This window comes from Terribacillus saccharophilus, assembly GCF_002272745.1.
In the GTDB taxonomy this organism is placed as follows: Bacteria; Bacillota; Bacilli; order Bacillales; family Amphibacillaceae; genus Terribacillus; species Terribacillus saccharophilus_B.
Genome location: NZ_NPBD01000001.1, coordinates 115,343 through 171,596 on the forward strand (window position 1 = coordinate 115,343; position 56,254 = coordinate 171,596).

General features: G+C 42.9%; 62 protein-coding genes (2 of these 62 cut by a window edge). 44 read left to right on the forward strand and 18 right to left on the reverse strand.

Features of this window, described 5'->3' with window-relative positions; genetic code table 11:
• Both CHH58_RS00515 and CHH58_RS00520 read left to right on the forward strand, forming a co-directional pair.
• Window positions 1–385, forward strand: the 3' portion of a protein-coding gene (locus tag CHH58_RS00515; RefSeq protein WP_095229754.1) for a GNAT family N-acetyltransferase. 134 nt of this gene lie to the left of the window's left edge; the window shows 385 of its 519 coding nt (coding positions 135–519); its start codon lies off the left edge, out of view; the stop codon is at window positions 383–385.
• A 158-nt stretch (window positions 386–543) separates the two neighbouring features.
• Window positions 544–1,203, forward strand: coding sequence for a class I SAM-dependent methyltransferase (locus tag CHH58_RS00520; RefSeq protein ID WP_095229756.1), 660 nt, complete (start codon window positions 544–546; stop codon window positions 1,201–1,203).
• A 28-nt stretch (window positions 1,204–1,231) separates the two neighbouring features.
• On the opposite strand, the gene CHH58_RS18120 is transcribed toward CHH58_RS00520, so the two are convergent.
• On the reverse strand, window positions 1,232–1,366 hold the full coding sequence (locus CHH58_RS18120) for a small, acid-soluble spore protein L (protein WP_141235012.1): 135 nt from the start codon (window positions 1,364–1,366) through the stop codon (window positions 1,232–1,234).
• A 136-nt stretch (window positions 1,367–1,502) separates the two neighbouring features.
• On the opposite strand from CHH58_RS18120, the gene CHH58_RS00525 reads away from it, so the two are divergent.
• From CHH58_RS00525 to CHH58_RS00540, 4 genes are all read left to right on the forward strand, one after another.
• The gene (locus tag CHH58_RS00525) at window positions 1,503–2,255 is read left to right on the forward strand and encodes a C39 family peptidase (RefSeq protein WP_095233140.1); all 753 of its coding nucleotides are present in this window, start codon (window positions 1,503–1,505) and stop codon (window positions 2,253–2,255) included.
• Window positions 2,256–2,336: 81 nt separating this feature from the next.
• Window positions 2,337–2,864, forward strand: a complete 528-nt coding sequence (locus CHH58_RS00530) for a mismatch-specific DNA-glycosylase (protein WP_095233139.1) — start codon at window positions 2,337–2,339, stop codon at window positions 2,862–2,864.
• Entirely contained in the window at window positions 2,861–3,616 is a 756-nt protein-coding gene (locus tag CHH58_RS00535) for an SDR family NAD(P)-dependent oxidoreductase (RefSeq protein ID WP_095234640.1), read from the forward strand. The genes CHH58_RS00530 and CHH58_RS00535 overlap by 4 nt, the downstream gene beginning before the upstream one ends.
• Before the next feature lie 78 nt (window positions 3,617–3,694).
• Window positions 3,695–3,811: a YjcZ family sporulation protein gene (locus CHH58_RS00540; RefSeq protein ID WP_095219540.1), complete on the forward strand. Its 117-nt coding sequence runs from the start codon at window positions 3,695–3,697 to the stop codon at window positions 3,809–3,811.
• A 44-nt stretch (window positions 3,812–3,855) separates the two neighbouring features.
• On the opposite strand, the gene CHH58_RS00545 is transcribed toward CHH58_RS00540, so the two are convergent.
• On the reverse strand, window positions 3,856–5,490 hold the full coding sequence (locus tag CHH58_RS00545; RefSeq protein WP_095229763.1) for a putative ABC transporter permease subunit: 1,635 nt from the start codon (window positions 5,488–5,490) through the stop codon (window positions 3,856–3,858).
• Window positions 5,483–6,205, reverse strand: a complete 723-nt coding sequence (locus CHH58_RS00550) for an ABC transporter ATP-binding protein (RefSeq protein WP_095261826.1) — start codon at window positions 6,203–6,205, stop codon at window positions 5,483–5,485. The genes CHH58_RS00545 and CHH58_RS00550 overlap by 8 nt, the downstream gene beginning before the upstream one ends.
• A 145-nt stretch (window positions 6,206–6,350) precedes the next feature.
• Here CHH58_RS00550 and psiE point away from each other — a divergent pair, with 145 nt between their 5' ends.
• Together psiE and map are read left to right on the forward strand one after the other, a co-directional pair.
• Entirely contained in the window at window positions 6,351–6,773 is a 423-nt protein-coding gene (gene psiE / locus CHH58_RS00555) for a phosphate-starvation-inducible protein PsiE (RefSeq protein WP_095229767.1), read from the forward strand.
• Between the two features lie 97 nt (window positions 6,774–6,870).
• The gene (gene map / locus CHH58_RS00560; RefSeq protein WP_095261827.1) at window positions 6,871–7,626 is read left to right on the forward strand and encodes a type I methionyl aminopeptidase; all 756 of its coding nucleotides are present in this window, start codon (window positions 6,871–6,873) and stop codon (window positions 7,624–7,626) included.
• Window positions 7,627–7,662: 36 nt separating this feature from the next.
• Here the strand turns inward: map and CHH58_RS00565 are convergent, their stop codons facing one another.
• Window positions 7,663–8,523, reverse strand: a complete 861-nt coding sequence (locus CHH58_RS00565) for a cation diffusion facilitator family transporter (protein WP_095229771.1) — start codon at window positions 8,521–8,523, stop codon at window positions 7,663–7,665.
• Window positions 8,524–8,641: 118 nt separating this feature from the next.
• Between CHH58_RS00565 and CHH58_RS00570 the strand changes: the two genes are divergently transcribed.
• From CHH58_RS00570 to CHH58_RS00595, 6 genes are all read left to right on the forward strand, one after another.
• Window positions 8,642–8,866, forward strand: a complete 225-nt coding sequence (locus tag CHH58_RS00570; protein ID WP_095229773.1) for a hypothetical protein — start codon at window positions 8,642–8,644, stop codon at window positions 8,864–8,866.
• A gap of 89 nt (window positions 8,867–8,955) precedes the next feature.
• A complete protein-coding gene (locus tag CHH58_RS00575) occupies window positions 8,956–10,215 on the forward strand; it encodes an MFS transporter (RefSeq protein WP_095261828.1) in 1,260 nt (419 codons plus the stop codon).
• 82 nt (window positions 10,216–10,297) lie between these two features.
• The gene (locus CHH58_RS00580) at window positions 10,298–10,537 is read left to right on the forward strand and encodes an IDEAL domain-containing protein (protein WP_095229777.1); all 240 of its coding nucleotides are present in this window, start codon (window positions 10,298–10,300) and stop codon (window positions 10,535–10,537) included.
• A gap of 121 nt (window positions 10,538–10,658) precedes the next feature.
• Window positions 10,659–11,501, forward strand: a complete 843-nt coding sequence (locus tag CHH58_RS00585; RefSeq protein ID WP_249274993.1) for a M15 family metallopeptidase — start codon at window positions 10,659–10,661, stop codon at window positions 11,499–11,501.
• Window positions 11,502–11,821: 320 nt separating this feature from the next.
• Window positions 11,822–13,207: a class II fumarate hydratase gene (gene fumC, locus CHH58_RS00590; protein WP_095261829.1), complete on the forward strand. Its 1,386-nt coding sequence runs from the start codon at window positions 11,822–11,824 to the stop codon at window positions 13,205–13,207.
• An 87-nt stretch (window positions 13,208–13,294) separates the two neighbouring features.
• Window positions 13,295–13,489: an alpha/beta-type small acid-soluble spore protein gene (locus CHH58_RS00595; RefSeq protein ID WP_095229784.1), complete on the forward strand. Its 195-nt coding sequence runs from the start codon at window positions 13,295–13,297 to the stop codon at window positions 13,487–13,489.
• Window positions 13,490–13,534: 45 nt separating this feature from the next.
• Here the strand turns inward: CHH58_RS00595 and CHH58_RS00600 are convergent, their stop codons facing one another.
• Window positions 13,535–14,416 carry a PucR family transcriptional regulator gene (locus tag CHH58_RS00600; protein ID WP_095261830.1) on the reverse strand — a complete coding sequence of 294 codons (882 nt, stop codon included), beginning with the start codon at window positions 14,414–14,416 and terminating at the stop codon, window positions 13,535–13,537.
• A 92-nt stretch (window positions 14,417–14,508) separates the two neighbouring features.
• Here CHH58_RS00600 and CHH58_RS00605 point away from each other — a divergent pair, with 92 nt between their 5' ends.
• From CHH58_RS00605 to CHH58_RS00640, 8 genes are all read left to right on the forward strand, one after another.
• Window positions 14,509–15,636, forward strand: a complete 1,128-nt coding sequence (locus CHH58_RS00605; protein WP_095261831.1) for a DUF445 domain-containing protein — start codon at window positions 14,509–14,511, stop codon at window positions 15,634–15,636.
• A 72-nt stretch (window positions 15,637–15,708) separates the two neighbouring features.
• A complete protein-coding gene (locus CHH58_RS00610) occupies window positions 15,709–16,059 on the forward strand; it encodes a YlbF family regulator (RefSeq protein ID WP_038559205.1) in 351 nt (116 codons plus the stop codon).
• 114 nt (window positions 16,060–16,173) lie between these two features.
• The gene (locus CHH58_RS00615; RefSeq protein ID WP_095261832.1) at window positions 16,174–17,403 is read left to right on the forward strand and encodes a metallophosphoesterase family protein; all 1,230 of its coding nucleotides are present in this window, start codon (window positions 16,174–16,176) and stop codon (window positions 17,401–17,403) included.
• Window positions 17,400–20,225: an AAA family ATPase gene (locus CHH58_RS00620; RefSeq protein ID WP_095261833.1), complete on the forward strand. Its 2,826-nt coding sequence runs from the start codon at window positions 17,400–17,402 to the stop codon at window positions 20,223–20,225. The genes CHH58_RS00615 and CHH58_RS00620 overlap by 4 nt, the downstream gene beginning before the upstream one ends.
• 84 nt (window positions 20,226–20,309) lie before the next feature.
• Window positions 20,310–20,858: a GbsR/MarR family transcriptional regulator gene (locus CHH58_RS00625; protein WP_095229793.1), complete on the forward strand. Its 549-nt coding sequence runs from the start codon at window positions 20,310–20,312 to the stop codon at window positions 20,856–20,858.
• A 67-nt stretch (window positions 20,859–20,925) separates the two neighbouring features.
• The gene (gene yhaM, locus CHH58_RS00630) at window positions 20,926–21,873 is read left to right on the forward strand and encodes a 3'-5' exoribonuclease YhaM (RefSeq protein ID WP_095261834.1); all 948 of its coding nucleotides are present in this window, start codon (window positions 20,926–20,928) and stop codon (window positions 21,871–21,873) included.
• Window positions 21,874–21,911: 38 nt separating this feature from the next.
• On the forward strand, window positions 21,912–23,177 hold the full coding sequence (locus tag CHH58_RS00635; RefSeq protein WP_095233130.1) for an MDR family MFS transporter: 1,266 nt from the start codon (window positions 21,912–21,914) through the stop codon (window positions 23,175–23,177).
• Between the two features lie 64 nt (window positions 23,178–23,241).
• The gene (locus CHH58_RS00640) at window positions 23,242–23,421 is read left to right on the forward strand and encodes a sporulation YhaL family protein (RefSeq protein WP_095229799.1); all 180 of its coding nucleotides are present in this window, start codon (window positions 23,242–23,244) and stop codon (window positions 23,419–23,421) included.
• A 44-nt stretch (window positions 23,422–23,465) separates the two neighbouring features.
• Here the strand turns inward: CHH58_RS00640 and CHH58_RS00645 are convergent, their stop codons facing one another.
• Entirely contained in the window at window positions 23,466–24,344 is an 879-nt protein-coding gene (locus CHH58_RS00645; RefSeq protein ID WP_095229801.1) for a peptidylprolyl isomerase, read from the reverse strand.
• A 152-nt stretch (window positions 24,345–24,496) separates the two neighbouring features.
• Window positions 24,497–25,033 (reverse strand): DUF3267 domain-containing protein, encoded by a 537-nt coding sequence (locus tag CHH58_RS00650; RefSeq protein WP_095229803.1) that lies wholly within the window; start codon window positions 25,031–25,033, stop codon window positions 24,497–24,499.
• A 174-nt stretch (window positions 25,034–25,207) separates the two neighbouring features.
• Here CHH58_RS00650 and CHH58_RS00655 point away from each other — a divergent pair, with 174 nt between their 5' ends.
• The 4 genes from CHH58_RS00655 to CHH58_RS00670 all read left to right on the forward strand — a co-directional run bounded on the left by CHH58_RS00655 (window position 25,208) and on the right by CHH58_RS00670 (window position 29,094).
• A complete protein-coding gene (locus CHH58_RS00655) occupies window positions 25,208–25,555 on the forward strand; it encodes a DUF1878 family protein (protein ID WP_038565632.1) in 348 nt (115 codons plus the stop codon).
• Window positions 25,556–26,101: 546 nt separating this feature from the next.
• Window positions 26,102–27,298, forward strand: a complete 1,197-nt coding sequence (locus CHH58_RS00660) for a quaternary amine ABC transporter ATP-binding protein (protein ID WP_095229805.1) — start codon at window positions 26,102–26,104, stop codon at window positions 27,296–27,298.
• On the forward strand, window positions 27,291–28,145 hold the full coding sequence (locus CHH58_RS00665; RefSeq protein WP_095229807.1) for an ABC transporter permease: 855 nt from the start codon (window positions 27,291–27,293) through the stop codon (window positions 28,143–28,145). The genes CHH58_RS00660 and CHH58_RS00665 overlap by 8 nt, the downstream gene beginning before the upstream one ends.
• A 58-nt stretch (window positions 28,146–28,203) precedes the next feature.
• Window positions 28,204–29,094, forward strand: coding sequence for a glycine betaine ABC transporter substrate-binding protein (locus CHH58_RS00670; RefSeq protein WP_095229809.1), 891 nt, complete (start codon window positions 28,204–28,206; stop codon window positions 29,092–29,094).
• An 89-nt stretch (window positions 29,095–29,183) separates the two neighbouring features.
• On the opposite strand, the gene CHH58_RS00675 is transcribed toward CHH58_RS00670, so the two are convergent.
• Window positions 29,184–29,621, reverse strand: coding sequence for a GbsR/MarR family transcriptional regulator (locus tag CHH58_RS00675; RefSeq protein WP_095233127.1), 438 nt, complete (start codon window positions 29,619–29,621; stop codon window positions 29,184–29,186).
• Between the two features lie 327 nt (window positions 29,622–29,948).
• On the opposite strand from CHH58_RS00675, the gene CHH58_RS00680 reads away from it, so the two are divergent.
• From CHH58_RS00680 to CHH58_RS00690, 3 genes are read left to right on the forward strand one after another with little or no spacing between them, the layout of a single operon-like run.
• Window positions 29,949–31,145, forward strand: a complete 1,197-nt coding sequence (locus tag CHH58_RS00680) for a quaternary amine ABC transporter ATP-binding protein (RefSeq protein ID WP_095230016.1) — start codon at window positions 29,949–29,951, stop codon at window positions 31,143–31,145.
• Entirely contained in the window at window positions 31,138–31,992 is an 855-nt protein-coding gene (locus tag CHH58_RS00685; protein ID WP_095261835.1) for an ABC transporter permease, read from the forward strand. The genes CHH58_RS00680 and CHH58_RS00685 overlap by 8 nt, the downstream gene beginning before the upstream one ends.
• A 56-nt stretch (window positions 31,993–32,048) precedes the next feature.
• A complete protein-coding gene (locus CHH58_RS00690) occupies window positions 32,049–32,936 on the forward strand; it encodes a glycine betaine ABC transporter substrate-binding protein (protein WP_095229815.1) in 888 nt (295 codons plus the stop codon).
• A gap of 45 nt (window positions 32,937–32,981) precedes the next feature.
• Here the strand turns inward: CHH58_RS00690 and CHH58_RS00695 are convergent, their stop codons facing one another.
• Both CHH58_RS00695 and CHH58_RS00700 read right to left on the reverse strand, forming a co-directional pair.
• Window positions 32,982–34,232, reverse strand: a complete 1,251-nt coding sequence (locus tag CHH58_RS00695) for an MFS transporter (protein ID WP_095233126.1) — start codon at window positions 34,230–34,232, stop codon at window positions 32,982–32,984.
• Between the two features lie 15 nt (window positions 34,233–34,247).
• A complete protein-coding gene (locus tag CHH58_RS00700) occupies window positions 34,248–35,234 on the reverse strand; it encodes a sugar phosphate isomerase/epimerase family protein (RefSeq protein ID WP_095233125.1) in 987 nt (328 codons plus the stop codon).
• A gap of 218 nt (window positions 35,235–35,452) precedes the next feature.
• Between CHH58_RS00700 and CHH58_RS00705 the strand changes: the two genes are divergently transcribed.
• Complete coding sequence (locus CHH58_RS00705) at window positions 35,453–36,337, forward strand: SIS domain-containing protein (protein WP_141235011.1); 885 nt, start codon at window positions 35,453–35,455, stop codon at window positions 36,335–36,337.
• 22 nt (window positions 36,338–36,359) lie between these two features.
• Window positions 36,360–37,271, forward strand: a complete 912-nt coding sequence (locus CHH58_RS00710) for a ribokinase (RefSeq protein ID WP_095261836.1) — start codon at window positions 36,360–36,362, stop codon at window positions 37,269–37,271.
• Between the two features lie 242 nt (window positions 37,272–37,513).
• Here the strand turns inward: CHH58_RS00710 and CHH58_RS00715 are convergent, their stop codons facing one another.
• Together CHH58_RS00715 and CHH58_RS00720 are read right to left on the reverse strand one after the other, a co-directional pair.
• On the reverse strand, window positions 37,514–37,885 hold the full coding sequence (locus CHH58_RS00715; protein WP_095229826.1) for a YtxH domain-containing protein: 372 nt from the start codon (window positions 37,883–37,885) through the stop codon (window positions 37,514–37,516).
• Between the two features lie 72 nt (window positions 37,886–37,957).
• Window positions 37,958–38,383, reverse strand: a complete 426-nt coding sequence (locus CHH58_RS00720) for an HIT family protein (RefSeq protein ID WP_095261837.1) — start codon at window positions 38,381–38,383, stop codon at window positions 37,958–37,960.
• A gap of 441 nt (window positions 38,384–38,824) precedes the next feature.
• Here CHH58_RS00720 and CHH58_RS00725 point away from each other — a divergent pair, with 441 nt between their 5' ends.
• From CHH58_RS00725 to CHH58_RS00735, 3 genes are read left to right on the forward strand one after another with little or no spacing between them, the layout of a single operon-like run.
• Entirely contained in the window at window positions 38,825–39,571 is a 747-nt protein-coding gene (locus tag CHH58_RS00725) for an ABC transporter ATP-binding protein (RefSeq protein WP_095261838.1), read from the forward strand.
• A complete protein-coding gene (locus CHH58_RS00730; protein WP_095229832.1) occupies window positions 39,564–40,778 on the forward strand; it encodes an ABC transporter permease in 1,215 nt (404 codons plus the stop codon). The genes CHH58_RS00725 and CHH58_RS00730 overlap by 8 nt, the downstream gene beginning before the upstream one ends.
• A gap of 11 nt (window positions 40,779–40,789) precedes the next feature.
• On the forward strand, window positions 40,790–41,503 hold the full coding sequence (locus CHH58_RS00735; protein WP_095229834.1) for an EcsC family protein: 714 nt from the start codon (window positions 40,790–40,792) through the stop codon (window positions 41,501–41,503).
• A 29-nt stretch (window positions 41,504–41,532) separates the two neighbouring features.
• Here the strand turns inward: CHH58_RS00735 and CHH58_RS00740 are convergent, their stop codons facing one another.
• The gene (locus tag CHH58_RS00740; RefSeq protein ID WP_095261839.1) at window positions 41,533–42,696 is read right to left on the reverse strand and encodes a M20 family metallopeptidase; all 1,164 of its coding nucleotides are present in this window, start codon (window positions 42,694–42,696) and stop codon (window positions 41,533–41,535) included.
• A gap of 125 nt (window positions 42,697–42,821) precedes the next feature.
• The gene (locus CHH58_RS00745) at window positions 42,822–43,280 is read right to left on the reverse strand and encodes a ferritin-like domain-containing protein (RefSeq protein ID WP_095233122.1); all 459 of its coding nucleotides are present in this window, start codon (window positions 43,278–43,280) and stop codon (window positions 42,822–42,824) included.
• A 97-nt stretch (window positions 43,281–43,377) separates the two neighbouring features.
• On the opposite strand from CHH58_RS00745, the gene CHH58_RS00750 reads away from it, so the two are divergent.
• Window positions 43,378–44,034: a phosphatase PAP2 family protein gene (locus CHH58_RS00750; RefSeq protein ID WP_095229839.1), complete on the forward strand. Its 657-nt coding sequence runs from the start codon at window positions 43,378–43,380 to the stop codon at window positions 44,032–44,034.
• A 49-nt stretch (window positions 44,035–44,083) separates the two neighbouring features.
• Here the strand turns inward: CHH58_RS00750 and CHH58_RS00755 are convergent, their stop codons facing one another.
• Window positions 44,084–44,581, reverse strand: coding sequence for an antibiotic biosynthesis monooxygenase family protein (locus CHH58_RS00755; RefSeq protein ID WP_095229841.1), 498 nt, complete (start codon window positions 44,579–44,581; stop codon window positions 44,084–44,086).
• A 167-nt stretch (window positions 44,582–44,748) separates the two neighbouring features.
• Here CHH58_RS00755 and CHH58_RS00760 point away from each other — a divergent pair, with 167 nt between their 5' ends.
• The 4 genes from CHH58_RS00760 (at window position 44,749) to hemY (ending at window position 50,482) form a co-directional block, all read left to right on the forward strand.
• On the forward strand, window positions 44,749–46,932 hold the full coding sequence (locus CHH58_RS00760) for a transglycosylase domain-containing protein (RefSeq protein WP_095233121.1): 2,184 nt from the start codon (window positions 44,749–44,751) through the stop codon (window positions 46,930–46,932).
• A 123-nt stretch (window positions 46,933–47,055) separates the two neighbouring features.
• Complete coding sequence (gene hemE, locus CHH58_RS00765) at window positions 47,056–48,105, forward strand: uroporphyrinogen decarboxylase (RefSeq protein ID WP_170937467.1); 1,050 nt, start codon at window positions 47,056–47,058, stop codon at window positions 48,103–48,105.
• A gap of 15 nt (window positions 48,106–48,120) precedes the next feature.
• Window positions 48,121–49,068, forward strand: coding sequence for a ferrochelatase (gene hemH / locus CHH58_RS00770; RefSeq protein ID WP_095233120.1), 948 nt, complete (start codon window positions 48,121–48,123; stop codon window positions 49,066–49,068).
• Window positions 49,061–50,482, forward strand: a complete 1,422-nt coding sequence (hemY, locus tag CHH58_RS00775) for a protoporphyrinogen oxidase (protein ID WP_095233119.1) — start codon at window positions 49,061–49,063, stop codon at window positions 50,480–50,482. Before hemH ends, hemY begins: the two co-directional genes overlap by 8 nt.
• Before the next feature lie 30 nt (window positions 50,483–50,512).
• Here the strand turns inward: hemY and CHH58_RS00780 are convergent, their stop codons facing one another.
• The gene (locus tag CHH58_RS00780; RefSeq protein WP_249274994.1) at window positions 50,513–50,902 is read right to left on the reverse strand and encodes an MmcQ/YjbR family DNA-binding protein; all 390 of its coding nucleotides are present in this window, start codon (window positions 50,900–50,902) and stop codon (window positions 50,513–50,515) included.
• A 14-nt stretch (window positions 50,903–50,916) separates the two neighbouring features.
• The gene (locus CHH58_RS00785) at window positions 50,917–51,483 is read right to left on the reverse strand and encodes a DUF6434 domain-containing protein (protein WP_095229850.1); all 567 of its coding nucleotides are present in this window, start codon (window positions 51,481–51,483) and stop codon (window positions 50,917–50,919) included.
• A 157-nt stretch (window positions 51,484–51,640) separates the two neighbouring features.
• Here CHH58_RS00785 and CHH58_RS00790 point away from each other — a divergent pair, with 157 nt between their 5' ends.
• The 4 genes from CHH58_RS00790 to CHH58_RS00805 all read left to right on the forward strand — a co-directional run bounded on the left by CHH58_RS00790 (window position 51,641) and on the right by CHH58_RS00805 (window position 55,329).
• Entirely contained in the window at window positions 51,641–52,372 is a 732-nt protein-coding gene (locus CHH58_RS00790; protein WP_095261840.1) for an MBL fold metallo-hydrolase, read from the forward strand.
• An 89-nt stretch (window positions 52,373–52,461) separates the two neighbouring features.
• Complete coding sequence (locus tag CHH58_RS00795; protein WP_095261841.1) at window positions 52,462–53,457, forward strand: lipoate--protein ligase; 996 nt, start codon at window positions 52,462–52,464, stop codon at window positions 53,455–53,457.
• A gap of 50 nt (window positions 53,458–53,507) precedes the next feature.
• The gene (locus CHH58_RS00800; RefSeq protein WP_095261842.1) at window positions 53,508–54,677 is read left to right on the forward strand and encodes a M48 family metalloprotease; all 1,170 of its coding nucleotides are present in this window, start codon (window positions 53,508–53,510) and stop codon (window positions 54,675–54,677) included.
• A gap of 127 nt (window positions 54,678–54,804) precedes the next feature.
• Window positions 54,805–55,329 (forward strand): competence protein ComK, encoded by a 525-nt coding sequence (locus CHH58_RS00805; protein WP_095229858.1) that lies wholly within the window; start codon window positions 54,805–54,807, stop codon window positions 55,327–55,329.
• On the opposite strand, the gene CHH58_RS00810 is transcribed toward CHH58_RS00805, so the two are convergent.
• Window positions 55,277–55,666, reverse strand: a complete 390-nt coding sequence (locus CHH58_RS00810; protein WP_095229860.1) for a hypothetical protein — start codon at window positions 55,664–55,666, stop codon at window positions 55,277–55,279. The genes CHH58_RS00805 and CHH58_RS00810 overlap by 53 nt on opposite strands.
• 198 nt (window positions 55,667–55,864) lie before the next feature.
• Between CHH58_RS00810 and CHH58_RS00815 the strand changes: the two genes are divergently transcribed.
• Window positions 55,865–56,254, forward strand: partial view of a TVP38/TMEM64 family protein gene (locus tag CHH58_RS00815; RefSeq protein ID WP_095233117.1) — the 5' portion only. Its footprint extends 258 nt past the window's final position; only the first 390 of its 648 coding nucleotides appear in the window; it begins with the start codon at window positions 55,865–55,867; its stop codon lies beyond the right edge, outside the window.

A 56,254-nucleotide genomic window follows, 5' to 3' on the forward strand; every position in this document is an offset into this window, starting at 1 on the left:
TGAATTTTTGGCCAGCTTCCGCTACGGAGAAGAGTCCCCGGATCAATGGGTGATAGAAACAGATGGAACTGTTATTGGGACGGTAGGCTATTACTGGGAACATGAGCCTTCCAAGTGGCTGGAGATGGGCATCACAATCTATGATCCTGCTTATTGGAATGGAGGTTACGGGACAGCTGCACTCCGGCACTGGATTACACATCTATTCAACACGCTGCCAATTGTGAGGGTAGGCTATACAACTTGGTCAGGGAATAAGCGGATGGTGAGACTAGGAAAAAAGCTTGGTATGACGATGGAAGCACGTATGAGGAAATGCAGATATTATAATGGGGAGTATTATGATTCTATTCGAATGGGACTGCTTCGGGAAGAGTGGGAATAAGTGAAGAAATGCACAATTTGTAGTGATTATTTCTTTACAATCTTTTTTGAAAATAAACCTTTCAACCTTGTCCAAAAATGTTACACTATGCTTAGTAAATTCTTTGTAAAATAATTTACCGAAAGTATATATAACTCTATGCTGGGGGAAATGGCGCTATGAGTATGATGTTACAAACATATTGGAATAGTCGTTTTGAAGCAGGGGACATTTGGGGAACGGAAGCAACACCATCAGCTGTCATGGCTTATCCATATTTTGCGGCGGATCAAGCGAAGCAGTTATTCGTACCAGGATGCGGATATGGAAGGAATAGCAACTTCTTTGGGGAATATGCATTTGAAGTGACAGCTTGTGACATATCAGAAGTGGCAATCGAGCGTGCCAGCAGTCATGCAAAGGCAGTCGGATTGGCTAATGTAAATCATTTTGTTGGGGATTATTTGAATTTACCGTTTTCTTCGACAGAAAGATTTGACGGTGTTTATCTATCGAGTATACTTCATATGTACACAGAAGAAGAACGTGAACAACTACTAGCCCATTTCACATCTTTGCTGCGCAAGGATGGATTGTTGATTTTCTCTTGCTTGTCAGCAAGAGATGAGAAGCTGTATGGTGCTGGTGTGGAATTGGAAAAGGATACATTCTTCGTACATGACCGGATTGCGCATTTCTTCCACGAAGAAGAATTGTATGCACTGCTTGAGGATCATTATCAAGTTGTCGAGATGACACTTCATAAACAGCGTGTTGATTTTAAAGCAGGTGCAGAACAGGATGCCCAGCTTTGGTTCGTCGTAGCACGGAAAAAATAAAAAACAGCCTCATTAGAGGCTGTTTTTCTTATATTTTCGTGTTCTTTTTTTTAGCACGCTGCTCCAGCTGGCTTTTCGGTTCTTGATTTGCTTCGTCTTCTGACAATCCTTGTCTGTTTACACTGGTAGATGCTTTTTCATTCTGGCTTTTTTTTCTGCTCATTTCCAATCACCTCCTGTTTAGTATGGCATTTGTCCTAAATCTTATTAAAATAATCATGTATATTGTAATCGTTAGCTTGGCTACTTTATAATTAGTGTCATGATTTCTAACTAGCCATCCAATAGGAGAGAAATGTATGAAAAATATATATGTCGTAATCTTAGTGAGCCTGGCAGCAATTGCTCTTGTCTTGGCAGTTCTTACTTACCAGAACCGTTCGGATGATTTGCGAGCGGAATCAGGGACTGCAACAAGAAAAACAGAGGTTACGAACAAAGAAGATACACCGAAGATATCAGCTGTTGAGGAAGGGCCTTTAGATGTGCCGATTCTTAATCAAATGGATGCACCACGATTATATAATGGTTGTGAGGTAACGAGCTTGGCGATGGTCCTGCTGTATGCAGGATACGATGTGACAAAGAATGACTTGGCCGATCAAATTGCAAACGTTCCGCTGAATTATGACAACGGTCTTCATGGCGATCCAAATGAGGGGTTTGTCGGAGACATGCCGAATGGACCAGGACTTGGCGTTTATCATGGACCAGTTATGGATGTAGCAAAAGAAGTAGCCGGTGATAAAGCAGTCGATATGACTGGGAAATCGGTCGAAGATGCTATTTACAAACCATTGGACAATGGCAATCCAGTCTGGATCATTACAACTGCAAATCTGGCTCCGGTTAATGACATGGAAACATGGGACACGCCAAATGGAGAGGTCGATATAACCTACAGCGTTCATAGCGTTGCAGTCACAGGTTATACAGAAGATACTGTATTCGTCAATAATCCATATGGCCAGAAAGACCAGGAAGTGGATCGGGAAAATTTCGAAAAGGCTTGGGAGCAGCTTGGCAGCCAGGCAATTTATATCGAAAACTGAGAAAAGCACAGCTGAAACTGTGCTTTTTTTGCGTCTTTAGGACCCTCAAGCTACAATGTAAGACATAGCGGAGGTGCTGAAATGGGTCTTGAACCAATACCGGATCATATAGAAAAAGGACTGCGGCTTTTGTTCATCGGCTTCAATCCGAGTGTACGCTCAAGTGAAACTGGTCATCACTACGCGAATCGGAATAACCGTTTCTGGAATATCCTATATCAAGCAGGCATTACAGAGCGGAAATGTGAACCTTTTGAAGATCAGGATCTGCTAAGTAAGGGGATAGGGTTTACGAATATAGTAGCAAGGCCGACCAAGGCCGCAGCAGATATAACCAAGGAAGAATACATAGAAGGCGCGCAGCTGCTCCGTGAAAAACTGTCTTATTATCGTCCGCAAGTGGCTTGTTTTGTCGGCAAAGGTGTTTACCAACAATACAGTAAGGTGAAACAGACTGGCTGGGGAATTCAGGAGTCTTCGGTGACGCAAGATGTAATAGAATTTGTTGCGCCGTCTTCAAGCGGATTGGTGCGCATGCCTATAACAGAAATCGTCAATATCTATGCAGAGATCCCAGCTATATTAGAGGAATTGGAGGAGAGAAAATGAAAACAGCAGTAGTGACAGGGGCTTCTCGCGGGTTAGGGGAAGCAATCGCCAAGAAAATGATGGAAAAAGGAATTCAAGTAATTGGAGTTGCAAGGAAGAATAGTGACAATCTGCCTTCTTATGAAGGAAAGGATAATGCCAGTTATACATACCGTTATGGTGACTTGCAGGATACAGCAGCTTGTGCGAAGGTTTTTGAGAAATTAGCAGAAGACATTTTTACAAAAGCCGATGATACTGTTTACTTGATCAACAATGCCGGTGTGGTGGGTCCGATTGCGCCGGCTGATGCATACAGTCTCTCTGAATGGGAAGCACATATGGCCATCAATTTAACTGCGCCAATGCTGGCATGCTCTACTTTTCTCAAATATGCTAAAACGTATAACATCCCGCTTGTTATCGTTAATGTTACCTCCGGTGCAGCGGAACGCTCTGTGCATGGCTGGAGTGCTTATAGTACATCGAAAGCTGGTCTGAACCGCTACACGGAAACAGTAGCTCTTGAAGAGGCAGAAGCTGGTACCAATAATATCGCTATCGCTTATAATCCCGGCATTATGGACACGGATATGCAGGCGGATATACGTTCGAGCGAACCGGAAAAATTCCAAGACGTACAGAAGTTCAAGGATTATGTAAAGAACAAGTCGCTTAGGGATCCGATGTTTGTCGCGGGTGTACTAGCCGATGTCCTAACTGGAAGTGAAATTGAAAACGGGAAACGTTATGCAGTGAAGGATTTTGTTTAAGTAGTTTAGGTATGCGCCCTTTCCTTTTTGGGTTCTGCACATACAATGCATTATCCTGTAAGAAAAGGGGGAAGTAAAATGTCTAAAGGGAATGAGGGAGGCTTCGGCTTCGCATTTTTGGTTGTATTATTCATCCTTTTAATCATTGTCGGTTCATCTTATGTAGGTGGCAACGATTACGGTTACGGCTATTAATTTATAAATGAAGAAGCTTTGCACAAATCGTGCAAAGCTTCTTTTTATCTGGAGAGACTTGTTCGGTCGGCAGTCTTCAGCAGCCTGCTGACAATATAGAATAAGAGAACAATCATCGCACTGATGTAAAGCAAGGTGACAATGAACGAAACGACCATCGGGATTTTCAGGATGAGCAACAGAGCTAACAGGAAAGCAAATGCCCCTGCTGAAATTACGATGGAGATTAGATTTGCCAGCCTGTTCTGAAATAGCTCTGTCTCTTCTGTCCAGCCAAGCTTCGGATAAAGTAAATCGCTGACCATTCCGATGACTGTGACCGCCGCGTTAACAAACAATGCGATGATCACCCATAGCAAGGCTTCCCATAGATTCATCTGTATCACAGGCACAGCTATCACAAATAAAACAGAAAGCGGGAGCAAATTGATCAGGAACGCAGCTTGCAGCTTGGCAATCACAATCTGCCGCATGGTTAATGGCAGAAACAGATGCGCTTCCCAGCTCTGTCCATCTTTTGAGAAGCTGACAATACTGATTGGATTTAGACCGACGGAAAAAACGTTCGCGAAAAGGATGACCACGAATAACATACTACCGCTTATTTCTTTAATCATGGTTGTAGCAGAAGCAAAATCCCCCATGAAAAAGATAACGACCAATAGAGCAGGCATGACAAAAGCGCCAGCGACACATTGCAGGAAGAATGTCGGTGTCCGGAAGATAGTCTGTAATTCTTTTGTGCGGTATGTACTGATAATCGACCTTGGTTTACGGTGCAGACCTTTGCCACTGTATACTTTGCCTGAACCAGTATTAAGGCCTAATGCACCTTTCAAATAAAATTTCTGTGCAGCTGCAAAGAATATCAGCCCCGCAAAAAGTGCAAGCAGCAATACGATGACAAAGTAAAGCAGGCTTTGCCAAGATCCTGCACTTGTAAGTATATGTGACATCAGCGATGCAGGCGGGTAATACAGTGTGGCCATCTGCAGCAGTCCGCCTTTTTCAGCACTGTCTGCAATTACCTGAGCAATTTGCTCTGGATCTTGCTGTAACCGTAAGACGACATTTAATAAGATGATTAAAACAAATCCAATAATACCGCCGATGACCTTACTTCTATCTTTGTTCTTTCCTTTATTGACGAACTGCATAGCGAACATGACCACAGCAGCTGCCAATGCATAAGGTATGGTCGGAATCAGGAAGAAGAGGAGAAGAACATAGACGTAATACATCAAATCAGCACCACTTAATATGCCATAGTAAATACTGACAGGTAAATACATGGCCGCTGTAAGCAAATAAACATAAATCAGCGGATTCAGCGATTTGGCGATAAGCAGCTGATAAGAGTGGACTGGCAGATGAAGGAATGATGTAATATCCTCCGTGAAATAGAACGTATTCATAATTAACATTAACGATAGGATGAAAATGAGGAAGAAATTCATCAAGAATAAGGACCCTAATATCACATTGGTATTACCGGACGGTTCCAGCAAGCCGTACATAACATCAATGATTTGCAGCATATACCCGCCGAACATCATGCCTAGAAAAAGGAGTCCGATTATCCCGAATACCAAACCGATAACTACACTCGGTTTCTGGAATATGTTGGCATACTGCATTTTCAGCTGAATACGGATGAGCGAGCGGATCGGCTTATGCATCCTGAGTCAGCTCCAGGAAAATATGCTCCAAGCTATCATCTGATTGGAACCTCTCCCTCATTTCCGTTAAAGTACCTTGGAAAAGAAGCTCACCCTTCCGAATAATGGCCACTTCATCACAAAGCTGTTCAACAACCTCTAACACATGAGAGGAGAAAAAGACCGTATGGCCGTTCGCAGCATGATTTCGCATTAGTTCCTTCAGTTGATAAGAAGATTTCGGATCTAATCCAGTCATTGGTTCATCCAGAATCCAGACAGATGGCTGCTGTACGAGCATTCCGGTTATAAACAGCTTCTGCCGCATTCCATGCGAATATGTTTTAATCTGATCTCCTAATGCTTCGTAGATACTGAACATCTTGCTGTATTCCTCAATTCTTGCTTCTCTCACATCGGCGGCAATCCCATAAATATCACTTAGGAAATGAAGATAATCCAAGCCTTTTAGCCGTAGAAATAGATCTGGGCTATCCGGAACGTAGCCGAATTCCTGTTTCGCAGCGATTGTATCCGACGTGATGTCCTTCCCATTAACGGAGATTGTTCCTGAATCAACTGGCAAGATACCAGTCACCATTTTAATCGTGGTGGACTTACCTGCACCATTTGGTCCCAGAAAACCGAATATCTTACCGGTAGGGACTGTCAGACTGACGTCGCTCACAGCCTTCTTATTTCCATATTGCTTATGTACATGATCGATTTGAATCACTGCATAACCTCCTTGTATGTTACTTCCATTCTGGCCTTTCCTTTCCAATTATTCAAGGGTATCTTATATAAAAAAAGCCTATACCTTCGACGCATATAATTTTGCTAACGCCAGTATATTTAAGACAAGCATAGGAGGGAGAAAAATGCGGGAACTGCAAAAGAAAACGGCGTTTATCGCTATATTTCTGCAAACGATATTAAATATCACTTTGACCATCCTTGCGATGATCCTTGTGGTCTTTCTGTTAAAGAAAACAGTATTCATTTTTGATGTACTGCTTATCCGTAATGAAGAGGTAGGCTATTTTTATTTGGCGGAAGGTATCATCGTCTATTTTCTCTATTTCGAGTTCATCAGTTTAATCATCAAGTACTTTACGCATGACTACCATTTTCCCCTTCGCTATTTTATCTACATAGGAATAACAGCAATCATTCGGCTCATTATCATTGATCACGAAAATCCTCTCACCATCCTTCTGTATGCGTTGGCGATAGTCTTGCTTGTCTTTGCTCTGCTGATTGCCAACCATTCTAATATAAAGGACAATGAACCGTTGGATTGAATAAAGTAAACAGCGTAACGATTTAAACGATTTGGCATAATATGATACACTCTATAGTGGAAAAGTAAGCTTTGCCGTCAGAAAGGAAGAGAAACAAATGATTAACCGCAAAAGTGAACGTGAGATAGAAATGATGCGGGCAGCAGGTCAGCTGCTTGCTGATATTCATAAAGAAATTCGTAACATGATTAAGCCAGGAATCACAACAATGGAAATCGATTCATTCGTGGAAGATTACTTAGCCAAGCATGGTGCAACAGCTGAGCAGAAGGGCTACAATGGCTATGCATATGCAACTTGTGCTTCTATCAATGATGAAATCTGCCACGGATTCCCAAGAAACGAGCCATTGAAAAATGGAGATATCGTAACAATCGATATGGTTGTTAATTTAAATGGAGGTCTAGCTGATTCTGCCTGGACTTATGGTGTCGGCGAGATCAGTGAAGCTGCACAGCGTTTGCTGGAAGTAACGAAGGAATCCCTGTATAAAGGAATTGAAAAAGCACAGCCTGGCGCCAGAATTGGTGATATCGGCCATGCAATTCAACAATTTGCAGAAGCGGAAGGCTATTCTGTCGTACGTGATTTCACAGGACACGGAATTGGACCAACTATCCATGAAGAACCGCATATCCCTCATTTCGGTTTGCCGAATAAAGGACCTCGTTTGAAAGAGGGTATGGTCATAACAATCGAACCGATGCTTAATATCGGCGAATGGGGCAGTCAGATGGATGATAACAATTGGACTGCTCGAACGGTCGACGGTACTTTGTCTGCTCAATATGAACATACAATCGTTATCACAAAAGATGGACCAATCATCCTGACAAATCAAGACGAAGAATAAAGAGAAGCCTATACCACTCTTGGTATAGGCTTTTTTCTATGGCTCAATATGGATAAAAGTATGAAAGATGTCATGTTTCTTGGTGAGGAGCTTCTCCAATCTTTCCGTGATGGCATGGCTTTCTTTCACATTGAGAGATGCATCAACACGAATGATGACATCAACGAGGGATTGATTACCGTGCAGTCTTGCTTTGATTTCGACTACCTCCAGAACATCTTTATCCTCAAGAATACTGTGACGGATCTTCAATAACCTGTCCACATCATATCCATCAGTAAGCGAATACGTTGCATCATAGAAAATATCCCATGCCGTTTTACAGATCAATATTCCGACGACGAATCCTGCCAGCGGATCAAGCCAATAATAGCCGAACTGAGCCCCGAAGATTCCCACGAAAGCACCTATACTGACCATTCCGTCAGAACGATTATCTTGTGCAGCAGCCATAAGGGCAGGGCTTTGAATTCGTTTGGCCAGGGCATAGTTGTAACGGTATACCAGCATCATAACGAAAGCTGATCCTAAGGCAGTCCAACCTGTCAGCATATCAGGCTGGACATAATCTGGTTCCATTAAACGCTCAAGTGTATCGAATAAGACATGAAGTCCAACCGAGATCATAATAAAAGCAGCAACAAGTGATGCAATGGTCTCAGCTCGGAAATGCCCATATCTATGGTCAGGGTCAGGCGGTTTGCGGGAGATGCGCAGTCCGACCAGCACGGCAACAGAGGCTACGACATCCGTTGTATTGTTCAGCCCGTCGGCAAGCAAGGCATCTGAATCTCCAATGTAGGCGACAAGCAATTTGATAAAGGATAACAGCAAATAAGCTGCGATGCTAAGCAAAGCTCCTTTCTCACCAGCTTTCAGATTATCGTACTGGCCCATATGTAAAGTTTCCTCCGATCTAATTCTGGAGCAGGAACGGTTAGTGCCTGTCCAGAATGGGTACAAGATAGTACATTATATTCTTCTGTTTGATCATTATACGAAGGGGTTGAAAAAAATGAGCCAGGAAAAGGTCATTATTGAAGGCAGCTTGAGTGGCATGCGTTTTTACAAGGAACTGGATATCGTGATCGGCCCCGAGGCAGAGACACCGGAGCAAGCGATCATCCGTTTCTACGGAAGCGAGGCAGAGAACTTTGAGATGCTGGCCAGAGAACAAGGCTGGCGCAATTGTTATTGGACTTATGCAGATATTCCAGCCCTGCTGCAGCAGGCAAATTAATCCCAGATAAGTCTGGGATTTTTTCATTGGATAAAAAACTCCTGCTTTGTAAAAAATGAAAGTAGTATGTGAAAGGCAGGAGACGACATATGGGTGAAAAGAATACATCATCAGGTAACTCACCAAAGGAAATGCGCGGGGCAATTATAGCTTTGGCTTCCATTCCCTTGATAATGACACTTGGGAACAGCATGCTGCTGCCTGTGCTTCCGTTGATGGAAGAGGAATTAGATATAACGAAACTGCAATCAAGTTTTATCATTACATTCTATTCCATTGTAGCCATCATATTCATTCCGATTGCTGGCTTTCTATCAGATCGATTTGGACGAAAAGCAGTAATTCTGCCTTCACTGGTCATTGCTGGAGCCGGTGGACTGATAGCCGGGATATTCTCAGTCGGCAGTGAGAGTCCGTATCTTTGGATCCTAATTGGAAGGATTCTTCAAGGGATAGGTGTTGCAGGTGCAGCACCAGTTGTGCTCCCGCTTGTTGGGGATATGTTCGAAAAAGAGGAAGATGTAAGTGCCACACTTGGTCTCGTCGAAACGGCCAATACTTTCGGGAAAGTATTAAGTCCCGTGCTCGGAGCGCTGCTTGCGGGGTTCCTTTGGTATTTGCCGTTTTACGCAATCCCTGTTTTTTGTGCGATTTCCTTCTTATTGGTCCTATTCCTTATCAAAAAGCCTAAAGACGATAAAAAGGGTAATGATTTCAAGACATTTATGAAGAACACGAAGGCAACATTTCATGAACATGGCGGCTGGCTGACAGCTACCTTCCTAATCGGGGCCATTCTTATGTTTCTTCTTTTCGGCATCCTATTCTACTTGAGTACAGTGTTGGAAGAAAAGTATGGCATGCACGGCATACTGAAGGGAGCAGTTTTAGCCATACCGCTTGCGGCTTTGTGCCTAGCATCTTATTTGACGGGTAAATGGATAAAAAACAACGGTAAACTCATGAAATGGATCATATTTACAGGAGTAGTTGTTGCGGGTGTCGTAACTATTGCTCTCTATTTCTCAAAAGGGATTTTCTTTATGATGGCAGTATTTCTTGTTGCTGGTGTAGGAATCGGAGCGGGACTGCCTTGCTTAGATTCTTTGGTTACAAGTAATATGGAAAAGGATGTCCGCGGGACAGTTACATCATTATTAAGTGCAATGCGTTATGTCGGCGTTGCCGCTGGACCGCCTGCAGTTGCCATTTTATTAAAAGTAGATTTTATCTGGCTGATCGTTACATTTGCAGGTGCTGCCTTTATAGCAGCTTTACTCACATTGAAGTTTGTTAAACCGCCAGATCCGGATGATCAAAAGCATCACCCTGTTCCGCATTTACATTAATTTAACGAACAAATCAGAAAATTGTTGCAAAATTAATGTGAATCCAGCATAATGGAAAAAAGGAACCAGGGGGAATCGTTCCATGAAGAAGCATAAAGTTGTCTATCGTCTGCAAAGAACGAAGAGGAAGCGTGCTTATGTTACTGCTAAACGGGAGATTTCGTTTGAAGTGAAGCTGGCCACAAGACTTATGCTGGATGAATTTTATTTTACCTGGAACAAGAATAGACTGGAAGCCCAAATCAATGAGTGTATTGACCAAAAAGACGCGGAACGATTCAAGGAGTTAAGTGCAGCTTATCGCCACTATACTTTCGAATAACATAAAATTTTACAGGATCTGTTTTGTCATGGGACAAGGCAGGTCTTTTTACGTGCGAAAATATTTGATACCTATGCTATAATATCCTCAAAACTACATGAACGAAGAGGAGATTTTAGAAATGAAGCGTTTGATGCTGTTTGCTGCGCTTAGCGCTGTGCTAGTTGCAGCTGGATGTCAAAACCAGCAAACAAGCCAGAATCAAGACACAAATGAAAATAAGACTGTTGATAAGCAGACAGAGAACCAGCAGGCAGAACAGTCGCAGCAAGAAGAAGATACTGCTGCTGAGGAGCAGACAGCTGAGACAAAGCCTGATCAGCATCAGGACGAAGCGGAAGATGTGGTAGGCTCAATCGAGAAACCCGTGACAGTTGATAATCCGGATAGTATCGAAGTTGTCGTAAACAAAACCAGAAAGTTTCCGGATGGCTGGCAACCGAAGGACTTAGTCGAGCCAGACGTACCGTTTTACTTCAGTGAGCATCTAGAGAAGCGAAAAATGCGTAAAGAAGCAGCTGAAGCATTGGAAGATCTGTTCGCCGCTTCCCAGAAGGACGGGATGGAACTGGTAGCTGCAAGCGGGTACCGATCGGAAGAAAGACAAAAAGAGATTTATGAGAATAACGTAGCGACCCAAGGGCAGGAAGAAACGGATAAAGTATCGTCCAGACCTGGCCGGAGTGAGCATCAAACAGGGCTTGCTATTGATTTGACATCTGCAGAGATGGCATTAGCGCTGGAGGAAACGTTCATCGATACAGATGAAGGGAAATGGCTGGCGGAACATGCACATGAATATGGTTATATTATTCGATATCCGGAAGGAAAATCCGATATAACTGGTTACAGCTATGAGCCGTGGCACATCCGCTATGTCGGAAAAGATCTGGCGAAGCAAATATATGAAGAAAATACAACATTGGAAGAACATTTTCAAATGGAGTCTGATCTTAAGAGCTGAAAAAGAGCCACTGTCCTAATGGGCAGTGGCTCCAATTTATGTGATGGGAGGTCACATATAGAATTAGCGGCATAACTGGTATAGTATGCCAAAGCTTACTTGTTCAGATGTGCTTATAGATGCTGCACGAAATAAATTGATTGATTATTAACTCAACTCCGATTCTAACATATTGTAAACAGGAAAGGTAGCGAAATTATTAAATTTTTTCAAAAGTGAAAAGATGGCCAACCTTCCGAAGATGATAGCCGCAAAATAGAAGATTATTTGTTACAATAAAGATGCCTTATCAAATGAAGATTTTGGAGAGGGGAAGTAAAATGGAATTTCGTATGGAAAAAGATACAATTGGGGAAATTCAGGTACCTGCAGACAAGTTTTGGGGAGCGCAAACTCAGCGCAGCAGAGAGAATTTTCCGATTGGTTCAGAAAGAATGCCGAAAGAAATTGTATACGCTTTCGCTTTGCTTAAGAAAAGTGCTGCAAAAGCCAATCATGATTTAGGTTTGCTGGAAAAAGATAAAAGTGATGCTATCGGCTATGCCGCGGATCAAATTACAAGCGGTGAGCTGGATGATCATTTTCCGCTAGTTGTCTGGCAGACAGGCAGCGGGACACAATCGAATATGAACGTTAATGAAGTTATTGCTTTTGTCGGAAACAAGTGGCTTGAGGAACAAGGAAAAGAAGTGCGTTTGCATCCGAATGATGATGTCAACAAGTCTCAAAGCTCAAATGACACTTATCCGACAGCTTTACATATAGCTGCTGTTACACAGCTGGAAGATGTGGTATTGCCTGCTTTGAATCAGCTCAAAACAACCCTGAAGGAAAAATCTGATGCGTATCAGGATATCGTGAAAATAGGTCGGACTCATTTACAGGACGCAACACCACTTACGCTTGGCCAGGAAATTAGTGGCTGGCATCGTATGCTGGAAAAATCGGAACAGATGATTAGGACAAGCATTCCCTTTGTCCAGGAACTGGCTATTGGCGGAACAGCAGTCGGAACAGGCTTGAATGCTCATCCTGATTTCTCTGAGAAGGTTTGTCAGGAACTTTCCGAGGCTACTGGTAAAGAATTCAGTTCAGCAGTGAATAAGTTTCATGCTCTTACAAGTCACGATGAGATCGTGTATGCACACGGTGCGTTGAAGGGTCTTGCTGCAGATATGATGAAGATCGCCAACGATGTGCGCTGGCTGGCAAGCGGACCACGTTGTGGGATTGGTGAAATTGAGATTCCGGCTAACGAACCTGGCAGTTCCATTATGCCTGGTAAGGTCAATCCTACTCAGAGTGAAGCAGTTACCATGGTAGCTGTTCAAGTAATGGGCAATGATGCTGCAATTGGATTTGCAGCCAGTCAAGGGAATTTCGAGTTGAATGTGTTTAAACCGGTTATTGCTTATAACTTCATTCAATCTGCGCAGCTTTTGGCCGATAGCATGCTGTCCTTCAATGATCGTTGTGCAGTTGGAATTGAACCGAATCGAGAAAAGATTGCAAAGAATCTTCAGGATTCCTTAATGCTTGTGACAGCTTTAAATCCACATATCGGTTATGAAAATGCTGCGAAGATTGCTAAAACAGCATTTGCGGATAATACAACATTAAAAGAAGCAGCAGTAGCAAGCGGATTACTGACAGAAGAACAATTCGATTCTTATATAAAACCTGAAGAAATGACCTATCCGAAGTAACTGCCATGTTTCACCAGGAGTTCCAATAAGTAAGCCTGATAAAAAGCGCCTTCCTGACCAAACTATAGTCATAGGAGGTGAACAAACATGGCAAACACAAACGATTTGGTAGTACCTGGCGTACAACAAGCAATTGATCAAATGAAATACGAAATCGCACAAGAATTTGGTGTTTCTCTAGGCGGAAGTGAAACTTCCCGTGCTAACGGTTCTGTTGGTGGAGAAATCACAAAACGTCTTGTAGCTTCTGCACAGTCTCAGCTTAGCGGCGGTCAATTCTAATTTCATATCGATGGCAAGAGAGGCACCGATTCGGTGCCTCTTTCTTTATGGAAGGGAATGGAGCGCTAGATAAAGGGCAAAAGCATCCTGGAATTTCCGAATGTCGAGACCAGTTTTCTCTGTTAGTTTCTCCAAACGATAATTCAAGCTATTGCGGTGTATGTACAGCTTTTTTGCTGTAAGAGTAAGATTTTGATTGCAAGAGAAATACATACGAACTGTACGCAGCAGTTCTTCATCCTTATTCAACCCTTGCAGGATGTGATGCGCGATGTACTTTCGGTCCGTCTCCGGCAGCAGTATACTGATCAATTGCGGTACAGCATCATGGAAATACAGCACATGCTTGGCTGAATGGGAAGGAACCTGTCTGTACGCTGTAAGTAGCCATTCATATTGTTCTGATGCGTCTTTTACAGAGTGCAGCCAAGGACTTACAAATAGTCGGAGCGGGACAGATAAATCATACATAAGCATGTCGACAATTTCTTCATATAAGATAGATTCGGCATGACGGCTTTCAACCAGTAAGCCTGTCTGTTTCGTGAACCACAGACATGCAAGCGGATGATCGGTCAGACTATCCATTGCTTCCCTGAACACCTCTGGTTTAACATGCCCTTCTATGGTAAAGAAGATGAAGCGGCAGCCGAAATCATATAATGGATTCTCAGTTAATTCAGCCGTCATTTTTTCACCGTGAAGAAGCTGATCCCAGGCTGTATCTGTACTGCTGCCAGTTGGTGTAGTAATTGGTGAACCAATATGATGAAGTAAGGCAAGCTCACGTTCGTTCAGCTGATTGGCGGGTAAACCGATAATCTCGCCATCCTCCAATCGAAACCAATAATGTGTTTTCATATCGAGTCCATTAAGGCTGTCTGCCGTTTTGATACCCGAAAATAGTTTTTCCAGTTCCTCCAGCATACGCACTTCTCCTATCCATACAATCTGTTTCTTTGTAATTGGTGTTAATTGTATTATACTAAAACCCAAGTAAACAGAAAGGTCGATACAACATGAATAGTGGAGATATTTGGTTGATTTTATCCATGGCGCTTATTGGTGCCTTGATTGGCGGTATCACGAATTACTTGGCGATTAAGATGCTGTTTAAGCCCCATCGTGCTATATATATCGGTAAATGGCGGCTTCCATTTACCCCTGGATTAATTCCTAAACGCAGGAGTGACTTGGCACGTTCGCTTGGAAAAACGGTTGTTGATCATTTACTAACGCCAAAAGGCATGCAAGCAAGACTGATTGATGATAGCTTTCAGCTTAAGGTTAATACGTGGGCGAAGCGCGAATTGTTTCGATTTCTCCGTTCGGAGCGTACACCTCGGCAGCTGCTGTCTGATTTGAATATAACTGTGGCGGCAAATGATCTTCATACAAAGACTGCTTCATTATTACAAACACAGCTGGAAAAACAGGCAGAGAAGGAACTAGGCAGTCTGTTGCCAGACGAATTGAAACAAAGGACAGAAGCTGCAGCAGATAGAGCAGCTTCACATATTCAGCAGATGCTTGTAACATATGTGGATAGCTATGATGGACGGCGGAAAATACAGGAGCTTGTCCAAAGCTTTCTGCAAGGCAGAGGTTTTCTCGGCAGTATGCTGTCCTCCTTTATGGATCCTAACAGTGCTGTCGATAAAATTCAGCCTGTAATTAGCGAATCGGTAGGAGCAGAAGGCACCCATCGCTGGCTGCATCAGTTGCTTGCAGATGAGCTGAATAAATTGATGGACAAGAAAGTAGGCCAAGTGACCGAAACAATCGGAAAAGAAACAATAGACGAAGCTATCCAGCAAGTGGTCAGGAAGTCGATACCATTTGATGAGATGTTAGACACACCGATCCAAGTGTATATGCAAAACTTACAAGACAATGTAATCGAAGACAAACTGACTCTGTTGGTCGGACGAGTCCTTCAACGTCTTTCTGAACAGGTGCCAGTTATCATGGAACAATTGGAGCTTTCCAAGATGGTCGAAAAAGAGGTATCCGGTTTTCCGCTGGAGCGAGTCGAAGAACTGGTCCTGGCAATCTCTAATAAAGAATTCAAGCTGATCACATACCTCGGATTCCTATTAGGTGGCATCATCGGAATCGTGCAAGGAATTATCGCACTCTTTATCTGATGGCTCGAACTATACAGCGCTCTATCGGTTTGTTATAGTGGAACTTGAGTAAAAATGAGGAGGTACGTACCCATGGCTAATATGTACGATCATGCGTATGACTTAGAAAAAGCAATCCGTGAAAGTGAAGAATTCAAAGGCTTGAAAGCCGCTTATGATACGGTAATGAACGATCCGTCTTCCAAAGAGATGTTCGAAAACTTCCGTAACATCCAACTTGAATTGCAGCAAAAGCAAATGCAAGGACAGGAAATTACAGAAGAAGAAGTACAAAAAGCACAAAGTGTAGTCCAAGTAGTTCAGCAGGACGAACAGATTGCGAAATTGATGGAACAAGAACAGCGTCTGAACATTGCGATCAATGATATCAGCCGAATCATCACAAAACCTTTGGAAGAGCTTTACGGTCAGCCAGAGGAGTAAGCAAAAACCTCTTTGCCATTTGGCAAAGGGGTTTTCTTTTGTTTTCAAACCGAACGTGCATTCGTAAAGAGTGCATGCTACTATAGAAGCAAACGACTATAGGAAGGAAACATTATGCTGCCTAAACTAACATTCATTCATGCTGCCGATCTTCATCTGGATAGCCAAATGGAAGGGTTGACTGCTGCGTATCCTGCAATGAAAAGCCGTTTGCAGGACAGCACCTTTCAATCCTTGAAACAGCTTGTACAGTGTGCAATTACAAATAAAGTGGATTTTGTCTTACTGGCAGGAGATATCTTCGATTCCAACAGACAATCTCTTAAAGCACTCGTTGCCTTGCGTGAAGCCTGTGAAGAACTGCAGAAGCACAGTATTGATGTGTATATGCAGTACGGAAATCACGATTTTACTGGTAAAAAACCAATGATGAAATACCCGGATAATGTACATATTTTTCAATCCGAAAAAGTGGATACCTTCTTCTATGAAAAGAATGGCGAGCCAGCAGTGGCAATCCATGGCTTTAGTTATACGACTAGACATATTAAATCAAGAAAGGCGCTGGAATACGAATCTAAAGGCGCTGGAATTTACCAGATAGGCATGCTTCATGGCAGTCTAGGTAAAGGAAGTGCTGCAGATGTTTATGCTCCCTTCAGCGTAGATGAGCTGAAACAAGCTGGTTTTGATTATTGGGCGCTGGGGCACATTCATAAGCGTGAAGTATTGTCCGAGCAGCCGCCAATTGTCTACTCAGGAAATATCCAGGGCAGACATCGTAAAGAATCCGGAGAAAAGGGCTGTTATCTGGTGGAATTGGAGGGGCAATCCTGTGCAATGACGTTTCTTCCTCTGCAGGATATACGGTTTGAAACAGTGGACGTGGAAGTCAAAGAAGGAACAGCATTATATGATATCGAAAAGGCAGTGCTGGAAAGCTGTATTAATTGGGAGGATGCGTTTGGAGAGGCTGTGCTCCACGTAATCTTCCATGGTCCTGCAAATCTGTTAATGCGATGGAGCCAGGAGGAACGTTTGGAGGAGTTGCTTGAGGTCATCAATGAGCAGCAGCAAAGTCTTGGCAGCCAGCTCATACTTGCTGGTTTTACTGTTCAGGCAACTATAGACATGAATGAAGAGCTGTTTCTGGAACGTAATGATTTCACTGCTGCGCTGTACACAACTACCTATTCAGAGAATGACATGACACATAGTTTGGAGGAGCTGATGGGAAATCGTCAATTCCGTAAAATCAAGCAGTCTTATTCTCAGGAAGAATTACAGGAGATGCTGGAGGAAGCGAAACAACTGCTGCTCCAAACTTTATTGGAGGTAGAATGAAATTGCAAATTAGCGGCGGACATATTTATGATTTCGGTAAATGGCATGATTATACTTTCGATTTCAAGGATAGCTCTTTTGTTATCATCCAGGGAGAGAATGAGGCTGGTAAATCGACCTTAAAAGCCTTTTTTATTTACATTTTATTCGGGATGCGTTCAAGGGAACTTGAATCATATAAACCAAGGACTGGCGGTACTCCAGGTGGACGACTCAATCTCCGTTTTCCCGATGGAGAAGTAGTTGTCGAACGGATTCTGGACCAGCATAATGGACAGGCTATTTGCTATATAGGCTCTGAGCAAAAAGATCAGCAGTGGTTGGAGGAACAGTTTGACGGTATGGATGCTTCTGTATTTCGCCAAGTTTTTACATTAGATACGGAAGCACTTGTTTCCTTGCAACTGACAGACAAGGAGCATTTGGGAAAAGTCCTTTTGGATGCAGGGCAGACAGGGTCAGCCGACGTCCATAAGCTGGAGAAAAAGCTTCAGCAGGAATTGCAGCAGTTATTCCGACCTCAGGGTAGGAAGCCGAAAATCAATACAATGCTGCATACTTTCTCTGAACAGGAACGCCTTGTACAGGAGCTGACTGATAGGGAAGCAGCTTATCTTCCGGACAAAGAAAAATTGCAGGAAATACTAGTGAAAACGGATGAGCTGCAGAAGAGGAAGGCAGAACTGCGCGCGCAGACCAGTGTCCAGAAACAAGTATTGCAAGCTATTCCTTGGCAGAAGAAAGCGGCTTTCGCAAAGGAACAGCTGAAGCAGCTGGCAAGTGTGGAGGCATTTCCTACTGAAGGATTTGCACAGCTGCAACAAATCCAGCATCAGCTGCAGCCTTTGGAAGCTCAATTTCATGTTCACACGAAGGAATCTGCTTTGATCAATAAGGATTTGGTGTCAGCAGAAGATCAGCTGTTGAAAGATGAATTGTACAAGGAATTATATGAACTGGCAGCTAGGACAGATTGGACAGCCGATATGAAACGAACGCAGCTATTGGTGGAAGAACGTTATAAACTCCGAAACCAACTAGCTAGTGTACATCTAAGTTATCCTTATCCGGAAGAATTCGCTTGGGATTCATATATCGCGGAAGCTGCCGGGGAATGGCGTCCACTTCAGGAAAAAATGATGATCTTGGATGCAGAGAGTGAGCGTATTCAACAGTCTATTGCTGCGAAAAGACAGGAAATAGATAAAATTGATCATTTGCAGGAAAGGATCCACCAGAGTTTAATTTCAGAAAAGGAATATCGGGAACTTCACATCAAGAAGGACATAAAACGTGCAGAAAAGGACTTACCTAAAAGAGTAATTTCCCCTATTGTCCTCTTGCTAGTTTTTGCGGTGCTATTAAGTGGTATTGGTAGTCTAACTGCAAATTGGCTTTTAGCTGGAAGTGGAATCTTTCTGCTGGTCGGTGCTGTTTTGAATTGGCGCTTTGGACATCAGCCTAACAGTCAGCCTGAGAGTTCTTCCTATGCTTCCGAAAAACTGGCAGAACAGCAGGAACTGCGAGTCCGCTGGCGTCAATTGGAGGAGCAGCGTCACCCTCTAGAAGTACAGCTTATGGAATTACAGCAGGATCACTCAAAGCAGGTAATAAGAAGAGAGAAACTTGAGCAAAAAACAGCTATGCACCTTGAGAAGTTTCCTTACTTAACAGGTGTACCGCTAATGCATTGGGAGAAAGCCGTCCAAGAGTGGAAAGCAAAAGAGCAGCTGGCAGGTATGCTGAACAAGGTAAATCAAGAGTGTGAAGAGCAGCAGCTGCGCTATAGGATTACTATTGACCGACTGCGTGACATATTGAGTTTGCCGATGGATTTACCAACAGAGAAAACAATTGAACAAGCAGAATATGTGATCGAGACACAGCAAAAGCTAAGGCATGCGAAGGAACAGATGCTTGATCGCCAACAGGAGATTCAGAAGCATAAACAAAGGCTGGATAAGCAGCTCAAGCCTTTGCAGGAGCAAAAGGCAAATCTGTTTGCAAATGCCGGAGCCAAAGATGACAAACAGTTCCTGTATTTAGCTGAGCAATATCGGATAAGAACGCAACTTATGGAAGAATTAGAGCACTATCAATTGCAGTTACGAGTCATTTTGCCTAGCGGGCAGTTTTCAGCTGAAGAAATGGAGTACAAACAGGATAAAGTGGAGCAAGTGATTGCCAGTCTCGAAACGGAACAGGAGTTTGTGGAAGAAGAGCTGGATAATTATCGGAAGCGTGCCGCCACACTGCAAGTCAAGCTGGCTGATCTTGAGACGGATACAACAGCTTCGGTGGCTTATCATGAGCTGCAGAGGCAGAAGCAAATGCTAACTGCAGCTGGTCGAAAATGGGCTGTAAGGAAACTTGCTTATGATATGCTTTTACAAACAAAAAGAACCTTTCAAGAAGAACGATTCCCAAGAGTCCTAAGCGAAGCGAGCAGTTTATTTTCAAAGGTGGCAGATCAGTATAAGGGCCTTGCGCTGACAGAGGCTGGAAGCTTGGTTGTAAAGGATTGGTCCAGCAGAAATATTGCTGTGGAGCAGCTCTCCAGGGGTACGATTGAACAACTTTATCTTTGTCTGCGACTGGCACTCTCACGACATCTTGGGGCACAGCAGAGCTTTCCGTTATTAATTGACGATGCATTCAGCCATACAGATTTTGAAAGAAGGGAACGCTTTCTTCCTATACTGCGGGCTGCTGCAGACGTGCAGCAGATCATTTTGTTCACCTGGGAAGAACCGACACCTGAATGGACTCGCCAGTCTAAATTGCTTCAGCTCGAAAAAACGCAGAAAACTGGTTCATGGTAGCGTTTTAGCATTCGCAAAAAGGTAACAATAATGGTAAACTAGTTAAGAAAAAAATTGGATTATTGTAAGCTGGAGGGTCGGGCAGTGCCGAGTAACGAAGAAAATTGGGCTAAATACGAGGAATCGATAGAAAAATTCATACAGGTTATTGCCAAGAATATGAATTTGTATGGTATTACCTCATCTGTTGGCCGACTATATGGTGCGCTTTATTTTGCGGATCAACCAATGACATTGGATGATATGAGAGATGCTCTGGAAATGAGTAAAACGAGTATGTCCACAGGTGTCAGAGCATTAGCCGATATGAAAATGGTAGAAACTGCATACAAGAAAGGTATGCGGAAGGATCTATATAAATCGGAGGAAGACTGGTACAAATCGTTTACATCAATCTTCGGGAATAAATGGGAGAAAAGCACCCAATCGAATTTAGAGGAAGCTGATGAGACGATTGAGGAGCTTAAGCAACTGAAGGAAAGTGTCGACGATCCGGTTTTGATCCAGAAAATCGACAAAGACATTGACCGACTTCAGTACGCTCGCGATTATTATACGTGGCTCCTACAGTTCATCCATGTGGTCGAATCAGGAGAAATATTCAAATACGTTCCAAAGCCGCCAAAAAGATAAAGGGCATTGGAGCATGATGCCCTTGCTAGCATAGTAAGGGCTGTATTTATGAGGGAGGAGAATAGCGTTGAAAAAAGGTATTGGGTATTACCAGGTGGGAGATAAGTTTGATAGCTTTCTGTTGATTAAACAAGCAGACAAAGCTATTGCAAGTAATGGGAAAGCTTTTATGACATTGATATTAGGCGATGATACTGGAGATATCGAGGCAAAGCTATGGGATGCATCACCTGCGGATGAACAGCGATATCATGCCGATCAAGTAATTAAAGTCCAAGGTGAGGTAAACGCATTCCGCGGTCGGCTGCAGCTTAAAATACAAGCTATTCGGGTGGCAGATCCGAATGATGGGGTACATGCGCATGACTTCGTTAAGCGGGCGCCGCTTTCAAAGGAACAGCTATTGGAAGAATTGACATCGTTCATTTTTGAAATGGAAAATCCGAATTTGCAGCGGATTACACGGTATTTTCTATCCAATTATCAGGAGCAGCTGCTTGTTTACCCGGCTGCAGTACGTAATCATCACGAGTTTGTTTCTGGGCTTGCCTTCCACGTCGTATCAATGCTGCAGATTGCTCGAGAATTGAAAAATCTTTATCCGGAGATCAATAAGGATTTGCTTTATGCAGGAATCATTCTCCATGATATCGGTAAAGTACGAGAGCTTTCCGGTGCTACGAGTCCTACCTACACAGTGGAAGGGAAGCTGCTCGGTCACATTTCCATCATGTCAGATGAAATTGCCCAGGCCGCCAGAGAATTGCAAATCGAAGCTGAAGAAGTAATGATTTTGCAGCATATGATTTTAAGCCACCATGGTAAAGGGGAATGGGGCAGTCCGAAGCCGCCGCTAGTACGTGAAGCGGAGCTCCTGCATATGATTGACATGATCGATGCGAAGATGAATACGCTGCAGCGTGTCATGGATAAAGTAGCGCCTGGAGATTTTTCAGAACGCGTCTTTTCCTTGGAGAACCGCAGCTTCTATAAGCCTACTTTTGAGCGGGAATGAAAGAATTAGATAGAGAAAAATAGAATAGAGGGAATTATATGAGATGGAAGGATTGGGATCGTAATCTGAAGATCCGATTGCTTGGGGAAGCGATGATGAATTTCCTGTTCTGGGCATACTTCCCGTTTATGACTATCTTTTTCCAAGACGCTTTCGGAAAAGACAGAGCGGGATGGCTGCTTATGTTATCCCAAGTGCTTTCCGTACTGGCAAGCTTAGTAGGAGGGTATTGTGCTGACCGTTTTGGCCGGAGAAGGATGATGAGTATCGCGGTTGCCGGTCAATCCGTCACCTTCCTCGTGTTTGCATACGCGAATTCACCGTGGCTGACGTCATCAGCCCTGACTTTCCTTGCGTTTAGCTTTCTAGGTATTTGGAGTGCATTGTATTGGCCTGCATCACATGCGATGGTAGCCGATGTAGTTCAGGAGAAAGATCGGGCTTCTGTTTTCGCTGTCTTCTATACAAGTCTTAATATAGCTGTAGTGGTAGGGCCGTTAATCGGAACCGTTTTATTTTATTCGTACCGTTTTCAAATGCTGCTGGCTGGCTTTCTGCTTACTGCCATACTATTTGTTATCATGCAAGTCTTCATTCGGGAAACAGTGCCGGAGAAGAAACAGGAAAAAGCAGATCATGCAGCATGGTACAAAGCTGTCTGGAAAGAACTTCAGACATATCGCATCATCGCTAAAGATCGGACTTTCCTGCTTTTCATCGTGTCAGGCGTGCTGGTAGCGCAAACGTTCATGCAGCTGGATATACTGATTGCTGTTTATACGAGCGAAGTCATTACCAACCAAACTGTTTTTGCACTCGGTGATTTCCGTATTGAAGTGGATGGAAAACAAGCGTTTTCAATTATCCTGGCTTTAAATGGATTATTAGTAGCTATATTTACGGTATTCACAACAAAGTTTGTCACCAAATTCCGTATTGCCCGTGTGTTCGTTGCTTCCAGCATTGCCTATGCTGCGGGTATATGGCTCTACGGGTTGACAGAAAGCTTCTGGATTTTTGTAGTTGCGATCATCCTTTTCACAATCGGGGAGCTTATGGTAGTCGGCTTACAGGAAAGCTTTGTCGCGACATTGGCTTCAGAAGAAAGCCGTGGGCAATACTTTTCAGCAGCTAGTCTGCGTTTCACGCTAGGCAAGGTTCTTGCACCGCTCAGCCTTGTGCTCGTAAGTTATATGAGTTATCAGCTCACATTCACTATCCTGGCTTTGTTGGCTCTTGTGAGTGCCTTCGTTTATAACATGATGTTTAAACGCTATCATAAAGAACAGCGAGTAGCATCATAATATCTGTCATGAATCCTTGTCCACTAGCATAGATATTACACAACAAGGACAAGGGGGTATTACAATGCCGGAGATTCCATTGTGGGTCATGCTTGTTTTCCTCTGCATGATTGGCAGCGGCTTCATGGCATTCCGGACGCAGCGGCATGATTATCAAACAGAGAAGCAATTCATCGAGCGAGAAGGAAATGTATATATGGAGCGTATCGAGGAAGAAAAAGCGAGACGTGCAGATAAAAAGTAATAAGAAAAAGACCGAAACGAATTCGTTTCGGTCTTTCTCTATTATCAGCCGGAAGTAGTTGATGTAGATGTCATATCATCAATCAAATCTTTGTAATCGTCGATTTTGATATCAAAGTCTGCATCTTTTAGTAGTTTGTTGATTTTCTCTTGCTGTTCAGTTGAATCTACTTTCTGGATAGCTAGTTCTGTCTTGATTTGATCACGTTCGTCATCAAGGGAACCAACTTCCTGTTCTGTATCACGAGTGTCATCCAAACGGATAATGTGCCAGCCAAAGCTGGATTCTACTGGATCACTGATTTCACCTTTTTTCAGCTTGTAAGCTGCATCTTCAAACGCAGCGTCCATTGTACCAGCAGTGAACCAATCTAGAGATCCTTTAGCTTCTACTGTACCAGTATCTGTGGAATATTCTTCTACAAGCTTGTCCCAATCTTCTCCGTCATCCAGCTTCTTTTTAACTTCTTTCGCTGTATCTTCATCGGCAACTAGGATATGGCTTGCATTTAGATCAGTTTTCATGTGATCGTAACGAGTTTGAATTTCTTCATCGGAAACATCCACACCGTCTGCAATCGCCTGTTGCTGAAGTAGGCTTGTTTTCACGGATTCACGGAAAGCATCTTCATCTGCATAGCCGGCTTGCTGCAAGACAGATTCGAAAGTATCTCCATACTGATCCTTCAGGGTGTCCACCTGTTCGTCAATTTGCTCTTTGTCCACATCATATTTATCGTCAAGGGCCTTTTCCAGAACCATTGTCTGCAATACTTGAGAACCGTATTTGTCACTTAATTCCTGATAGTAATCTTCTTTAGAAATATCTCCAGCTTTTGATTCTACCACTGTCTCACCGGAACCACATGCTGATAGTGCGACAACGCTTGTCGCGAATACTGCAGCGATAGCTAGTTTCTTCATGAAAACAAACACTCCTAATCCACTTATATTTGATTGGCGGCTTGCCCGCCGTTTCCCCATAAGACAATATATCACATATTCAAGGGTAAAAGGCAACCTGTGGAGGCAATTCCACAGTTTTTCCATATGTAAAAACGCTCCGGGAGGGAGCGTCATTTAACCAAAATATCGTAGCTTTTATCTGTCCCTGCAATGACACATTTTCGAGGTGCTTGCAATAAATTGGAAAGATAGAAGCCATCTGAGAAGGTCATGCCTGCATTCACGCTGACAAGAAGGATACAATAAATGGGCATTGTATCCATGAAAATCGCAGCTACAAGTAAGGGCAAAGTAATCAAAACAGTTGGCATGATTAATGAGATGAACGGTATAAAACGGCTTGTTTCATTCCTAACCTTGAAATGCAGGTATGGAATGAATTGTCCGAGCCAGTGCATTTTGTATTCACAGCGCTTCCCTGTTATCCAAAAAGGAATCAAATGAGTGATTCCATGGATTAATGGAAGTAAATATAGAGAAATTAATACAAGTATTAGACCTGTTTCTTCAATTTTCATTTTGGGATGGATTAGCGTCAGCATTGGATAAAGAATAATGAAAGTCAGGATTCCGATCATCGAGGAAATAAGGCATATCCTATTGGTACCGAGATCTTTCTTCGCATCGACACTTCTCCAGCAATTCATGTCCGGTGGCTCCCTTCTGTTGACTTAAAAATAGGGTGAGCTTTCTTCACTTAAGAGATAATAGTACGTTTGAACGGGAAAATCAATAGCTTTCCTGGAAATTTTACTTTAAAATATAAGAACAAGATCCGTTTGTATGAAACGGTCAGTTTGAAAGGCAAAGGAAGCGTTTTTATGGAGGAAGAAAAAAAGAGTACGCTGTCTTTTCATCTGCATTTGATTGCAGAGACTGGAGTGTTGGATAAATACCCTTTCCGTAAGCTCCTCATTGAACGGAATATAAATGAGGAGGAGTATGCTGCTGTCCTGAAAATGCTCCAGCGGCTTAACCGCTTATATAAGGAGCAGAAGGAAGAAGGCTTGCTCGATTACACGTCGCTGCTGCTGGAATTCGTTGGTATGATGCCCGAGAAGCTATATTATTGGGATGTACTGCTGGCACTTCGTGAAGAAAAACAGGACGATACATATAAAGGTCTGGTGGATGAACTGATTTTACTGGATATGAAAAACCGCTATTAGCATGAGCTGATAGCGGTTATTTTTTTGTCGTCTTCTTCTTTATGATGAAGCTTTGCTAGAACAGATTCTGGATAACTATATGAACAGAGGTATTTACTTTTCCAATTAAATTTGCCATCTGCTTCAGAGTGATTGAACGATTTTCTACATATAATATGGACACCAGCCCAGCCTAATTATCAGCAAGACAGAACAGCGTGCCAGTTCTCGTCAGCTCTATAGTAAGTGCTTCTATATTAAAGTTCTGCCATCAGTTTCAGTGCTTACATTTAGCTATTTTTTTTCGAGATTACAGGAACCCATATGGAACGAAAATAATTCGAAACACAGTATTTTGAAGTATTCTGGCGGAAATAGAAGTAAAACAAGCCTATACTTTGTACAGTATATTCTGTACGTACTATACGTTCAGATATAACGATTCGTTTCGTTTGATTTGTTTGTTTATTATGTTTAGTATTAATAGGGTCGAAACAACGGGATAGGAAAATATTCCTGATTATTACGGATAAGTTACAGAAGACTAGTGAAAAAGAGGTGAATACTGTGCCGATTATTAAAGTAGAAAATCTCTCTAAGGTGTTTGGGAAAAACACAAAGGCTGCCCTGCAATTAGCAGAAGCCGGTAAGGCAAAAGAAGAGATTCTAAAGGAAACAGGAAGCACAGTTGGTGTCAATCGTGCATCATTTGAAGTAGAAGAAGGAGAAATCTTTGTTATCATGGGTCTTTCAGGTAGTGGTAAATCCACTTTGGTCCGATTGATTAACCGTCTGATTGAGCCAACGACAGGTAACATTTATATTGATGGAGAAAATCTGGCGAAGATGGATAAAAAAGAACTTCGCCGTGTACGTCGTGAAAAACTCAGCATGGTATTTCAGCGATTCGGGTTATTTCCGAACCGTACGATTTTGCAGAATACAGAATACGGATTGGAAGTTCAAGGAATCAGCAAACAGGAACGAACTAAAAAAGCAAAAGAATCCTTGGAACTTGTAGGCTTGGGAAGCTATCTTGATCAATATCCAGATCAATTATCCGGCGGGATGCAGCAACGTGTTGGACTAGCACGTGCATTGGCAAATGATCCCGAAGTTATGCTGATGGATGAAGCTTTTTCAGCTCTTGATCCGCTCATCCGGAAAGATATGCAGGATGAATTGTTGGATTTGCAGGAAACAATGAAGAAGACCATCCTCTTCATCACGCATGATTTAGACGAAGCACTACGCATTGGAGATCGTATAGCCTTGATGAAGGACGGGCATATCGTTCAGATCGGTACGCCAGAGGAAATTCTAATGAATCCAGCAAATAAATTTGTTGAGAAGTTCGTTGAGGACGTCGATCGGGCGAAAGTACTTACTGCCCACCAAATCATGAAACGTCCAGAAACCGTTAATATTGATAAGCATGGTCCTCGTGTTGCACTTGAGCGGATGCGGGAAGCTGGTCTGTCTAGTATCTTTGTTGTTGACAGTAAGCGTATGCTACAAGGAATCCTTACTGCTGATGCAGCGAATGAAGCTAGAAAGAATGAAGTGAAAAACTTATCAGAAATCATTCAGCGTGATGTGCCGACAGTAGAGAAAGATACGTCGCTTCATGATTTGTTCGCAGTCATCCATGATTCACCGGTTCCATTGTCAGTAACGGAAAACGGAAAGTTATTAGGAATTATCGTCAGAGGTGCAGTTATCGGTGCGCTTGCTGGTGAGGGTGAGGTGAATGAACATGCTTAATTTCATGGAGAATATAAAAACAATACCAGTTGGAGAATGGATGACTAATTTCGTCGACTGGCTGACAGACACATTCGCTTTCTTGTTCGATCCGATCAAGGAAGGTCTGGGCAGTTTTATGAGCGTTATTACAAATGGCTTGGTTGCCATACCTCCTATCATTTTTATTTTGTTAGTAGCTATCTTGGCCTTTTTCATGACAGGGAAGAAATTAGGGTTGGCGATATTCAGCATCATCGGTTTACTATTTATCTGGAACCAGGATCTTTGGAATCAGCTGATTGAAACGTTTACGCTTGTGCTGACAGCAAGTATCCTTTGTATCATTATTGGTATCCCGATCGGTATTCTTATGGCGAAAAGTAAAATTGCAGAAACAATCATCACACCTATTTTAGACTTTATGCAAACGATGCCTGCCTTTGTCTATCTGATTCCGGCAGTAGCGTTCTTTAGTATTGGTGTTGTACCAGGTATATTTGCTTCTCTTATCTTTGCAACTCCGCCGACTGTTCGTTTTACGAATCTTGGTATTCGTCAAGTATCCGATGAACTTGTTGAAGCGGCAGATGCTTTCGGATCAACGGGACCGCAGAAGCTATTTAAAGTGGAACTGCCAATGGCAAAATACACAATCATGGCTGGTGTTAACCAAACAGTAATGCTTGCTCTGTCTATGGTCGTAATTGCATCTATGATTGGTGCTCCTGGCCTTGGACGAGAAGTATTATCTGCTTTACAGCGCGCGCAAGTAGGTCCTGGTTTCGTAGCCGGACTTTGTATCTTTGTATTGGCAATCATAATTGACCGTTTTACACAGAACATCTATAGAAATAAATCTAGATAAATGAAAAGCCTATAGCGGGCTTTTTCATTTATTAGTGAGGAAAAGGGAGTTCGTTTACATGAAGAAGTGGAAACCATTTGGAGTTGCCATTGGTTTGGCAATGACACTTGTAGCAGCAGGCTGCGGCAATGACACTTCCAGCTCAGACAGCTTAAGCGAACAAGTGGATTATACAATTGTTGGTATTGAAGCTGGTGCTGGTGTCATGAAAGCAACGGAAAATGCCATTGATGATTATCAGCTTGATGGCTGGACAATTATGCCATCTTCAAGCGGTGTAATGACCATTGCACTGGAAGATGCTATCGAGGATAAAAAGCCGGTTGTTATCACAGGCTGGACCCCTCACTGGATGTTTGCTAAATATGATCTTAAGTATCTGGATGACCCCAAAGGCTCTTATGGCGAAGCTGAATCACTCCATACGCTTACACGTCAAGGTTTTGCAGATGATGTACCTGGCGCAAATAAAGTACTTGATCAGTTTAACTGGAGTGTAAAGGATATGGAAGAAGTTATGCTCGAGGTTAATAAAGGAGCAGAACCAGCGGAAGCAGCCCGAAAATGGGTTGATAAGCATGCAGATAAAGTATCGGAATGGACAAAAGACGCTGAGGAAGGTAATGGACAGGAAGTAAGTCTTGTTTATGTAGAATGGGATTCCGAAGTGGCTTCTACAAATGTCTTGAAAGTTGTTCTTGATGACCTTGGTTATAAAACAGAAATCACACCGCTTGATAATGCCATCATGTGGCAAGCTGTCGTGCAAGGCGAAGCAGATGCAACAGCATCAGCGTGGCTGCCGACGACTCACGGAGATTTATATGAACAATATAAAGACCAAGTCGTTGATCTCGGTGCCAGCTTGGAAGGTGCAAGAACCGGTTTGGTCGTACCTAGCTATGTAGATGCAGATTCTATCGAAGATCTAAATCCTAAAGATAACTAAGAAAAACCTCTTCCTTTAGGAAGGGGTTTTTCTTATGAGTTAAATACCGAATAAGATAAAGTGATATTTGAATGGAAAGAAACCCGCTATTAGCTCGAGCTGATAGCGGTTATTTTTTGGAGTAAAGCAGCTGCTTCTCGATGGAACTGAAGACTGCTGGAGAGTTTTTCCTGTATATGCTTCGAATCCGGATCATCATTGGGGATGGTCTGTTTTAATTGCTCCATAGCCTCGAACTGCCGGTTTGTCTGCGTATGCCATTGTTTGACTTGGAGTGTCATAAGCTTTTTATATAAAGGCTCGACATTCGTATAATAATCCTTTCTTGAGCCTTTAACCCACACTCGATCAACGAGCTCCAAGTGAGATAAATTACGGATAGCTATGTTTACAGCTGTTTTACTTTTTCCGATTAACTTTGCCATTTGATCCAAGGTAAGTGAACGGTTCTCAATATATAACACTGCTAGCAGCCGAGCTTCAGTTGAGGATAAATGAAACATCTCACCTGTTCTCGTTAGTTCCATTATAAGCGCCTCGTATGATGAAATCCTCTCATTCACTATAGTCTTTACCTCCTCTTACCTATAACAGTTGTATCAAGCTTACATGAAATGATTTGTTAAAGGAACTACTGCTTTACATAGTATTTAGGAGCATTAAGGAGTAAAAAGGAGGAAATGTACTGTTAAGATTTGTACAGTATATACTGTACGAACTTTATGGACAGATATAACCTTTTATAGAGTTTGTATTGTATGAACTTTTTGTATAACATAAATTAAGTCGGGTCATTGTTACAGAAAGTTATCTTAATGATGACAATCATGTTACAGAAAAAAGAGGTGAATACTGTGCCGATTATTAAAGTAGAAAATCTCTCCAAGGTGTTTGGGAAAAACATAAAGGCGGCATTGCAATCAGCAGAAGCCGGTAAGACGAAAGAAGAGATTCTAAAAGAAACAGGAAGCACAGTTGGTGTCAATCGTGCTTCATTCGAAGTAGAAGCAGGTGAGATCTTCGTTATAATGGGTCTCTCAGGTAGTGGTAAATCCACATTAGTCCGTTTAATTAACCGTCTGATCGAACCTACAACAGGCGATGTTTACATTGATGGGGAAAACTTAGCAAAGATGGATAAGAAGGAGCTTCGCCGAGTACGTCGACAAAAGCTGAGTATGGTATTCCAGCGATTCGGATTATTCCCGAATAGAACGATTTTGCAGAATGCCGAATATGGACTTGAAGTGCAAGGATTGAGCAAACAAGAGAGAAGCGAGAAAGCGAAATCATCCTTGGAGCTTGTTGGTCTGGGAAGCTATCTTGATCAATATCCAGGTCAATTGTCCGGCGGGATGCAGCAGCGTGTCGGGCTGGCACGGGCGCTAGCAAACGATCCAGAAGTGATGCTGATGGATGAAGCTTTCTCAGCTCTGGACCCGCTTATCCGGAAAGATATGCAGGATGAATTATTAGATCTGCAGGAAACGATGAAAAAAACAATATTATTTATCACACATGACTTGGACGAAGCGCTTCGTATCGGTGACCGCATCGCATTGATGAAAGACGGCAACATCGTCCAGATCGGTACACCTGAGGAAATCCTCATGAGTCCGGCCAATAGTTATGTCGAGAAGTTCGTCGAGGATGTGGATCGTGCAAAAGTACTTACTGCTCAGCAGATCATGAAAAGGCCAGAAACTGTCAACATAGAAAAACATGGTCCTCGAGTAGCATTGGAACGCATGCGAGAAGCTGGTCTTTCCAGTATCTTGGTTGTTGATAGCAAACGGGTATTGCAAGGTATTGTTACTGCCGATGCAGCGAATGAAGCCAGAAAGAACGAAGTGAAAAATTTATCAGAAATTATCCAGCGGGATGTGCCGACAGTAGAGAAGGATACGCCGCTGCATGACTTGTTCGCTGTCATCCATGATTCGCCGGTTCCATTAGCTGTTACGGAAAACGGTAAGCTATTAGGAATTATCGTCAGAGGTGCAGTTATCGGCGCACTTGCTGGTGAGGGTGAGGTGAACGAAAATGCTTAATTTCATGGAAAACGTAGAGGCTATACCAGTTTCAGATTGGACAGCTAATTTTGTTAGTTGGCTAACAGATACATTCGCTTTCTTGTTCGATCCAATTAAAGATGGACTAGGCGATTTGATGGATGTAATTACATCAGGTCTCGATGCTATCCCTCCTGTCATTTTCATCTTGCTAGTTGCAATATTAGCCTTTTTCATGACAGGTAGAAAATTTGGATTGGCAGTATTCAGTATTGTCGGTTTATTGTTCATTTGGAATCAAGGTTTGTGGGATCAGCTGATCGATACATTCACACTTGTACTGACCTCCAGTATTTTATGTATTATCATCGGTATTCCGATTGGTATCTTGATGTCCAAAAGTAAAATCGCACAAACAATTATCACACCGATTCTTGACTTCATGCAGACAATGCCTGCCTTCGTTTACTTGATTCCGGCAGTTGCTTTCTTCAGCATCGGGGTGGTTCCAGGTATCTTTGCTTCCTTGATCTTTGCAACACCGCCAACTGTCCGTTTCACAAACCTTGGTATCCGCCAAGTTTCTGAGGAGCTGGTCGAAGCAGCAGATGCCTTCGGTTCAACTGGACCGCAGAAGCTATTCAAAGTGGAATTGCCGATGGCGAAGTACACTATCATGGCAGGTATCAACCAAACAGTCATGCTGGCACTTTCCATGGTTGTAATCGCATCCATGATCGGTGCACCGGGTCTTGGCCGTGAAGTACTATCTTCCTTGCAACGAGCACAAGTTGGTCCTGGTTTCGTAGCGGGACTAAGCATCGTAGTACTTGCAATCATCATCGACCGTTTTACACAAAACATCTATAAAGATAGATCCAAATAAGTGATATAGCCTGAAACAGGCTTTCAATAACTAAAGGAAAAGGGGAGTTCGATTACATGAAAAAGTGGAAAACATTAGGTGCAGCAGCAGGACTAGCGTTGACATTAGTAGCAGCAGGATGCGGTAATGACAGTTCTAGTTCAGACAGCTTCAGTGAACAAGTAGATTACACAATTACTGGAATTGAGGCTGGAGCCGGTGTTATGAGTGCAACAGAAAGAGCAATTGAAGATTATGACCAGCTGAATGGATGGACATTGCAGCCATCCTCCAGCGGTGCAATGGCTACAACTTTAGGTGAGGCTATCAAGGATGAAGAGCCAATCATCATCACTGGCTGGACACCGCATTGGATGTTCAGTAAATATGATCTGAAGTACCTGGAAGATCCGAAGGGTTCATTCGGAAGTGAAGAAACCATCAACACAATGACTCGCCAGGGGTTTGCTGACGATGTACCGGGTGCTAACACAGTTCTTGATCAATTTAACTGGTCTACAGACGATATGGGAGAAGTTATGCTGGAAGTAAGTGAAGGTGCAGACCCAGCAGAAGCTGCCCGAAATTGGGTTGATGGACATGCTGATCAAGTAGCTGAATGGACGGAAGGAGCCGAAGAAGGTAGCGGTCAGGAAGTCAGCCTTGCATATGTAGAGTGGGATTCAGAAGTTGCTTCTACGAATGTGATGAAAGTTGTACTGGACGACCTAGGATACAACACGGCAATTACTCCTCTTGATAATGCAGTAATGTGGCAGTCAATTGCTAACGGAGAAGCTGATGCCATGGTAGCAGCTTGGCTGCCGACTACGCACGGTGAATTGTATGAGCAATACAAAGACCAAGTTGTTGATCTAGGACCTAACTTGGAAGGTGCGAAAACTGGCTTAGTAGTACCTAGCTATGTAGATGCAGATTCTATTGAGGACCTGGAAGCAAAATAATAGAAATAGAAACCCCCTTCCAATTTGGAAGGGGGTTTTTTCATTCTACTTTGCACGGACGTTATCCATTCTTAAACTTTTTTGGTTATCTTTTTGCAATTCATCAGGTGTTTTCAGGAATGGTGTCAAGATTGCGCTTAGGATATAGAATCCAGCGTAAATGAACAATACGCCACCAGCACCTAATGAACTGAAGAATAATCCGGCTATAGCTGGTGCTAAAAAGGTACTTAACCCTGCTCCAAGGTTAAGGATAGACATAGCAGCGCCTTTATTTTCAGGCGATAGTAATGGGAATAATGCTGACAGCGGGACAAATCCTGCCATAGTAATCCCGCACAAGCTTAGAACGATTGTCATAACAAGATAGTTATGGCCAATAACTTGTGGTGTGAAATATATCATGACAAGTACGATGGCGTAACCAACACCACCTACCCATTGAATGGTATTTCTCCAGCCAAATCTGTCCCCCACATAACCAAAGAACAAGTTAGCAAATATTGCAACGGTAAAGACGGTAGACCACATCTGCAGCCACTCAGTGGTAGAGTAACCAAAACCCATTAAGTAAATAGGCATAAATACAGCAAGCCCATACTGTGCTAATCCATTAATCGTCTTGACAATAAGTCCTAATGAAATCTCCTTTTGTTTAAGTATTGTAACCCCTTTCATAAATTCCGAAAGTGTAAATGGGTGTATTTCATTGGAAGGGACTTTGTCTTTGTTGGTATATATAGCCAAGAAAGCCCCGACGAATACGAAAATCAAGGATGACCATAATGTGTTGACATGGCCGATAACAGGTATAGTTAAAGATGAGTAGAAAGGACCTAAAACACTTAGTCCAAGTGAGAACATGAACCAAAACCATCCCACTGCTGCTCCTCTTCTTTCCAAAGGTGAACTATAGTTAATCCAAATTAAGAAGGAATATGCAAATAGAGGGTAACCTAAGCCTCTCAAAGCATAGAATGGCAGCATGACAGCTAGATTTAATTCATAGACACCTAGTCCAATGAATCCAAGACTTCCGATAATAAAGGCTATTAATCCATATACCATTGCTTTACGGGGTCCCATAGTTTGAACAAAGATTCCTGACAGCCAAGCTGATACTGCAACAGCAATTCCATAGACGGTTAGTAAGAGGGAGGCATTTTCTATGCTCATCCCTCTTTCTACTAGATATGGTGAAATCCACGCTTGTTCTACGCCGTCTCCTAGCATGAAAATCGCTAATCCGATATATCCCCACAATAAATTTCTCGGTAATCCAATTTTATTCCACATGTTTAAAGGACCCCTTTATAACGTATTAGTTGAAAGTGTCTGTTGCTGTGTGAAAATATATAAAAGTTTTTGAGCTTCCAATGCATCACCGGATTGTATGATTTCTTCAATCTTTTCTAAACCGAACCGGTCAAGAAACGCATCAAGGGCTTTATACATTTTTATGTTTTGTTCACATTCTTTAACAGGATCCTCACGAAGTGGGAAAGTATCAAAGTAAATCAAGCCATTATAGTTATATCGTTTTGCATAGTAAATGAACTCAAGTGTTTGCATGAAGTGTACAGATCCAAGCATTAGGCCATCGTCATTATCCTTATGTCCATCATTTAGATGAAAGCCCATCAATCTATTTTTTCGAGCTGCAAGTGCTAAGGAGTAGGCTGGATTTTCCTTTGTCATAAGCATATGACAGAAATCTAGTGTGACTCCCATATTTTGAGAACCTACTTCCTCTAATAACATAAGTGTTGTGGAGATATTCCCAATCAAGGAGAAAGCTCTAGGTTGATATGGCTTATATTCAAAGCTGATTTTATTTTCTGGATAGCTTGACGTTATTTGCTTTAAGGCGTCGACGATTTTATTGTATGCTTTCTCGTAATCCATTTGGAAGGCGTAATCAAAGCCATCATTCGCAAGCCAAATAGTCGTAACTTCACCACCAAGCTCGTTGCAAACTTCTATTGCTTCCATTGTTTCTTTGATAGCTTTATTTCGTATCTGTGAATCTTGGTTTGCGTATTCACCGAATGTATAGTGATTTTTGAAACGTAATGCAATTCCGCTTACATGCAGCTGCTTCTCTGTCAAGAATCTCTTCACTTCTTCAACAGTTGTATGCTCAAAATGCTCTGGATAATTTAACTCCACATGAGTCAGGCCATCCACTGTTGCCATCCTAGAAATATAGTCAAAGACTGATAATGATTTTTGATCTATACTTCCAAAGAAATTTTCTGGCTGTGTTTTAAAAGAATTTAGACGAGTAGAGAATTTCATATAGTACACTCCTTTTTGTTGTTGAGGGAAGGTTCAACTTAATCGGATTATAAACATGGAATTACTGGTAAGTAAACAATAGTGAAAAAACTTGACTGATAATATTTATTTTCCGCGTTTTATGCTTATAAAATTTTATTATAGTAAAATATAAAGTAAAATATTGAAACGCTTCCAAAGTGATAGTAGAATGAGTTGGAGGAAGGGAAGGTTTGACTATGCAAGCAGATAAATTGAAGGGGAAAGAAATTGTTCTCTACGCACGAAGTCTAGCACCATCGTTGAGTACAAAAGAGAAGCGTATTGCAACTTTTATAAGTAATCAGTACCAAGAACTAGCAAATATGACAATAAGTAATTTAGCTAACCACTTACAAGTGAGTGAGTCTAGCGTTACAAAGGTATGCAAGAAACTGCGCTGTGAGGGTTTCTATGAATTGAAGCATGCTATTACTGAATATGTATCGAATGGTGAAGAGAGTATCAATGATGAATTACATGAAGACTTCATCCATACAGATGATAACGATAATATTCTTGAGAAAGTATTTTTATATTCCATTATTGCTTTACAGGATACATTGGCAGTGATCAACCGCAGTGCACTGAGTAAAGCTGTTGCTGCACTGCAGTCACTGAGAGGTGAAAGCAAGCTTATCTTAGTAGGGAATGGCGGATCCGGTATTTTATGTGAGGATTTTCAACATAAATTACTAAAGATTGGAATTTTTTCGATTCTGTATAGAGATTCGCACATGCAGTTGATGGGAGCGTCTTTGGCAAAGCGAGGGGATGTTGTCGTTGGAATATCTCATTCAGGTACTTCAACGGATGTGATTGATATTTTCAAAGCAGCCCAAAAAAATGGTGCAATGACAATTTGTATCACGAACCATGTGAAGAGTCCAGTAACGGAGTTCTCTGATGTTGTCCTCCATTCTTCTGCACGCAATTCTCCTATTACTGGAGAGAATGCCGCCGCTAGGATAGCCCAGTTGAATATTTTAGATGTTCTGTTTACAGCACTAAGTTTACATCGGCAAAATCTATCCTACGAAAACTTATTAAAAACACAAGAATCTGTAAGTTCACATAGAACCTGAGAATGACCGGAGGTAAAATGGGATGACCAAACAAGTAGCGGTAATTGGTAGCTTGAATTATGACATTATTGTTAAACAGCAGCGTATGCCTCATAAAGGGGAAACCTTCATTGCAGATACGTTGATACAAGGTCCAGGGGGAAAAGGGGCGAATCAAGCTGCCCAGTGCGCTAAATTAGGTTTGCCCACGATGATGATCGGTAAGGTGGGGCAAGATAGATTTGGTGATGCGTTGGTTGGTTCTCTTACTGCAATTGGAGTAGATACATCACATATCAAAAGAATTGGCTCTACTGGACTTGGGGTTGTAAATGTCATGCCTGATGGTGACTATTATAGCTCAATCATAAAAGGTGCGAATGAACTGATAACTATACAAGACATTGATGAGATTATGGAAGAATTAAAAGAGGCTGCGTTTATTATATTACAACAGGAAATTCCGCAGCGGGTGACGGAATATGTAATTGAGCGTTTCAAAGATTCGGAAATTCAGATTGTCTTAAATAACGCACCTGCACGCACGATACCTACTGATGTCTTGCAGTTTGTTGATTTATTGATTGTGAACGAATCAGAGGCAGCCTATATGACAGGCAAGCCTGTTACAACCGTTTCTGAAGCGGAAGATATAGGGAAAAAACTGCAGAAGATTACAGGTAATACGGTGATTGTTACATTAGGTAAAGAAGGATCCATTGCTGTTAGTAATGAGGGTAGTAGTTATTTCCCTGCAAAAAAAGTAAAAGCAGTAGACGCAACAGGAGCTGGAGATTCCTTTATCGGTGCGCTTGTGTATGGATTATCCGAAAGTCTATCCTTAGAGGAGTGCATGAAATTTGCCACAGAAGTTAGTGCAAAAACAGTCATGCAAGAAGGCGGTCAAGACTCTTTTCCTACAAAGGCGGAAATGAGCCGGATTGTAATCAGATGACAAGCGTTGGTAAATGCTAAGTTTTTAGAACATTATAAAGAAACACTTCCGAGTATAAAACGGATAGTTATGATAAGTTTTAGACTTGGAAATGCTTTTATTAAAAGAATTCTAAGAATCATTAATTTTACTGGCTGACATGAACATCGAGAATCATTATATGTAGTTACGTGATCAAACTGAATGCTTAGGAAAGATGTCAGAGTTATATAAAAAATGCTCTCCGTAACGGAGAGCATTTTTTATTCGTTGCCGTTTTTCTGATTCGCTTTTTCTTCCAGATCTTTTAAGCTTTTCTCAATCTGAGCCAAGCTTTTCTGGATATTTTTCTGATGCGGTTCTACCGTACGTTTCCAGCTGTCAATGGAAGTTTTTACATCAGCTGATAATTCTTTGAACATAACAGCGCCTTCCTTGGAAGTTTTTGTGATCTGTTCTTTCAGCTGTGTTCCTTCATTCTTTAAGTTATTGAATGTGACCTTCCATTCGTCGCTGCGCTGTTTAGCATCTGCGCGCAACTCCCTGCCGGAGGATGGTGCTGTCAGCAATGTGATTACAGCGCTGACTGTGCTACCTACGAGTATACCAACTGCGATTGATTTGCCACTGGCCATCTTCTCCACTCCTTCCTACTTCATTATACTATTTTCTCTTCCTATGTAGCAGTGAAACCTATTGAGACAATCTTACTGGATTTTACTGCTGATTTTTTCCGCCAATTCACCAAGATGTTCGCTGGCAACATTGTCATGCTGTTCAAAGGTAGCGTGGAAGCCATCATTTTTTCCGTATCTCGGAATAAGATGCACATGCAGATGGAATACAGTTTGGCCTGCAGCAGCTTCCGTATTACTCAATACGTTCAATCCAGCCGGCTGGAACGCTTCCTTAATTGCATTTGCAATCCGTGGTACACGAGAAAATACTTCTTGGGCTACTTCGGGCGGTGTTTCGTATATATTCTTCGTATGTGTTTTTGGGATGATGAGGGTGTGCCCCTTCGTCACCTGGCCGATATCCATAAAAGCAAGTACGTGGTCATCCTCATATACTTTCGCAGATGGCAGTTCACCAGTAGCTATTTTACAGAAGATACAATCCTTTTCGTGCATACGATCACTCCTTTAACGTGTATACATATTGTATAAAGGAATGGACATGCTTGTAAAGTAAGTCGAATAAAATAGGCAGACATCCCGTAACGACCGGAATATTAGAATTCTTCGCGTTTTGGGAGTGTCTGCCTTTGAAGCAAGGTTGCCAAGAGTAAAACCATTTCGAACTGTACAGCGGCTTACGATGTTTGCGCCAGTACACTTTCAGCTTGCTTACAAATGTAAATCAGCTTACTTTCGGACGTAGCGGTCTGTATCTCCAACCAACACCTCATTTTTTTAGGAATGGGTACTGCTTTCGGAAACCTCTTGGCAACTTCTTTGCTTCGAAATTAGTATGTGCAGACTGACGGAGGTTATAACCGTTTTATTTTGGCAAATACGGCGGGCTTTGGTAAACTTTTAGCAGAAGCGTGCTTTTAGAAAGGGGAAAGGGTAATGCAACCTTTATTACATATTGATTCACTGACCGGTGGGTATACACATAAAAATGTCCTGCATGATATATCGTTTCAAGTAAATGCGGGGGAAATTGTCGGGCTAATTGGACTTAACGGAGCAGGGAAAAGTACGACAATCAAACATATCATCGGTCTTATGCAGCCGAAGGGCGGCAGTATCAAGATCAATGGAAGCACGTTTGCTGCTTCACCTGAAACATATCGGAGCAATTTCTCCTATATCCCGGAAATGCCGGTACTGTATGATGAATTAACTTTATATGACCATCTTCGCCTTACTGCGCAAGCATATGATTTGTCAAAGCAGGAGTTCGATAAACGCCTTCCGCCTTTGCTGAAGGAATTCCGCCTTGAAAAGAAACTGAAGATGTTTCCTGTCCATTTTTCAAAAGGGATGCGGCAGAAAGTAATGATTATGTGTTCTTTTCTTGTCGAACCTGACCTTTACATCGTGGACGAGCCATTCGTCGGACTCGATCCTCTCGGTATTCAATCCTATTTGCAGCTGATGAACCAGGCGAAGGATAATGGAGCTGGCGTGTTGATGTCCACGCATATTCTGGCGACTGCGGAACGTTATTGCGACCGCATTGTCATATTGCATGATGGAAAGCTGCGGGCTGCTGGTACGATGGAAGAGCTGCGCAATGAATTCGACATGCAAGATGCCACGCTGGATGATTTATATGTTCAGCTGACGAAAGAAGAAGACAGCCATGTTTAATGCAGAAACATTTTTCAAACAGCGGCTTACCGAGCATATGAAGGAAATGAATCGCTATTTGCGGTACATATTTAACCAGCATCTTATGATAGCGATGCTGTTCCTGATTTCGGGGCTTGCTTATTATTATCAGCAGTGGCTAGAGGGATTAACTCCGGACTTTCCTGCTGCACTTTTAATTGGTGCTGTGTTCGGCCTCCTGGCCAGCTACAGCCCTGTGCGTACTTTATTGAAAGAAGCGGATATGATATTCATGCTGCCGCTTGAGCCAAAGCTGCACCGCTATTTCAAATTAACTATCGGCTATAGTTTCTTTACGCAGCTTTACTTATTAATATTAGCTGCTGCAGCACTAGCGCCATTGTTCTTTGCGGCAGACTTAGGAGAAGGATTTTTATCTTATCTGCTTGTCTTTGTTGTTCTGCTGGTTTTCAAGCTGTGGAATCTTCACATGAATTGGTGGATGCTGAAGATACGGAATGTCAATATAAGAAGAATCGAGCAGACGCTTCGGCTTGTGCTGAACGTCGGAAGTTTTTGGTTGTTTTTACGAGGCAATCTTATTGCGGCAGCAGTTTTGACGGTTCTATTCGTCATACTTCTTTTTGTGGACTATACCATCACTCGGAAGCAGGGTGGTTTGGCTTGGGATTTGCTGATTGAAAAAGATCAAGCACGAATGCAGGCATTCTACCGAATTGCAAACCAATTTGCTGATGTACCGCACTTGAAGACGAAAGTCCATAAACGGCAATCTATCGTCAATCTCTTCACTAGACGAGTTCCGTTCGAACAGAAACATACATATGATTATCTGTTCCGGATCACTTTTGTCAGAGGTGGCGATTATTTCGGGCTCTTTCTGCGATTGACTATTTTAGCTGGAGTTATCATCTACTTCATCCCAAATCTCTGGGTGCAGTTGGCGTTTGCTTTGTTGTTCCTTTATTTGACCGGCTTCCAGCTTATCGGAATGTGGAAGCATCACCGGACAATCGCCTGGATGGATCTTTATCCGGTAGCGGGAGACACTCGAAAGCGAGCATTATTATCCCTTCTTCAGCAGCTGGCCATTATACAAGCTGTGCTGCTTAGTCTTGTATTCCTTCTCCGCGTCGATGTGGTCGGTTTTGCTTTGGCACTTGTTGCCGGACTTGCCTTCGGTCTCGGATTTGTCCGTATGTATGTACCGAAACGGTTGAAATAGGAGGGATTCAGTTGGAGGAAGACTATTATAAGGAAAGAAAACTGAAGGAAGCGATGTTTTATTATCATTCCCTTCAGCGGCGCGGCGGCAGGTTTCACCGGCTTTCCAAAGGTACACAGGATACAATTACCGATAAGATTCCGGTAGCTGTGCACACCGCAATTACAACAGCTATTCGCCAAATGATAGAACTCAGCCTGACGTCTTCTAACTACATTTATCCAATCAAGATTGATCATAAATGGAGTTTTGAGCAACGTGAGAAAGAAGTTCGGAAGGTCATCAATCGTTATAAAACAACAGCAAGGTTAGAAGGTGCCGGCACTGGTGCTGGAGGTATTATTTTAGGTATGGCCGATTTTCCGCTTCTTCTTAGCATTAAGATGAAATGTTTATTTGATATTGGTAGAATCTATGGTTTTGATGTTACGGCATTTAGTGAACGTGTTTTCCTGCTGCAAATTTTCAGTGCCACTTTCTCAAGCAGTGAGACGAGGGTCAAGCTGTGGGAAGAAATCCGTCATTGGAATAAAGTTACCGGTGCGATCGAAGACGTGAATTGGAGGGTGCTCCAGCAGGAGTACCGTGATCATATTGATTTAATCAAAATGATACAGATGCTGCCGGGTGTCGGAGCCTTCGTCGGAGCCATCATCAACGGCAAGTTTCTCGAACAGTTAGGTACAGCTGCCATGCATGCATATCGGATCCGCATGTTAACATAAAAAAAGATCAGCGTCACGCTGATCTTTTTTTATTGGTATGCAATACACGCGCTGAGTAATGTCTTGGCAGCAATGCTCATTGCTCTTTCATCAAAATCGAATTTCGGATGGTGGTGCGGATAATAATGATCTTCTTTCTTAGCGCCGGTGAAGAAGAAAGCTCCGGGTTTTTCATGCAGATAATAAGAGAAATCCTCGCCAGTCATCGTAGGCAGAACCTTGTTCGCTTCCTGAACTTCTGCAACTTGCTTCGAAGCATCCAGTACTAATTGTGCTTCGGCAGGGTGATTGATTACAGGTGGATATCCTTCGATATAGTCATACGTGTAGTCTGCATCATTAGCAATTGTAATACCTTTTAATACATTTTCGATTTCCGCTTTAATCTGTTCCTGTACAGCAGTATCGAATGTACGAACTGTTCCTGTCAGCTTCGCTGTTCCGGCAACTACGTTGAATGCTGCGCCAGCCTCGAAAGTACCTACGGTGATGACAGCAGTAGACAATGGATCCAAGCGGCGGCTGATAATTTGCTGAAGCGCTGTTACGACTTGAGATCCGATAAGAACGGCATCCTTCGTCTGGTGTGGCTGTGCTCCGTGACCGCCTTTACCGATGATTTCAATTTCGAAGCGATCTGCTCCTGCCATGAATTCTTTATCCGCTGTTTCAATTGTGCCAAGCGGCGTGTTCGACCAGAGGTGAGTTCCGAATACAGCATCCGCGTCATCTAGGATACCAGTTTCAATAATCGGCTTCGCTCCGCCTGGTGCATATTCTTCTGCATGCTGGTGGACAAAAACAAGCGTTCCTGGTAGTTCGTCCTGCAATGCTTTGGCAGCTTTGGCAATGCCAAGCAGTGTTGCTGTATGTCCATCATGACCGCATGCATGCATAACATTTGGTACTGTGGATTTATAAGGGACATCATTTTCTTCTTGGATTGGCAACGCATCGAAATCCGCTCGCAAGGCAATCTTCTTACCAGGTTTCCCGCCTTGGAGAGTGGCAACTACTCCGTTACCTCCAACATTCTTTTCGTAGGGAATACCAAGTTCCTCATATGTATTTGCAATGTACGCTGCTGTCTTTTCCTCTTTAAAGGACAGTTCTGGATGCTGATGAAGGTATCTTCTTGTCGCAACCATGTCTTCATAAAGTTCATCTACTTTGGTGAATAATTTCTCTAGCATACTGCACCAGCCTCCTTACTTAATTTGAAATAAGACCAGTATAGCATATTTCTTGTTAATAATTATTGGTTTATTCAGAATAATACATAGAAAAACCCATAACCATTTGGTTATGGGTTTAATAATTATAGGCGAGAGTCACTCAAAAGACGGTTGAGCTCGTCACGGTGATTCGTTTCATCCGCAATTAAATCTTCCAGCTTAGTTGCAAGTTCTGTCAAATTAAGTTCTTCAGCCTGCTTTCTGCGTTTTTCATAACGATCAATTGTATCCTGTTCCGCATCACGTGCTTCTGTTAGCATTTTCTTTACATCAGTGTGATACGGTACTTCAGCTGGAACAGTGGTTGGTACGCCGCCGAGTGTTACAATCTTATCTGCTAAATATTTTGCATGTCCGATTTCGTCCGTAATTTCATCCTCGAAAAATGGTTTTAGATACGCACGATAAAGGCCTGAAACAGCGGAGCTGTATGTTGTATACATGATGGAAGCGGCATATTCGTTCGCCAAATCTACGTTCAACCCATCGATCAATTCCTGTAGTTGAGAGTCATCTTTAATTTTTCTAACATTGTCTGCCATGTTTATCATCCTTTCTGATTGGCTATCTGTAAGGTATATTCCCCAGGTGTTTGTTTTCTAAACAAATGCCATAGTACAATCAATCAGAGGTGAAAAGATGGAACTACCGCATAGAAAAAGATATATAGTGCTATTTACGATTGCAATTATCGTAGCAACTATATTCACAATTGACGTCAGACTGCACACAGATCCGCTGCTGGATCAATGGACAGCCCCTTTTGCGAAATCCTTGCAGGATACATTTTGGTACGATTTATTCCGCTGGATAACTGAACTCGGATCGAGTATTGTGCTTAGCGTGCTCACATTTATTTTTGGGCTATTTTTAGCTTTAAGGAAAAAAAATCTAATTGGAGCTGGTATCGTGTTCACAGCTGCAGCTTTTGGTTATCAATTCAATTTCCTTATCAAGCAGCTAGTAGAAAGGGAACGCCCGACCATTCTAGCATTAGTGGACGGAGAGGGTTTCAGCTTCCCATCAGGGCACTCGATGGTGTCATTGGTTACATATGGCATCATTCTTTACTTTATGTGGGGATACATGAAGAGCAGCAAGCGGTATATTGCAGCTCTCACAGCAGCTTTTATCGTCGTGCTAATTGGATTTAGTCGATATGTTCTCCGCGTTCACTACTTGACGGATGTGCTGGCTGGTTATGCTTATGGGATTATTTTTCTGGTCATTTGGATTCTGTTATATAAATGGCTGCAGAGTAGACTGGAGAAAAACGAGAAAGTGCGCTCCAATTGAAAATGTAAGAAAAGAAAGAGCCTGTCCGCTTAGTCGGACAGGCTCTTATTCATTCTTCTACATCAATTTGATACGTGGTGACATATGCTGGTCCAGCGCTGAATGGTGGTTTTTTCGGCTGATTGGAATCTTTTTTATGGGCATGCTGAAAAGCTTCTGATTTTTTCCAATCCTCGAAATGCTGCTTGGATTCCCATGCTGTCAGCACAAGATATGTGTTGCCAGATTTAGGTCGAAGTACGCGGAGCGCTTTAAAACCGGGTGTTTGATCGATTTTGCCTGCTCGCCGTTTGAATACATCTTCAAATATCGGGCGACCTTCGTCTGTAACGGGAATGTTATTAATTGCGATATAACCTTCTTCAGGAAGGTCGCCTGTACCCGTTACTCGTTCATATGTACGAGGTGTTGTAAAGTTTGCGGCATTTGGTTCTTCTGTATAAGCCAGAGCACCCTCGGGCCCTTCAAATACCCAGATTTTTGCTTGTTCTTTTGCCTTCAGCTGGCGAAGAAATTCGGTCGTACCACTGGTGAAGTGTGCGGTCATTTGTATTCAACCTCCTGGCAGTATGTTACAGTCAGTGTAGCAATTACGCATAGTGTAATGCAAGCTAGGACTCCAATCGATAGAAAGATGGGTAAATGGCATTTTTTGTCGTATAATATAGGTTATAGAATGAACATGGGGGATTCGTAAGAGGTGAAAGAAACGTTATGAAACGATCAGAACATAAGCAGCATAAACGGATGCGCAGGAAGACTCTATATCTCCTCGGGGCTGGTATCGTATTGGCGGGCATAACCGCTGTCTATATCCTGTTATTTTTCGGGGGAAGACTCGTAATTGATAAAGATGATTTGACTTTGAAGGCTGCTTCAACAGTCGAGAATCAAGATGGGGAAGTAATTGCGGAATTCTATGAAGAGAACCGGGAACCTGTCAAATTCGATAAGATTTCCGAACATGTGAAAAACGCTTTTGTTTCCATAGAAGACGCTCGGTTCTATAAGCATCATGGTATCGATCTTAGGGCGACAGCAAGAGCTTTATACCGTGATATTCTGGCTATGAGTAAAGTGGAGGGCGGAAGTACGATTACACAGCAGACCGCCAAAAATCTTTTTTTCAAAAATGATAAGACCTTCACCCGGAAAGCGAAGGAAGCGATGGCTGCCATTTACTTGGAGAGACAGTACACGAAGAAGCAGATCCTCGAATATTATCTGAATGAAATTTATTTTGCACACGGTCTTTATGGAATTGAGTCCGCTGCTAATTATTACTTCAATAAGAGTGCAAGCGATCTGACTCTATCGGAAAGTGCGATGCTCGCAGCACTGTCAAAAGCACCGAATACGTACTCTCCAAATAATAATCCGGATCTAGCGAAAGAAAGACGTAATCTTGTGCTGGATCAGATGGAAGAACAGGGCTATATCACAGCCGAAGAGAAGGAAGCTGCTCAAGCGGAGGAACTTGGTGTGACTCAACCTGAAGAGGAGCAAGAGCGTCCATGGATTGAGAGCTATATCGATTTGGTAGCTGAAGAAGCGCAGGAGAAATATGATTTGTCTCTGGAAAATCTGCGTACTGGCGGTTACCGGATTGTGGTGAATGTAGATGAAGATATCCAGCGCACAGCTTACAATACAATGCAGGATGATACGTATTTCGATGGTTCAACAGATAGCATTGAAGGTGCCTTTGTCATGCTTGATCAGAATTCCGGTAAGATCGTAGCAGCTGTCGGGGCGCGTGAGTTCCAATACGGGGACATAAACCGTGTGACAGTACAGAGACAGCCGGGATCGGTAATGAAGCCGCTCGCGGTGTATGGACCAGCATTGGATAGTGGGGATTACAATGCGTATAGTGAGCTGCCGGATGAGAAGAAGTCATACAACGATGGAAAATACACTGTATCTAACCACAACGATCAGTATGAGGGCGATATCACGATGTATGAGGCTGTGCAGGAATCGAAGAATACAACGGCTGTTTGGCTGCTTGATCAAATCGGCATTAAAACAAGCAAATCGTATTTAGAGAAAATGCATATCGACCTGCCAGAGGACAAAGGTCTGTCGATTGCCCTTGGGGGCTTGAAGGAAGGATTAACACCGTTGAAAATTGCGGAAGGCTTCCGAACTTTCGCCCATGAAGGACAGTGGATCGAATCTCAGTCCATCAACGCCATTTATGACCGAAACGGGGAAGCTGCCTTTAAAGCAGAACCGCAAACAGAAGACGTATTCTCGGAACAGACTGCCTGGGATATGACACGCATGCTGCAAGGAGTCATTACTGGCGGTACCGGTACTGCTGGTACCTATTATGGAGCCCTGGCCGGAAAGACAGGAACGACACAGCATCCGACTGTAGATGATGCAGATAAGGATGCCTGGTTCGCTGGATACACACCAGAATATGTCGCAGTGAGCTGGATGGGTTATGACAAAACGAACGATGAAAACTATCTAGAGAGCGGCAGTTCGATGCCTACTGCCCTTACGAAATCAATTTTGCGGCAAGTTTCCCAATATCGGACAATGTCGACGAGTTTCGAGAAGCCGGAAAATGCAGAAGATATCGGTGGACCAGTTGAATTGCCGACTATTACGGATGCTTCTATCTCATATGGTTTCGGAGGGCTTCGGATCGTTAATGCTGATTTGACTTGGACAGCAAGTGATGACAAGCGAATCATCTATCATATTTACAAAGAAACGGACGATGGTGCAGAGAAAATCGGGGAAGTACAAGGGAAAGGATCCTTTACAGTGGATAAAGTCAATCCGCTGAAAGATGCCACTTATTATGTAGTTCCTTTCAATCCGCTAACTGATGAAAACGGCGCTGAATCCAACCATACTGTCCTATCTGGATTCGGATTCTGACGATTTTCACGACTCTGACACAATTCATCAAAAAATGGGGTTTTTATGAGTCAAATGCTATACAAATACTCATGAAATTTCGTATAGTGGGAACGGATAATGAGGAGACGAAGGAGAACGATTATGCCTAACATCAAAAATGATACAATACTGCGTGCATTCCGTGGGGAAGCAACGGATTACACGCCGGTATGGTATATGCGCCAAGCAGGGAGATCGCAAAAAGAATACCGCGAGCTCAAAGAGAAATATTCTCTGTTTGAAATTACGCATCAGCCTGAGCTTGCAGCTTATGTAACAAGACTTCCAGTTGAACAGTATGATGTCGATGCAGCAATTTTATATAAAGATATCATGACACCACTTCCAGGCATTGGCGTGGATGTTGATATCAAGTCTGGAATCGGTCCGGTGATTGCCAACCCTATCAGCAGCTTGCAAGATGTGGAGAAGCTTGGTACCTTGGATCCAAAGCGTGACGTTCCATACATTCTGGATACGATCAAGCTCCTGACAGAGGAACAGCTGGAAATACCGTTGATCGGTTTTTCTGGGGCGCCGTTTACTTTGGCTAGCTATATGATTGAAGGCGGACCATCAAAAAACTATCATAAGACTAAATCGCTTATGTATAGTGATCCTGCTGCATGGTTCGCATTGATGGATAAGCTTGCAGAAGTATCTATCACTTATGCGAAAGCGCAAGTGGCAGCCGGAGCATCAGCTATTCAGATTTTCGATTCATGGGTAGGGGCTTTGAATGCAGCGGATTACCGTATGTACATTAAACCGACAATGGAGCGTATATTCAACGAACTGCGTGAAACAAATGTTCCGCTTATCCTATTCGGTGTAGGAGCAAGTCATCTGATCATGGAATGGAACGATCTGCCGGTGGATGTCATCGGACTTGACTGGAGACTTTCCATTAAGGAAGCAAGAGATAAGGGCATTACAAAGACGCTTCAAGGCAATCTTGACCCAGCATTCCTTACAAGTGACTGGAGTGTGCTGGAAAAGAGAGCTAAATCGATTCTGGATCAAGGTCGGGAAGCTGGACCGCATGTGTTTAACCTTGGCCACGGTGTAACGCCGGAAATACAGCCAAGTGTGCTGAAGAAGCTGACTTCCTTCATCCATTCGTATTCCGCTAAACAAAACTCAATATTATGACCCGAGGTGTAAGACATGACAAAGAAAAAAGTTGGTTTACTAGTTATGGCGTACGGCACGCCTTATAAAGAAGAAGACATTGAACGTTATTATACTGATATCCGGCACGGACGTAAGCCTACACCGGAAATGCTTGAGGATTTGACTAGCCGATATAAAGCAATCGGCGGTATTTCTCCGCTTGCACGCATTACAAAGGAACAAGCTGATGCAATTGAAGCAGCTTTGAATAGCTCTCAGAATGCTATCGAATTCAAAGCTTATCTTGGCCTGAAGCATATTGAGCCTTCTATTGAAGACGGTGTTGCTGAAATGGCAAAAGACGGTATTACAGAAGCTATTTCACTCGTATTGGCACCGCATTACAGCACATTCAGTGTAAAATCCTACAACGAGCGTGCGCATAAAGCCGCTGCAGAAGCTGGAAATCTTCAAATTACGTCTGTAGAAAGCTGGTACGATGAACCAGGTTTCATCAAATATTGGTCAGATAATATTTCTGAGATCTTCGCTGGAATGGACAAGGAAGAGCGTGATAAAGCAGCGCTGATTGTATCTGCGCATAGTCTTCCAGAGAAAATCCTTCAAAATGGCGATCCATACCCAGATCAACTGAAACGTACAGCTGATTTGATCCAAGAGCAGACTGGGATCAAGAACGTGGAGCTTGGCTGGCAGAGTGAAGGTAATACACCAGATCCATGGCTTGGACCGGATGTACAAGATCTTACTCGTGAGCTTTACGAGAAAAAAGGCTATCGCTCTTTCGTTTATGCACCAGTCGGCTTCATTGCGGACCATTTGGAAGTACTTTATGATAATGACTATGAATGTAAGGTTGTTTGTGACGAATTAGGCGCAAAATACTACCGTCCGGCAATGCCGAACACGGACCAGCAGTTCATCGATACTTTGGCGAAGGTGGTATTGGAGCAGCAGGCACGAGTTGAGCGCCATGGCTAAGAAAAAACAGATTGCGATCGTCGGGGGCGGTATTGCCGGCCTGACGACTGCTTATTACCTTCAGAAGCAGATTCGCGCCTATCGTCTGGATTATGAAGTAAAGCTGTTTGAGGCCTCCAGCCATCTTGGCGGAAAGATCGACACGCTGAAAAAAGATGGATTCGTGATTGAACGCGGTCCTGATTCCTTTTTAGCACGAAAGGAATCAGCATCCCGTCTGATTCACGACATCGGCATGGAAAAGGATCTTGTCCGGAACAATACGGGACAATCCTATATCCTAGCTGGCAAGAAGCTACATAAAATGCCGAAACGAGCCTTTATGGGTGTGCCGACAGAATTAAAGCCGTTTTATCAGTCCCGTCTGCTTTCTACTAAAGCGAAAGCGCGTATCAGTGTCGAGCCGATGCTGCCAAAAGGTAAAGAAGCCCAGGATCAATCCATGGGATTATTTTTCCGCCGCCGCTTCGGCGATGAACTGGTAGAGAATGTTTTAGAGCCGCTTTTGTCCGGTGTTTATGCTGGTGAAATCGATGAATTAAGTCTGATGGCCACATATCCAAAGTTCTATGAAGTAGAACAGCAGTATGGAAGTGTGATTAAAGGACTGCAGGCGACGATGCCAAAGCCGCCGAAACAGAAGAAAGATGTGAAGCCTCCGGGCGCATTCCTTTCATTGAAAAATGGGTTGCAATCATTGGTAGAAGGTCTTGAAGCAAAGCTTGATCCAGGCACTGTTCACTTGGAAACAAGTGTGGATCATATTGAACGCAAAGAAGATCATTATCACTTGCTGCTCGGCAACGGAGAGGTATTTAGAGCTGACGCTGCAGTACTTGCTTCACCTTTCTTTGCGGTTCAGCGTATGCTGAGCCAATATGATTTCATGGAACAGCTGAAAGAGATGAAGGCGACATCTGTTGCTACGGTCGCGATGACATTCGATGCTTCCGCTATTAAGAAGGATATCGATGGTACAGGCTTTGTGATCTCCCGTAACAGTAAGTATCGAATTACAGCATGTACGTGGACACATAAAAAGTGGGAAGGCACGACACCAGAAGGCAAAGTCATGCTCCGCTGCTACGTCGGAAGACCTGATGATAGCGGTATAGTAGACTTGTCGGATGAGGAGATCGTCCGGATTGCTTTAAAAGATTTGAATAAAATCATGAAGATAAAAAGCAAACCGCTATTTTCTGTGGTCAGCCGCTGGAAAAAAGCGATGCCGCAATACGTTGTCGGCCATCTGCAGCGCGTCGCTGATGTGCGTGCCAATATGGCCATCAACCTTCCAGGTGTATTCCTTGCGGGTGGTTCATACGATGGAATTGGTATTCCAGATTGTATCGATAGTGGCGAACAAGCCGTACAAAACGTACTTGCTTACTTGCGCGAAAAAAGCTTCTCCTAAGGGAGAAGCTTTTTTGATTTAGCGTTAAAATTAAAGGTAAGCATTAATTTCTAGCTGAACTTTTTTCGTAAGCTTTTGGAAAACAAGCTGATAGGATGCTTGAAGCAGCTCTGTAATCTCGATATCTGATAATTGTTCACTGCACAACAGGATAGAGTTCCAATGCTGTTTGTTGGCATAATAGCCAGGCACGATATCACTGTACGTCTGTCGGAGTGATATATTTTCTTCTGGTAACCCTTTAATGGTTAGCACAGCTTTTTCGTTTGCTGCTTTGCTCATCAATCCAAATTGTTTACCGGCTAAGTCGAAATAATAAACGCCCCAATCTTCACGGTAATAGACCTTCGCTCCAGAAAATGCTCTTCCTGCTTCTAGAAGCTCCGTCATGCGCTTGATTAATGACTGGTTGTCCAGCATGGGGATACCTCCTATTAATGACTATGGGAATACGGCTTGCTTTTTTTTCTGTTCCAAGCCTCGACAGCTTGGCTGCGTGTCTTTCCTTTGTTTATAGGATTAGAGAAAAATTCACGGATGAATCGGTTATACTCGAACTGAGGGGCAATTTCTTTCTTGTAAGCAGGATCCTGCTTGCGGGCTTCTTCCTCATGCCAAGCGCATATAGCATCCTCATAGGTATTGCCGATATTATCGCGGAAATAGTTTTGTATGTAGGTGGAAAAATGAAAATGATCTCCGATTTCCTGCTTGAAAAATGCTCGTACTTGTTGGCTGCATCGATGATCCTCTGTTATAACTGTGGAGCGGCTGAGCGGCTCAGGAGATTTCCGGAATTTCTTTTTGCTGCGTGATTGTTTTCGTGCCGGTTTTTCTATGAGACCGTCCCGCAGGAAGCTTTCAATTCTTGCTGTAATCTCCATTTTGGAACCAGAGACTGGCAAATCATTTTCCCGGCAGAATTGGACGAGTTCTTCTTTCAGCCAATAATAATCTAGAAAACTATCTGCGTTTGTGATGTGTGTCAATTCTGGTCTCATGTTATATCCCTCGCATACGTTTTTTCCTCTTTTTGTTATATTATGTCATATGTATACGAAGGAGACCAGCCCTTGATTGGAGAACTCCTTACAGATAAAGTGGTTTACATGCATAGATTTCGGTAATGGTAACAGTAGAAGGAGAGGTGCACAAAGTATGAAATTGACAGTAATAGGATTTTGGGGAGCATACCCTGGTAGAGAGAGTGCCAGCTCTTGTTATTTAGTGGAAAAGGACGGATATGCTTTGCTGCTGGATTGCGGAAGCGGTGCGCTTTCGCGGATGCCTGCTTTTGTTGATCCGAAGGAATTGGATGCGGTTGTCGTAAGTCATTATCATCCGGATCATATAGCAGATATCGGAGCCCTGCAGCATGTTTGGCAAGTACAGAACAGCTTGAAAGGAACAGAAGAGGTGCTGCCGATCTATGGTCACGGAGAAGATGAGGAAGGCTTTAAAAACTTGACTCATAAATTTACCGATGGGATTGCTTACAAGCCGGATGAAATTCTGAGCATAGGGCCTTTTGACATTACATTTATGAAAACGAAGCATCCAGTACCATGCTATGGTATGCGGATCTCGGACGGTGTCTCCGATATTGTTTATACAGCTGATTCCAGTTATTTGGAGGAGTGGGCGGAGTTCAGTAAGGATGCTGACCTGCTTATAACCGATTGTAATTTCTATCAGCATCAGGATGGCGAGTCTGCCGGTCATATGAACAGTCTGCAGGTTGGTGGCATTGCGGAGCAAGCAGGGGTAAAAAATCTCTTCCTAAGTCATCTGCCGCACTTCGGAGAGCATCGGCAGCTGCTGGAGGAAGCAAGCAGCGTCTACAGTGGACAAGTAAAACTAGCATATGAGGGGCTGACATGGGAAGGGTAAAACCTTCCCGTTTTGTCTGAATTGCTATCACGCTGAGGATTCGGTAGAATATTACTAGGAAACAATTTCTGACACTGGGGGTCTTTATTTTGCGTTTTATCGATAATGAAGGTATTACAGATCCAAGGATCAACCTTGCAATCGAGGAGTATGTCCTGAAAAATTTCGGCAAAGACGATACATATTTGCTTTTCTATATCAATGAACCATCCATCATCATTGGCCGGAATCAGAACACGATTGAAGAAATCAATACGAAGTACGTAGACGATAACGGTATTAAGGTTGTACGCCGCTTATCCGGAGGCGGAGCTGTATACCATGACATGGGGAATTTGAATTTCAGCTTCATCACACAAGATGACGGTGACAGCTTCCAAGATTTTGCTAAATTCACAAAGCCGGTTACGGATGCATTGAACAAGCTAGGTGTACCTGCAGAATTGAAAGGACGGAATGACTTGCTTGTTGGTGAACGCAAGATTTCCGGAAATGCGCAATTCTCAACACGTGGTTTGATGTTCAGTCATGGTACATTAATGTACGATTCGGAGATCGAACACGTTGTATCAGCTTTGAAGGTGAAGAAAGAGAAAATCGAATCCAAAGGAATCAAATCTATCCGCAGCCGTGTAGCAAATATCTCTGAATTCATGGATAACAAAATTCCGATGGATGAATTCAAAGAAATCCTGCTTCGCTATATCTTCGACGTGGAGGATACGAAGGATGTACCACGTTACAAACTGACAGAAGAGGATTGGAAAGCAATTCATAAAATCAGTGAAGAACGATATCAGAAATGGGAATGGAACTATGGTAAATCGCCGAGCTTCAATATTCAGCAGACGCATAAATTCCCTTCAGGTAATGTTGACGTCCGTCTGGATGTGAAGAGCGGTATTATTGAGCAGATCCGTGTCTTCGGTGATTACTTCGGAGTCGGCGAAGTCGGTGAGCTTGAGGAAAAACTGAAAGGTGTCCGTTATGAGCGCGAGTCGATTCAGCAAGCATTAGCGGATGTGAATGTGAGCTATTACCTAGGTAAGATCGAGAAAGATGACTTTATTGATCTTATGTACTAATCATCTATGAGACGACCTTCGGGCCGTCTCTTTTTTACAGGAGGAATCGGATGAAACGGGTACTTCTTGCTTATATGATCTATCTTTTAGCAATTTGGATTTTCTTTCCGTTCGTCTATACAGAATGGAATGCCGATGTAAGCACATACGCAAGTATTGGTCATGCAGTCTATTTTTCCAGACTGCCATTACTGCCACTATTTCTTTATGTAGTTTGGAAGAACGATAAGCTGCAAAAAATCGGTGCTGCCTTGGAAAATCGACTACCTAAACTAGTCGCGACCGCCGCCTATATGCTTTTATTAACTACCGGCTATGGTATCGTTCAACTTCCATTCCGATTGGCTGGTTATTGGAATGCACGTCAAGCGCAGATTAGTGTCCAGACGTTCGGAGATTGGGCAGGGGAATACTTACTAAGCTTATTTCTCTTTTATTTGGCAGTAACAGCTGTAGTTTTTGTATCACAGTTATTGATGAAACGATTCCGTAAGAACTGGTGGATTATATTGTGGTTCTTGCTTGTACCAAGTGCGATTTTCGTCGTCTATGTCCAGCCTATATGGATTGATCCGTTGTATGAAGATTTCTATCACCTTCCTGATGGTGAATTGCGTACGGAAATCGAGAAGCTGACTAGTGAAGCAGGGATTCCCGATGCAACACTTCTGGAAGTGGATAAAAGTGCTAAAACAGTAACGTATAATGCATATGTAACTGGAATGTTCGGCAGTGCACGTGTGGTGCTGTATGATACAACAGTCGACGGCTTGCCCCAAGATGAGGTTTTGTTCATCGTCGCCCATGAAATCGGTCATTATGTGCTGCATCATGTGTATTGGGGGACAGCTGGTTTTCTTGTTCTAGGATTTGTCCTCCTTTGGGTAACCAAAAAATTATCAGATAAGTTTTTGGCTAAAAGACAGATAAGTGCTCATCAGCTGAGAGCAGTACCACTCTTCCTGCTTATCCTTAGCTCGCTGCAATTTGCGAGCGAGCCTGTTTCACTTTATGTGTCGCGAGAAATGGAGCGGCAGGCGGATGCTTATGCGCTGGAACATGCACCTAGTACACAAGCAGGTATTCGTATGTTCCAGAATATGCAGCAGGTTTCCAAAGGCGATCCAGATCCTTGGCCGCTGTTCGAATGGCTCCGTTCCACACATCCATCTAACCAGGAGCGTATCGAAACAATAGAATCTTATCAGGAAAACAGGTAGAGACATTAGCTCTACCTGTTTTTGTAAGGATTATATTAAGAAAATGGTATTCTCCTGTTTTCACGCCTGAAATTTTGCTATTGTTAAATCAATCCCTCTTTTCCTGCATCAGAAAGGATGTTTTAAGATGCAGCAGATAGAACAAAATCCAACCATGGCAGAACTTACGCCGCTTACAATGGCTGTACTGCCGAAGCTCCTTGAAAACGGTCAGCCAGGCTGTGAGGTTATCGAGACAGAAGATAGTTTTACCTTTCGCACCCCTCCGAGCAGATTTATTGATTTGGCCTGCAAGTTCTATGGAAGCAGCTTAAAAGGAAGACAGGCAGGTGTGAAAGACATATGTGGAATCACTCATAAGGCCCCGGTATCGATTGACCCTGTCAGCGGTATGTATTTCTTTCCCACCTCTTCACCACTCTCCCATGCATGCTCCTGGATCTCTCATTCCCACATCAAGCGGATTGAAGCCGCCCCACATCAGCGAACAACTCTTATATTTAAGAATGGCTACACACTTACCCTCGATGTTTCGTATGGATCCATGATGAACCAGGTCCAGCGTACTGCGCAATACCGATTTCTGCTGGATAAGCGGATCAGGCATTTGTGGAAGTATGGCGGGGACCAGATTGCGGAGCCTTTTGTGTAAGCTCCATCAGGATAGCCTCTACTTTCTTCCGTATCGCAGGATTGAAGTAATTCCGCTTTTCCTCACATTCTTTCGTGATGAACAGAAAGGTGGTGAAGGCGTCGTTTTTCTCTGCTGTTACAATCTGCAAATTATGCTGTCGAAGCTTAATGCGCAGCTGACGGCGCTCCTCCAACGCAGTTTTCTCCATTGACTGTAAGGTATGTAATAGATGCGCTTTTATCTTATGCTTTCCTTCTTCTACAATCCGGATATCCTGCTGCAGGACAACAATGGCCATTGACAGAAACAGGAAGCGGGATCCCAGCTTATATTCCGACTCACTAAGACAACGCATATGCCTTTCCTCCTAAATACGAACATGTGTTCCATTATACCCTATGCTATGCAAAGTGAAAACAGGATAGTACAGGTAATTTTCAAAGACTAACCAAATGCAGGAAAAGAAGGGATAATCCTGTCAGACTTTGCATGCTTGGGCTTTTCGTTTAAAATAGTAAAAAGATGTTTTTGCTGGGAATAGGAGAATGGTTAGATGGTCTTAGGTTTTGGATGGAACGATTTGATGGAAATGTTCCGCAATGGAACATGGGACGATTATGTGAATTCCCTGCTTGATCGATATGAGAATCTGGGTCCTATACCCGGCATTTTGCTTCCTTACTTGGAAGCTTTCCTGCCGTTTCTGCCACTTGTTGTCTTCGTACTGACGAATACAGTGGCGTACGGTCTGCTATGGGGCTTCCTATATTCATGGATTGGTACGTCACTTGGTGCGATTACTGTTTTCTGGCTGATACGGCGGTATCGACATACACGTGTGATCAATTGGCTGCGACATAACAAACAAGTAAACCGAATAACTGAATGGCTGGATCGTCACGGATTTGGACCGTTATTCATTCTTTTATGCTTTCCATTTTCG

Bases quoted from the DNA above. Each gene is read 5' to 3' on its own strand.
- CHH58_RS00675 (WP_095233127.1), bottom strand. From the start codon at position 29,621: ATGGAACTAACGAGAACAGGTGAGATGTTTCATTTATCCTCAACTGAA.
- CHH58_RS00740 (WP_095261839.1), bottom strand. From the start codon at position 42,696: ATGCTAGAGAAATTATTCACCAAAGTAGATGAACTTTATGAAGACATG.
- CHH58_RS00585 (WP_249274993.1), top strand. From the start codon at position 10,659: ATGAAGCGTTTGATGCTGTTTGCTGCGCTTAGCGCTGTGCTAGTTGCA.
- CHH58_RS18120 (WP_141235012.1), bottom strand. From the start codon at position 1,366: ATGAGCAGAAAAAAAAGCCAGAATGAAAAAGCATCTACCAGTGTAAAC.
- CHH58_RS00565 (WP_095229771.1), bottom strand. From the start codon at position 8,523: ATGGGCCAGTACGATAATCTGAAAGCTGGTGAGAAAGGAGCTTTGCTT.
- psiE (WP_095229767.1), top strand. From the start codon at position 6,351: ATGCGGGAACTGCAAAAGAAAACGGCGTTTATCGCTATATTTCTGCAA.
- CHH58_RS00670 (WP_095229809.1), top strand. From the start codon at position 28,204: ATGAAGAAGTGGAAACCATTTGGAGTTGCCATTGGTTTGGCAATGACA.
- CHH58_RS00640 (WP_095229799.1), top strand. From the start codon at position 23,242: ATGCCGGAGATTCCATTGTGGGTCATGCTTGTTTTCCTCTGCATGATT.
- map (WP_095261827.1), top strand. From the start codon at position 6,871: ATGATTAACCGCAAAAGTGAACGTGAGATAGAAATGATGCGGGCAGCA.
- CHH58_RS00525 (WP_095233140.1), top strand. From the start codon at position 1,503: ATGAAAAATATATATGTCGTAATCTTAGTGAGCCTGGCAGCAATTGCT.
- CHH58_RS00595 (WP_095229784.1), top strand. From the start codon at position 13,295: ATGGCAAACACAAACGATTTGGTAGTACCTGGCGTACAACAAGCAATT.
- CHH58_RS00695 (WP_095233126.1), bottom strand. From the start codon at position 34,232: ATGTGGAATAAAATTGGATTACCGAGAAATTTATTGTGGGGATATATC.
- hemY (WP_095233119.1), top strand. From the start codon at position 49,061: ATGGCTAAGAAAAAACAGATTGCGATCGTCGGGGGCGGTATTGCCGGC.
- CHH58_RS00545 (WP_095229763.1), bottom strand. From the start codon at position 5,490: ATGCATAAGCCGATCCGCTCGCTCATCCGTATTCAGCTGAAAATGCAG.
- CHH58_RS00730 (WP_095229832.1), top strand. From the start codon at position 39,564: ATGTTTAATGCAGAAACATTTTTCAAACAGCGGCTTACCGAGCATATG.
- CHH58_RS00710 (WP_095261836.1), top strand. From the start codon at position 36,360: ATGACCAAACAAGTAGCGGTAATTGGTAGCTTGAATTATGACATTATT.
- CHH58_RS00755 (WP_095229841.1), bottom strand. From the start codon at position 44,581: ATGACCGCACACTTCACCAGTGGTACGACCGAATTTCTTCGCCAGCTG.
- CHH58_RS00705 (WP_141235011.1), top strand. From the start codon at position 35,453: ATGCAAGCAGATAAATTGAAGGGGAAAGAAATTGTTCTCTACGCACGA.
- CHH58_RS00580 (WP_095229777.1), top strand. From the start codon at position 10,298: ATGAAGAAGCATAAAGTTGTCTATCGTCTGCAAAGAACGAAGAGGAAG.
- CHH58_RS00800 (WP_095261842.1), top strand. From the start codon at position 53,508: ATGAAACGGGTACTTCTTGCTTATATGATCTATCTTTTAGCAATTTGG.
- CHH58_RS00650 (WP_095229803.1), bottom strand. From the start codon at position 25,033: ATGAATTGCTGGAGAAGTGTCGATGCGAAGAAAGATCTCGGTACCAAT.
- CHH58_RS00700 (WP_095233125.1), bottom strand. From the start codon at position 35,234: ATGAAATTCTCTACTCGTCTAAATTCTTTTAAAACACAGCCAGAAAAT.
- CHH58_RS00540 (WP_095219540.1), top strand. From the start codon at position 3,695: ATGTCTAAAGGGAATGAGGGAGGCTTCGGCTTCGCATTTTTGGTTGTA.
- CHH58_RS00665 (WP_095229807.1), top strand. From the start codon at position 27,291: ATGCTTAATTTCATGGAGAATATAAAAACAATACCAGTTGGAGAATGG.
- CHH58_RS00530 (WP_095233139.1), top strand. From the start codon at position 2,337: ATGGGTCTTGAACCAATACCGGATCATATAGAAAAAGGACTGCGGCTT.
- CHH58_RS00785 (WP_095229850.1), bottom strand. From the start codon at position 51,483: ATGAGACCAGAATTGACACACATCACAAACGCAGATAGTTTTCTAGAT.
- CHH58_RS00570 (WP_095229773.1), top strand. From the start codon at position 8,642: ATGAGCCAGGAAAAGGTCATTATTGAAGGCAGCTTGAGTGGCATGCGT.
- CHH58_RS00655 (WP_038565632.1), top strand. From the start codon at position 25,208: ATGGAGGAAGAAAAAAAGAGTACGCTGTCTTTTCATCTGCATTTGATT.
- CHH58_RS00635 (WP_095233130.1), top strand. From the start codon at position 21,912: ATGAGATGGAAGGATTGGGATCGTAATCTGAAGATCCGATTGCTTGGG.
- CHH58_RS00600 (WP_095261830.1), bottom strand. From the start codon at position 14,416: ATGCTGGAGGAACTGGAAAAACTATTTTCGGGTATCAAAACGGCAGAC.
- hemH (WP_095233120.1), top strand. From the start codon at position 48,121: ATGACAAAGAAAAAAGTTGGTTTACTAGTTATGGCGTACGGCACGCCT.
- CHH58_RS00810 (WP_095229860.1), bottom strand. From the start codon at position 55,666: ATGCGTTGTCTTAGTGAGTCGGAATATAAGCTGGGATCCCGCTTCCTG.
- CHH58_RS00610 (WP_038559205.1), top strand. From the start codon at position 15,709: ATGGCTAATATGTACGATCATGCGTATGACTTAGAAAAAGCAATCCGT.
- CHH58_RS00805 (WP_095229858.1), top strand. From the start codon at position 54,805: ATGCAGCAGATAGAACAAAATCCAACCATGGCAGAACTTACGCCGCTT.
- CHH58_RS00575 (WP_095261828.1), top strand. From the start codon at position 8,956: ATGGGTGAAAAGAATACATCATCAGGTAACTCACCAAAGGAAATGCGC.
- CHH58_RS00750 (WP_095229839.1), top strand. From the start codon at position 43,378: ATGGAACTACCGCATAGAAAAAGATATATAGTGCTATTTACGATTGCA.
- CHH58_RS00620 (WP_095261833.1), top strand. From the start codon at position 17,400: ATGAAATTGCAAATTAGCGGCGGACATATTTATGATTTCGGTAAATGG.
- CHH58_RS00745 (WP_095233122.1), bottom strand. From the start codon at position 43,280: ATGGCAGACAATGTTAGAAAAATTAAAGATGACTCTCAACTACAGGAA.
- hemE (WP_170937467.1), top strand. From the start codon at position 47,056: ATGCCTAACATCAAAAATGATACAATACTGCGTGCATTCCGTGGGGAA.
- CHH58_RS00720 (WP_095261837.1), bottom strand. From the start codon at position 38,383: ATGCACGAAAAGGATTGTATCTTCTGTAAAATAGCTACTGGTGAACTG.
- fumC (WP_095261829.1), top strand. From the start codon at position 11,822: ATGGAATTTCGTATGGAAAAAGATACAATTGGGGAAATTCAGGTACCT.
- CHH58_RS00535 (WP_095234640.1), top strand. From the start codon at position 2,861: ATGAAAACAGCAGTAGTGACAGGGGCTTCTCGCGGGTTAGGGGAAGCA.
- CHH58_RS00605 (WP_095261831.1), top strand. From the start codon at position 14,509: ATGAATAGTGGAGATATTTGGTTGATTTTATCCATGGCGCTTATTGGT.
- CHH58_RS00715 (WP_095229826.1), bottom strand. From the start codon at position 37,885: ATGGCCAGTGGCAAATCAATCGCAGTTGGTATACTCGTAGGTAGCACA.
- CHH58_RS00790 (WP_095261840.1), top strand. From the start codon at position 51,641: ATGAAATTGACAGTAATAGGATTTTGGGGAGCATACCCTGGTAGAGAG.
- CHH58_RS00685 (WP_095261835.1), top strand. From the start codon at position 31,138: ATGCTTAATTTCATGGAAAACGTAGAGGCTATACCAGTTTCAGATTGG.
- CHH58_RS00690 (WP_095229815.1), top strand. From the start codon at position 32,049: ATGAAAAAGTGGAAAACATTAGGTGCAGCAGCAGGACTAGCGTTGACA.
- CHH58_RS00725 (WP_095261838.1), top strand. From the start codon at position 38,825: ATGCAACCTTTATTACATATTGATTCACTGACCGGTGGGTATACACAT.
- CHH58_RS00780 (WP_249274994.1), bottom strand. From the start codon at position 50,902: ATGCTGGACAACCAGTCATTAATCAAGCGCATGACGGAGCTTCTAGAA.
- CHH58_RS00645 (WP_095229801.1), bottom strand. From the start codon at position 24,344: ATGAAGAAACTAGCTATCGCTGCAGTATTCGCGACAAGCGTTGTCGCA.
- CHH58_RS00615 (WP_095261832.1), top strand. From the start codon at position 16,174: ATGCTGCCTAAACTAACATTCATTCATGCTGCCGATCTTCATCTGGAT.
- CHH58_RS00760 (WP_095233121.1), top strand. From the start codon at position 44,749: ATGAAACGATCAGAACATAAGCAGCATAAACGGATGCGCAGGAAGACT.
- CHH58_RS00520 (WP_095229756.1), top strand. From the start codon at position 544: ATGAGTATGATGTTACAAACATATTGGAATAGTCGTTTTGAAGCAGGG.